We start from the raw sequence: 54,521 nt of genomic DNA, 5'->3' as shown, positions 1-54,521 counted from the left end.
GGCCTTGGCCACGTGGTCCTCCCTGGAAGGCTCTCCCCTGCCTTCGCTTGAATGTACTATGGTACATAAAGTGACGCTGTGCCAAGTCTAGTTTGGCCTCGTTCAGTCGTATTCACTAACTCTTTATTCGCAAACGCGGCACATCGCGTCGAGTGATGGTGAAAAATAGTGCATATTTTCGGATTTTCGCCTAGCCATCGCATTGCCTCGGCCCGGATTAGGTCTAAGGTGCTGACGTGCAGCTAGCAGCGCCAGGGAGGGGACATGGCCAGCAAACTCGTTTTGTGTGATTGCGAAGGAACGCAAACGCTGAATGCAGAAGGCATCGCTGCAGGTTGCGAGGTGGCATGTTCCAAGGTGCACACAGCGCTTTGCACTCAACAGCTGCAGGCTGCGGCTGATCTTCTGCAAGGTGGTGATCAGGTAGTGATCGCCTGCGGGCAGGAAAGCGCCGTGTTCAGCGAACTGGCCGAGGAGTTGGGCGTTGAAGAACCCGGCTTTGTCGATCTGCGCGACCGGGCCGGGTGGTCCGAGCAGGGCGCGGACGCAACGCCCAAAATGGCAGCGCTGGCCGCCGAAGCGCTGTTGCCCGGCGCGGCCCCCGCCAGCGTCGATGTGATTAGCGAAGGCACCTGTTGCATCATCGGCCCCGGTGCGGTTGCCTATCCACTGGCCGAAGATCTGTCCGGCACTTTGGCGGTGACGGTTTTGGTGACGGACGATGCCGATCCCCTAAGCCGTGCTTTTGATGTGGCTAAAGCGCGGGTGCGCAACCTGACTGGGGCGCTGGGCGGCTTCACATGGCATCTGGATCAGGTGCAGCAGCTCGAGCCCGGCGGGCGCGGTGGTTTCCGCTGGAGCGCCCCGCGAGACGGGGCAACCTCGCGCTGTGATATCGTCGTTGATGTGACCGGAGGAACGCCTCTGGTCGCGGCCCCCGACAAGCGCGAGGGATATCTGCGCGCCGATCCCCGCGACGCGGTCGCAGTCGCGCGCCTTGCCTTTGATGCGGCGCAACTGGTCGGGACGTTTGAGAAGCCGCTTTATGTGCGGCTGGATGAAACACTGTGCGCCCATGCGCGGGCCGAGCAGATGGGGTGTTCGAATTGTCTGGATATCTGTCCGACGGGCGCGATCACCCCTGCGGGCGATCACGTAGCCATAGATCCGATGATCTGCGCCGGGTGTGGTGAATGTTCTGCCCTGTGCCCCTCGACTGCGATCACCTACGAAGACCCGCCGGTTTCGGCGCTGCTGTCGCGGATGCATATTCTGGCCCGCACGTTCCGGCGCGCAGGTGGCACCGCGCCGCGCCTGTTGATACACGATGCGCATGGCGCGCAGATGATCCGGATGGCGGCGCGGTTTGGCCGGGGCTTGCCTGCAGATGTCATTCCGTTGGAGCTGAACGTGGTCTCGGGCTTTGGGCATGCCGAAATGCTGGCCGGGCTGGCCCATGGCTTCGCGCGGGTTGATGTCTTGATGGGGCCAAAGACCGAGCGCGATGCGCTGGATCGGGAACTGCTATTGGCGCAGGCCATTGCAGGGCAGGGTGCCCTCGGCCTGATCGATGAGGCCGACCCGGATGCTTTGGCCGATCTGCTATATGCACAAGAGGTGCCGCCGCCTTTGACCGATCCAGTGCTGCCGCTTGGCAACCGTCGCCAAATCGCCAGACTTGCCGCACAGGCTTTGAATCCTGGGGCTGAAGCACCACTGTCCTTGCCCGAAGGCGCGCCCTATGGCGCAGTCGCGGTGAACACTGATACCTGTACGTTGTGCCTCAGCTGCGTGTCGCTGTGCCCCTCGGGCGCGCTGATCGACAACCCGGACAAGCCGCAGCTGAACTTCCAGCAGGACGCCTGTCTGCAATGTGGTATCTGCCGCACGATTTGCCCCGAGCAGGCGATCACGCTGGTGCCTCAGCTCGATCTGAGTGACAATACCCTATCGCAACAGGTGCTGAACGAGGAAGAACCGTTCGAATGTGTCGAATGCGGCGCGGCCTTTGGTGTGAAATCAACTGTTGAGCGGATTATGGACAAGCTGTCGGGCACGCACCCGATGTTTGCCACCTCGGATCAGGCACGGATGATCCAGATGTGCGACAATTGCCGGGTGAACGCCCAGTTCCACAGCACTGACAACCCGTTCCAGTCGGCCCCCAGACCAAAGGTTGTCACCACTGACGACTATTTCTCAAAGCGCAAGGATCACTGAAGTTGCAGCGGAGCGCCCAGATCGGCGGCGCGCAGGGCGGCGACGAAGGCCAGTATCGCCTCAAGGTCATCAAGGCTCATCTCGACCGGATGAATGGGCGAGGGGCGCTCTGGCGGGAAGGGCTCGGTCACGCCTTCGATCTGCGTGAAGGCAGGGTGCGGGTTCAGTGCAAAGAAGGCCTGAAATCGCTCGGACCAGTCTGGCATTGCGCGCAGCACCGCGAAAGAGGGCGTGGAACCCAGACCGTTCATACGGTTCTGCGGACCGATCACATGGCAGCGGCCACAATGGGTCATGGACAGATCCTCGCCCAACAGTGCGTTGCCGTCGATTTCGACGTCCTCAGTGATAACAGTGATCTCGAAACTTGCAGTGAACGGAGCGCCTTCGGAGGGCGCAAAGCCCTCGACCGTGCGCTTGCCGATATCGGATTGCAGCCAGTCGCGGAACCGCTCCTGTTTGGCGCTGTCATCGATGCGCAGGTGATAGATCACCCCATCACGGGCAAAGACCGGATCGCCGGGTGCGGAAGGCGCCAGTGACATGACGCCGCTTTCATCCGCAACAACGCGTATCCCGGTCTTGAGAGAGAAGCGCGGAAGAATATGTTGCAAAAGGCCCGAGTCTGTCACCTCATCCGGGGCGGCAAGGCCCAACGCCTCTTGCGACCGAGAGGGGCTGGTGGTGAGCGTCAGGCTAAGGCACAACAGGACAAAGCGCATGGCCAAACCTAACGGCGGCAAACCGGATGCGTCAAATAAACTGAATGAGACGGAGAGACATGCAATGAAAATCAGCCACATGGTTGGGCAGGTAAACGGGGTAAAGGCATGAGCATCCGTGACGCGGTTCTGGCGAACCTGAAAAAGATCACCGACCCGGTTTCGGGGCAGGATATCGTCAGCGCGGGTATTGTGCGTGCACTGAATGTTGAAGGTGACACCGTGCGGTTCGTGCTGGAGATCGATCCCAAACACGCCGAAAAGATGGAACCCGTCCGCGCCGCCGCCGAGCAGGCGGCGCAGATGGTGGATGGGGTTGCCAATGTCTCGGCGATGATGACGGCGCATTCGGACAAGGCCCCGCCGGATCTGAAGCCGAAGCCCAAACCTTCGCAAACCGGCCCGCAGGCAGTGCCCGGCGTGGACCGGATCATCGCTGTGGCGTCCGGTAAGGGCGGTGTCGGCAAATCGACCGTCTCGGCCAACCTGGCCTGCGCCTTGGCAGCCGAAGGGCGGCGCGTGGGTCTGCTGGACGCGGATGTCTATGGGCCGTCGCAGCCGCGGATGCTGGGCGTGTCGGGCCGTCCGGCCAGCCCGGATGGCAAGACGATCCTGCCGCTGCGCAATCATGGCGTCACGATGATGTCTATGGGCCTGATGACCAACGAAGGACAAGCGGTTGTCTGGCGTGGTCCGATGTTGATGGGCGCGTTGCAGCAGATGATGAGTCAGGTGCAATGGGGCGCGCTGGACGTGCTGATCGTCGACCTGCCGCCGGGCACCGGTGACGTGCAGTTGACGCTGAGCCAGAAGTTTCAGGTGGATGGTGCGATCGTGGTCTCGACACCGCAGGACGTGGCTTTGATCGATGCCCGAAAAGGGATCGATATGTTCAACCAGCTCAAGACGCCCATCGTTGGGATGATCGAGAATATGTCGACGCATATCTGTTCCAACTGTGGCCACGAAGAGCACGTCTTCGGCCATGGCGGCGTGGCGTCCGAGGCTGAATCGCTGGGTGTGCCGCTGTTGGGGGAAATCCCACTGCATCTGGATATCCGCGTGGCCGCCGACGGAGGGGCGCCGATCGTGGTCAGCAAACCCGACACACCGCAGGCCGAGGCTTTCCGCAAGATCGCCCGCGACCTGATTGCTAAAGGCAGCGCATGACCCAGCCGGTCTTTCCCCCGCTACTCGACGGGCACCCCGCAAAGGCCGGACAGGACCCGTTCGAGCAGGCGCAAGCCATGGCGGCGCTGGGTTGCGATGGGGGGACGGTGGTCCACAACATTCAGGCAGATCGCCTACGCGTGGCCATCGTTTTTGCGCCCGAGGTTCCGCTGCAGGACGCGATGGCGATGCTGCCGCTGTGCGCGGTCGGGTTTCAGAATGCGCTGGGCGCGCTGGCCCCGCCCGAGGTTGCGGTGCATCTGGGCTGGAATGGGCTGATCTGTGTGAACGGGGCTAAATGTGGGATGCTGAAGGTTGCCGCCTCTTCGACCCGGGCGGATGAAGTGCCCGATTGGCTGATCGTCGGCTGGGAACTGGCGCTGCTGCAGACCAGCGACGCGCCGGGGGAAAACCCGGATGTCACCGCGCTCTATGACGAAGGGTGCGCCGAGGTTTCGGCGACGCAGCTGGTCGAAAGCTGGTCGCGCCACATGCTGACCTGGCTGAACCGTTGGCAAGAGGACGGCAACGCGCCTCTGCACGCCGAATGGATGGGCCTGCTGCGTGGTGTTGGAGAGCCCATCGGCGACACCGGCGTCTTTCTGGGCACCGATGAGCGGTTCGGAATGCTGATCCGCGATGGGGCCGACACCCACCTGCGCCCGCTGACCGATTTGTTGGAGACCACCTGATGAAACTCGCCCGTGCAATCCACTTCGATGAAAGCGATATGAGTGTGTTCCATTCTCCGGCGCGGACGGGCGAGTGGTGCATTTCGGGCGGGTTCGAGTTCTCGAACTGGGGTGAGGGCGATCTTGAGGGCAAGGCGCGTCAGGCTTTTGCCAATGGCTGGCTGGGGCTGGAGACATTTGGACGCGTGACCTTTGTTGCCGTCACGCAGGTCGAACAGGCCGAGATTGACCAGATCACGCAATATCTGGCCGAGCATTTCGTGCAGTTCTACGGTGCACCTTCGGTCGAGGCCGCGATGGAGGTGGCGCAAACCGAAATCGCGCATATGGCCGAGATGTGCGAGGATCACGCGCCAAATACGCTGCTGACCGTCGCCCGCGAACTGACCGGGGCAGGGGTGCATGAGGCGTTTCGCGTGATCACCCCACAAGAGACCCAGCTTGAGGCCTTGGCCGTTCACGGGTCGCTGGACGATTAGATCAGGTCCGCGAACCCGCCAAACTGACCGCGCTTGAAGATCAACCCCTGACCGGGGCGGTGCATGACCTTGTCGACATGACCGACAAGGATCAGATGATCTCCGGCCTCATGACGGTCTGAAAGGCGGCAGTCGAACCGGGCGAGGCATTCGGCAAGCCGGGGCCGCCCGGCGTCGTCTTCCTGCCAATCCGCATGGGAAAAGTCGAACCCGTTGCGCGCGAACTGCAACGCCTGATCATGCTGATCCTGTGCCATCACGTGGATCGCGTAATGCTCGCACGTGCTGAACGCATCATACCGGTTCGAATTCCGATCCAGACACCACAAGACCAGCGGCGGATCCAGCGAGACAGAAGCGAACGAGTTCACCGTGATCGCGGCAGGTCCTTGCGCGGTATTTGTGGTAACCACCGTGACGCCGGTGCCGAAACAGCCCAAGGCCTCGCGAAAGGCAAGGCTCTGTTCAGGGCCGGGAATGAATGTCTTTTCCGTCATCGCGCGCTTATCCAATGGGCCTGTCTCAGGTGCCATGCGACGCGGGGATTGTCCACGAAAAGCTGACGCGATTTCGGGAATTTCCGATCAGTTCAGATCTTCCAGCAACCGCCCGTGTTTGCGCGTTTCCGCGATGACATCGCCAAAGGTCACCATGCCGCGTGCGCTCAGCATCGGCAGCATCCGAACCAGCGCCTCGGCGGTGGCGACGGCATCACCCAAAGCCGTGTGGCGTAGGGTTTCGGGGATTTCTATGCTCAGCCGATCACAGACCGCATCCAGCGTGTGCGTCTCGCTGGCTCCGAACAGGACCGCCGACAGCAGAACCGTGTCGAGAATGGGGTGGGTCCACTCGACCCCCATTCGGTCTGCGTGGCGGCGCAGGAAGGCCATGTCGAATGGCGCGTTATGAGCAACAATCACCGCATCGCGGGCGAATTGGTGAAAGCTTCGCCCGGCCTCTGCAATGTCCGGCGCGCCCTGAACCATCCGGTCGCTGACCTTGTGCACCTTGGTCGAGGCGGGCGGGATCGGAATGCCGGGATTGACCAGAGTGTCCAGCCGCTCACCGTCGACAATCTTGCCTTTGACGACGCGCACCGCGCCAATCTGTACGATCTCGTCTTTGTGCGGCAAAAGCCCGGTAGTTTCGGTGTCGAACACCACAAAACAAAGATCCGACAGAGGCCGATCCTCGAACGCGTCATCACCGGGTGTATCCAGAAGTTCGAAATCATAGACCAACGGGCGAGCGTCCTCGGGGGCGATCCGCGCCACGCTGTCTTCGAACACCAGCATATAGCCGGGCGCGTCGCCAAGCGGCTTCATCCGCGCCGAATAGGTCTGCCGCCCGTCAACGCTGCTGAGGCTGCAGTAGACGTCCTTGCCGGTCTTGATCAGCTTGGCATAGGCATCCGTCAGGCCCGTCGCTTCCAGATAGTCAAACAGTGAAGCGTTCAGCCGCGGATGCGCGATCTGGGCCAGAACCTCAGCCGCCTGCGCGTCATAGAGGACGATCTGGTGCTTTGGTCCGGCCAGCAACATGGCAACCGGAATTTCTGTCAGCAGCGCGGTGAGACGCTGTTTTTCCGAGGCCAGATGAGCAGTTTCTGCAGCGACGGCTTCGGCTGTGCTCATGGCGTTGGCGGCCAGCTGCTCTGCCAAGCCGGCGGCGGCGGGGGCCAGATCGCCCAAATAGCGCGCGGCCTGCAGGTCCAGATCGGTGCTGACGCCAGCATGGGCCCGGGCCCGCAACTGGGCCGAGAGCCGCTCGATCGGTTTGGCGACGTTATCATCGAACAACAGCCAGACGCCGACGATCAGGGCCAGCAGGCCGAAAGCGATCAGAATCTCGGCAAAGATATAGGCATCAATCAAGGCTGGGTTGTCGAGGCGCTTGTAGCTGATCCATAGGGCCAGCGCGCTGATGATCAGCCCACCCGCTGCCAGCAGTAAGAAGAACAGAAATACCCTCAGGCGCAGGCTCAGGTGGTTGAGCATCGTCAGACTCCGCAGGTTGCCTCGATTACGGGATCATTGGCTGGGGCCTCGATCCAGTCGGCGTTCACAAGACGTCCGTCATCGGCGAATTCCGCCCCGTCGGCCAGATTGGCACGGCTGTTATCGGCGCAGTTGACCGCGACAGGGATCATGGATCGGGGGGCCCAGCGGCCAAAGAAATAGAGATCGACCAGCCGTTCGTCCGGTACTTTGTTGTTGGTGCGCACCGATACGGTGTCGATGGCGGCGAACCGGTCGACGAAGGGCACCGCGTATGTCCAGGGGCGATAGAGGGCGCGGCTTTCGACCTCTTGCACGATTTCCAGCCCTTCGGGCAACGTGTCGACGGTGCGGCCATACCACGAATATTCGCTCGAGATGGTCATGCCGATCATCCCGATACCGGCGGCGACCGGAGCGGCCCATTTGGGCAGGCGGCCTCCGGTCAGCTTGTTCAGCACCATGACGAGCCCCGCAAACGCGAAGCCCGCGAAAACCGTGCCGATCAGTTCCAGAAACATCGTGTCTCTCCGTTCTTGCGAAGGGTCTTAGCCCAGCATTCCTTTGCCGTGGCCCACCGCCGATTGCATTGTCTTTACCACCACGAAGGCATCGCGCAGATGACTTCGCTCAAAATCCGACAGCTCGGATGGCGGCAGATAGTTGTCCGGCGCCGCACCCGATTTGACCAGCCGAACCTGATGCTCCAGCCGGGTTTCGGCGATCAGGTCATAGGCATCCAGAAGGTCGCGCGCGCCCGATGCGCTCAACACGCCCGCCGCCTCGGCTGCGCTGAGGCGGGCGCGGGTGTTGGCCTCGGTCAGCCGCCCCTGAAGGCTGTAGACCCGGGCCAGATCGACGACCGGAACCACGCCGTTATGCTTGAGGTCCAGCGTATTGCGATGCTCGCCCGAGCGGATCGTGGCGAAACCGCGCAGCAGGCCCAGAGGCGGCGTGTGTTTCAGCGAGTTCGAAACCATATGCGCCACAAAGATCGAGTTCGCATTGGCGGCTGCCAGCGTATCCGTCTGCAGATCGGTGAACAGCGCAAAGGTGCCGCCGATGGGACGCAGGTCGAACATGACCGAGGCCAGCATCTGTGCCTCGGGGTTGGGCTTGGCGATCCAGCCCTTGAAATAGTCGCGCCACACGCGCACCGGCTGGCACCAGCGCGAGTTGGTCGCCATCATATCGCCGGGGCAATAGAAATACCCGCACGTATCCAGCCCGTCCGAGACGAACTTGGCCAGCTCGGCGAAATAGGGCATCTGGGCCTCGGTCACGCTGTCATCCAGCATCAGGCAGTTGTCCTGATCGGACACGCCTGTCTGTTCCTGCCGACCCTGTGATCCGCAGGCCAGCCACAGATAAGGCACCGGCGGCGGGCCCAACTTGGCCTCGGCCAATGCCAACAGGCGGCGGGTCGCGGTGTCTGCTATGTCTGTGATCAGGCGGGTGACGATCTCGTGCCGGTTACCGCCCGCCACAAGCTGCACCAGCAGTTGCGGGATCTCGGCGGTGACGACGGCCATTTCCGTGGCTGTATCCGCTCGCGCGATCCGGCGCACCAGTTCGGCAGAGCTGACAGCCTGATAATGGGTCAGGTCGGTCTGTGTGACCATGCCGACCAGCCGACCGCCCTCGGCGATGGGAATATGGCCGATGCCGCGTTCCATCATCACATGCAGAACGTCCGAGCCGATATCTGACGGTGACAGGGTGATCGGATTGCGGGTCATGATGGCCGAAACTGGGGTTTCTGCAGGCATGGCGTCAGCCACGTATTTGCCCGAGATGTCACGCAGGGTCGCAATACCCCGCAGGGCATCGCCTTCTGTGACGCACAGCGATGAGATATGGCGGTCGCGCATGATCTGCGCGGCAGTCTGGACCGGGGTGTCGGGCGGGCAGGTGGCGGGGTTGCGGGCCATCAGGATATCGACCGCGCTGGTGGCCAGACTGTGCGGCCCGGCACGGTTGACGCGGGTCCGATTGAAGAATTTCGAAACGACATCATGCCCGGCAATCAGGTCCCGCACCAGATCGGGGGGCAGCACGATCAGGACCGAGGGCGTATGCGCCTGTGCTTTGGTCGCAGCCTTGCCATCCTTCAGAAGGCCGCGTTCGCCAAACGAATTGCGCAAACCCAGATGGGATACTACGGCGCCGTTTTCATCCGTTATTTCGATCTGTCCTTCATAGATGACAAACACGCCGGGCATGGCGTGGCCCAGCTCGTATACCGACGCACCTTCGTCGATTTCCCAGACATCGATCTGCTTGGCCAGATCGTCCAGCGCCTCGGCTGGCAGCGAATCGTAGGGGTGGACGGATTTCAGAAACCGCGTGATCTCGTCATGGGACAGGGGCATGGGGTGTCTCCGGGGTTCTGAATGAAAAATCCCGCCCGGTGGAATGCCGGGCGGGAACAGTGGATCGAAAAATGCGGTCAGAGGCAAGGGCCGCCGACCGCATTAAACTCAGTGATCCTGAGCTGCGCCCGCACCACGGGGAATGCGGATGCTTTCGACCATATCTTTGATCTCCTGCGGGGTCTCCTTGGTCGCGCCTGCAACAAAGTAGGCGACGGCGAAGTTGACCATGGCACCGATTGCGCCGAACGAGGTCGACTTGATCGGACCCAGCAGCGGATCAGCATCGGTGAACGAGTTGGTGCCCGGAATGAACAGCCAGCCCTTGTGCAGGAAGATGTAGACCAGTGTGACGGTCAGACCAGCCAGCATACCAGCAACCGCGCCGGTGTTGTTGATGCGGGTCGAGAAGATCCCCATCATCAGCGCCGGGAAGATCGAGGCAGCCGCCAGACCGAACGCCAGAGCAACAGTCTGCGCCGCGAAGCCCGGAGGATTCAGACCCAGATAGGTTGCCACAACGATGGCCACAGCCATTGCGATCCGTGCCGACAGAAGCTCGCCTTTTTCCGAGATCTGCGGGTTGATCGCGCCCTTGATAAGGTCGTGGGACACAGCCGACGAGATCGCCAGCAACAGGCCAGCAGCGGTCGACAGAGCAGCAGCAAGACCACCGGCCGCGACCAGACCGATCACCCAACCCGGCAGGTTGGCAATCTCGGGGTTGGCCAGAACCAGGATGTCACGGTTGAACTTGGTCAGTTCGTTGCCCGCCCAGCCTTTTTCCTCGGCAATCGCGTTCAGAGCGTCCGACTTGTCGTTGTAGTACTGGATTTTGCCGTCGCCGTTCTTGTCTTCCCAGTCCAGCAGACCGGTTTTCTGCCACGTGGCCATCCAGTCATAGCGCGGATCGGTGTCGATTTCCTCGACCGAGACAGCGCCACCTTCGATGCCGCCATTGGGCCACATCATGTCACTGATGTTCAGACGGGCCATTGCGCCAACCGCAGGGGCGGTCAGGTACAGCAGCGCGATGAAGACCAGCGCCCAGCCAGCGGACCAACGTGCGTCAGACACTTTCGGCACGGTGAAGAAGCGCATGATCACGTGCGGCAGACCGGCGGTACCGATCATCAGCGACAGCGTGAACAGCACCATGTTCAGCGTGTTCGAATGGTGTGTCGTGTACTCGTTGAAGCCCAGCTCGGTCACGATGGCATCCAGCTTGGTCAGCAAGGGCTCACCGCTGGCGGTGTCACCGAACAGACCCAGTGCCGGAACCGGGGTGCCGGTCAGCTGCAGCGAGATGAAGATCGCCGGGATGGTGTAGGCGGTGATCAGCACGCAGTACTGAGCGACCTGAGTGTAGGTCACGCCTTTCATCCCACCAAACACCGCGTAGGCGAACACAACGGCAGCACCGATCAGCAGGCCCGAGGTGTTGGACACTTCGAGGAAGCGGCCAAAGGCCACGCCAACGCCGGTCATCTGACCAATCACGTAGGTCACCGATGCGACGATCAGACAGATCACGGCCACGATACGGGCTGTCTGGCTATAGAAGCGGTCGCCGATGAATTCCGAGACGGTGAATTTGCCGAACTTACGCAGGTAAGGCGCAAGCAGCAGCGCCAGCAGCACGTAGCCGCCGGTCCAACCCATCAGGAAGGTCGAGTTGTCATAGCCGGTAAAGGCAATCAGGCCCGCCATCGAGATGAACGAGGCCGCAGACATCCAGTCTGCCGCTGTCGCCATACCGTTGGTGACCGGGTGAACGCCGCGACCGGCGGCGTAGAATTCCGATGTGGAACCCGCACGGGCCCAGATCGCGATGCCGATGTACAGCGCAAAGGACGCGCCGACAAACAGCAGGTTGATGGTAAACTGGTCCATGCTGTTACTCCTCGTCGACGCCGTATTCAGCGTCCAGCTTGTTCATGCGCCAGGCGTAGTTGAAGATCAGCACCAGAAAGACCAGGATCGATCCTTGCTGAGCGAACCAAAAGCCCAGATCTGTACCTCCGACGGAGATGCCCGACAGCAGCGGACGCAGCAGAATGCCGAATCCAAACGACACCAGCGCCCATATTACGAGGCTGATGTAGATAAGACGCAGGTTGGCCTGCCAATAGCCCTTATCGGACTCGGCAGCCTGCGCAGAGTTGGTTGAATTATCCGCCATCGCGGGTTCCTCCTTGCTTGCTCGTTTGGCGGCCCGTGCCCAATCCTCCAGTGCAGTGGGCCGCTTCTCGATTGTGCCCGACGTCCCGTGACGTCGGACGAAACTCCTCTGTTCCGCCAAGGCGGTCCATTGAAGTATTCTCTTTCAGGATCAAAGCCTTAAAGGGCCTCTCTCCTCCCCTTAGCTCATGACCTCGCCCACAAGGTCTTGCAGGTTGCGGGCGATGTCGTCGATTTGTCCCATGGCGTCTGTCCGTTTCAGAACGCCCTGTGAGTGGTAGTAATCAATCAGCGGCGCGGTCTGCGCGTGATAGGCCTCAAGCCGCGAGGCCACGGTTTCCGCGTTGTCATCCGCGCGGCGCTTGAACTCGGTATGACCGCATTTGTCGCATTGGCCTTCGACGACGGGCTGCTTGAACGTGTCGTGAAACCCTTCGCCGCAGCCAGCGCAGGTGTAACGGCCTGAAATCCGCGTCACCATCTCGGCATCCTCGACCTCGAGGCTGATGGCGGCACCGATCTTCTGATCGCTTGAGGCCAGCAACCCGTCCAGCGCCTGAGCCTGAACGGTGGTGCGCGGAAAGCCATCCAGAATGACGCCTTTGGTACAATCCGGTTCGGCCATGCGGTCGCGCAGGATGGCGATCACGATGTCGTCGCTGACCAGATCACCGGCTTCCATTACGGCCTTGGCGGCGTTGCCCGCGTCGGTGCCCGCGGCGACAGCGTCGCGCAGCAGATCGCCGGTGCTGAGCTGAACCAGTCCGAACTGATCTTCCAGCATACGGGCTTGTGTGCCCTTCCCGGCGCCCGGAGGGCCGAGAAGGATCAGAACGGCGGGAGCGGTGGTGGCTGTTGCGTCCATCACACCCTCACTTATTCGCGCGGTTCTTGATCAGATCGTCGACAACCGACGGATCGGCCAATGTCGAGGTATCGCCCAGTGAACCAAAGTCGTTCTCGGCGATCTTGCGCAGGATACGACGCATGATCTTGCCCGAGCGGGTCTTGGGCAGACCCGGCGACCACTGGATCACGTCGGGGCTGGCAATCGGGCCGATCTCGGTCCGGACCCATGTGCGCAGCTCTTTCAGCAACTCATCCGAAGGCTCGCGATCATTCATCAGAGTGACATAGCAATAGATACCTTGTCCTTTGATTTCATGGGGATAACCCACAACGGCGGCCTCGGCCACGGCGGCATGGGCAACCAGCGCGCTTTCCACCTCGGCAGTCCCCATACGGTGACCCGAGACGTTGATCACGTCATCGACTCGGCCGGTAATCCAATAGTCGCCATCTTCGTCGCGACGGCAGCCGTCACCGGTGAAGTAGTAGCCTTTGTAATCCGAGAAATATGTCTTCTCGAACCGCTCATGATCGCCCCAGACGGTGCGCATCTGGCCAGGCCAGCTGTCCTTGATGCATAGAACGCCCTCGACGCCGTTGCCGTTGATCTCGACACCCGATTGCGGGTCCAGAACCACCGGCTGCACGCCGAAGAACGGTTTCTGAGCCGCGCCGGGCTTCAACGCGTGCGCGCCGGGCAGGGGAGTCATCATGTGACCGCCGGTCTCGGTCTGCCACCACGTGTCGACGATGGGGCATTTGCCCTTGCCAATCACGTCGTTGTACCAGTTCCAGGCTTCGGGGTTGATCGGTTCACCCACGGTACCCAGCAGGCGCAGATCGCTCAGGTCGTGCTTTTCGACCCATTCGTTGCCCTGACCCATCAGGGCGCGGATCGCGGTGGGGGCGGTGTAGAACTGATTGACCTTATGCTTGGCGCAGACCTCCCAGAAACGACCAGCGTCGGGATAGGTCGGCACGCCTTCGAACATCAGCGTGGTCGCACCATTGGCCAACGGGCCATAGACGATATAGCTGTGGCCAGTGACCCAGCCCACATCGGCGGTGCACCAGTAGATATCGCCCTCGTGGTAATCAAAGCTGATCTGATGCGTCAGCGAGGCATAAACCAGATAGCCGCCGCTTGTGTGCACGACACCCTTGGGCTGACCGGTCGAGCCTGAGGTATACAGGATGAACAGCGGGTCCTCGGCGTTCATTTCGGCCGGGGCGCAATAGTCGTCGGCCTCAAGCGCCATTTCATTGTAGTCGTAGTCGCGGTTGGCGATCCATGTGGTCTGGTCACCTGTGCGCTTGACCACCAGACACTTCACAGTGTCCTTGCAGTGCAGCAGCGCCGCGTCAGTGTTCGATTTCAGTGGCGTTTTGCGGCCGCCACGCGGGGCGTGGTCGGCGGTGATGACGACCTTGGCATCGCAACCGTTGATCCGTGCTGCCAGCGCATCGGGTGAGAACCCGGCGAAAACGATCGAGTGGATGGCACCGATGCGGGCGCAGGCCAGCATGGCATAGGCCGCCTCGGGGATCATCGGCAGGTAGATGATTACGCGGTCGCCCTTGCGCACACCCATTGATTCCAGAATGTTGGCCATCCGGCAGGTGCGGCGGTGCAACTCGGCATAGGTGATGTGCTGCGCCTCATCGTTGGGATCGTCGGGTTCCCAGATGATCGCGGTCTGGTCGCCGCGCGTTTTCAGATGGCGGTCCAGGCAGTTGGCCGAGACGTTCAGCGTTCCGTCCGCATACCACTTGATCCCGACCGAGCCGAAATCATAGCTGACATCCTTGACCTGTGTGTAAGGCTTAATCCAGTCGATCCGCTTGCCTTGCTCACCCCAGAAGCCCTCGGGGTCGTTGATCGAGGCGGCGTACATATCCGCGTATTTGTCGGCATCGACATGGGCGCGGGCCACGGTCTCTGCGGATGGCGGATATACTTTGGCATCTGCCTGGGCAGCGGTAGTCATTGTTGAGGCTCCTCCCTCTGGACTGGATTGTGTTGGTTCGACACTGCCCTTGGGTCAGGCCATGTCGTTCCTGCGTCCTCCCCACGCCGGATAATACGGAGTTCGGAAAAGAAATAAATAAATTGCCGTAATGTCAGCATTTGTTTGTAAATAAATTTCAGGATTCGCATGTATTTTGTAAATAAATGTAGGCTGAATTGAAAATATCTTTGTTAATCAATGCTTAAATTGTAACGCGCTTCAGGCCCTCATGGATCGTAGTCGAGCTGTTGCCAGTCCATACCCGTCGTCACCGCCCGGATCGGGGTGGCCGGACGCGGGGGTTGGCACATTCGGGGTGACGCGCTAGCTTCAACCTCAAGCGCCCCGGGAAGGGGCGCATCAAAGGGAGAAATCACTATGAACAAGATGTTGAGCGGCGCAGCCGTCGCCGCCCTGAGCATGGCGTTTGTCACCGAGGCCGCGGCGACCGAGTGGAGCGCCTCGGTCTGGGGAAAACGCCGGGCCTTTACCGAGCATGTGGAAAAGTTGGCCGAGTTGGTCAGCGAGAAAACCGACGGCGAGTTCACCATCAATGTCAGCTATGGCGGATTGTCCAAGCCCCGCGAAAATCTGGACGGGATTGAGATCGGCGCGTTCGAGATGGCCCAGTTCTGCGCGGGCTATCACCGCGACAAGAACCGGGCGATCACCGTTCTTGAACTGCCGTTCCTTGGAGTGAACACGCTGGACGAAGAAGTGGCCGTCAGTCATGCCGTCTATGATCATCCGGCGGTTAAGGACGAGATGGCGCAATGGAATGCGCGCATCATCATGACCTCGCCCATGCCGCAGTATAATCTTGTCGGCACCGGCGACGCACGTGACAAGCTGACCGATTTCGAAGGGATGCGGGTGCGCGCCACCGGCGGTCTGGGTCAGGCGTTCGAGGCGGTCGGAGGTGTACCCACATCCGTCCCTGCGACCGAGGCTTACAACGCCATGGAATCCGGTGTCGTCGACACGGTGGCGTTCGCCCAGCACGCACATCTGTCCTTCGGCACCATCAACGAGGCCGACTGGTGGACTGCCAACCTGAACCCCGGCACGGTGAATTGCCCGGTCGTTGTGAATATCGACGCCTATGACGCGTTGTCCGACGATCACCGCGCAGCGCTGGACAGCTCGATTGACGAGGCCATTGCGCATTATCTGGCCAACTACGGCGGCCTGCTTGAACAGTGGGACGGTGTTCTGGCCGAGAAGGGCGTCGAGAAGGTCATGATCGACGACGCCGTGATCGCCGAATTCCGCGCCAAGGCTGCTGATCCGATCCGCGAAAAGTGGATCGCGGATATGGCAGCACAGGGCTTGCCCGCGCAGGAACTCTATGACCTTGTTCAGGCGACCCTGCAGCAGCAGCGCGGCGGCAACTGATCGTCTGGCCGGGGGCCTCATGCGGGTGCCCGGCCTCATCGACAGATAAAGGAACACGGGGATGGCAGGACATGCCACGGTGCTGGAGGATAGTAGCCTTCTCAGCCGGCTGGACCGCGGTCTGCTGCGGGTCGAGCGGGCCCTGGCGCTGATCAGCGGGCTTGCGGTTTTCGGGTTGATGGTGCTCGCGGTCGTGTCGGTCAGCGGGCGCAATGCGCTAAACGCCCCCTTGCCGGGCTACGTGGATTGGATCGAGCAGGCGATGCCGCTGATCGCCTTTCTGGGTATCTCATACGTGCAGCGCGATGGCGGGCATATCCGTATGGATATCGTGATCTCGCGGCTGAAGGGCAGGGCGCTATGGCTGTTCGAACTGATCTCGGTCCTGCTGATACTGGTACTGATGCTGGCGCTGGTCTGGGGCAGTTGGTCCCATTTCGACCGGTCCTTCGATTTCACAGCCCCGCTCTGGAGCCGCGACAGTTCCATCGACATCGGTATCCCGATCTGGCCCGCCAAGCTATTGGCTCCGGTTGCTTTCTCGGTGCTGAGCGCGCGACTGATCCTTCAGGTCTGGGGCTATGGTCGCGCTTTTGTTCTGGGTGTCGAGCACCCGGTTGCCGTGCCGCTTATACAGGATGCGGCCGCTCAGGCCGCAGCCGAGGCCGAGCAGTACGAAGGGCGCAGTTGACCAATGGACACGATTGAAATCGGCCTCTGGGTCACGGGCGGGTTGCTGGTGCTTGTGGTCACCGGAATGCGTGTGGCCTTTGCGGCGGGGCTTGCGGGGTTGGTGGGGCTGGTCTGGATCTTCTGGGCCAAGTTCGGTTATGACCCGGGCCGCTTTGGCAAGGCGCTGACCATCGGGATCAAGACGGCGGGGCAGGTGCCCCATTCCAAGGTGGCCTCGCACACGCTTAGCCTGATCCCGACCTTCATCCTGATCGGATATCTGGCGTACTATGCTGGACTTACGCGTGCGCTGTTCGAGGCCGCGAAGCGTTGGATCGCCTGGGTTCCCGGCGGGTTGGCGGTGTCGACCATCTTCGCAACTGCAGGGTTTGCAGCGGTGTCGGGCGCGTCGGTTGCAACCTCTGCCGTCTTCGCCCGGATCGCCATCCCCGAGATGCTGGCAGTGGGCTACAACAAGCGCTTCGCCGCCGGAGTGGTGGCGGCTGGCGGCACGCTGGCCTCGCTGATCCCGCCCTCCGCAATCCTGGTCATCTACGCCATCATCGTCGAGCAGGATGTCGGTAAGCTGCTGCTGGCCGGGTTTATCCCGGGCGCGTTTTCGGCGGTGATTTACGGCCTGCTGATCGTGGGGATTGCCGTGATCTTCAAGTCCGTGGGGCCGCCGGTAACGGGCTTCAGCTGGAAACAGCGCCTGGCGGCCCTGCCGGGTGCCTTTCCAATCGTGGCCGTGATCCTGATTATCATCTGCTTCGTCTACAATCCGTTTGGCGATCAGGCCTGGGGCACCCCGACCGAGGGCGGCGCAATCGGGGCCTTCATCGTATTCTGCTTTGCCCTGATCCACGGGATGCGCTGGCCCGAGTTCAAGTCGGCCCTGCTCGAGACTGCCAAACTGACCGCGATGATCTTTGCGATCATCTGGGGCGTGCTGATCTACGTGCGGTTTCTCGGCTTTGCGGATTTGCCCGGGGCGTTTTCCGACTGGATCACCTCGCTTGAAATGTCGCCGATGCTGATCCTGATCTGCATCCTGCTGGCCTACGCCGTGCTGGGTATGTTCATGGACGCAATCGGAATGCTGCTGCTGACCCTGCCAGTCGTCTATCCCGCGGTCATGGCACTGAACGGCGGCGAAACGGTCAGCGCCGCAGAAAGTGCCTTTGGCATGTCGGGCCCGATGTGCGCGATCTGGTTCGGAATACTGGTGGTCAAAATGGCCGAGTTCTGCCTGATCACCCCGCCCATCGGCCTGAACTGTTTCGTTGTCGCGGGGGTCAGGCCCGACCTCAGCGTGCAGGACGTGTTCAAAGGGGTCACACCATTCTTCATCGCGGACGCCCTCACCATCGCGCTGCTTGTGGTTTTCCCGGGCATTGTCCTCTACCTGCCATCCCTGGCCGGATAGGGTCGACGTTTTGCGAGGCTCTGCCTCGCGCTCCGGGATATTTTTAGCCAGATGAAGTAATGGATCCTTAACCAATCCGCGGGAGATTTCATCTGCGGTACAGGCGGGGACGCCGATGACCGCGCCAGGTGAAGCTCTCCGACATCATGGTCGGAGAGCGGATTCCTGCTTCATCTGGCCAAAAATATCCTGGGGGTGTGGGGGCAAAGCCCCCGCCGGTCGCTACATCGAAAAAGAGGTGCCGCAGCCGCAGGAGGAGGTGGCGTTAGGGTTTTCGATGACAAACCGGGCCCCGATAAGTTCCTGCGTGAAATCAATCACCGCATTCTCCAGAAACGGCAGCGAAACCGAGTCGACGATGACCTTCTGGCCCAACCCCTCCAGCACGAGATCGTCTTCTCGGGGTTGGTCTAGTGCGATTTCGTATTGAAAACCAGAACACCCACCGCCTTCTACTGCAACGCGCAGGGCCTGACCCTGATCGGCGGCTCCGATCTCGGCCAGGCGTTCAAATGCGCGGTCTGTAACTGTTGGGGGCAGATTCATGCCGGACTCCAAAGGTTTATTTCCTCAGCGCTCTACAATATATGAAATCCAGAGACAGGCGACAAGGACAAGACCATTGGAGCGAGCGGGTTTTGCCTCGGATCCGGGCCGCGCTAGGGGGCGGCTGGTGCCCGAGGAAGAAAGCAGTTTCCGGTCATGCTTTCAGCGAGATCGGGACAGGATCATTCATGCCAGCGCCTTTCGGCGGCTCAAGCACAAGACGCAGGTTTTTGTCGAACATGAGGGCGACAGCTATCGCACCCGTCTGACCCATTCGATTGAGGTCGCGCAGGTGGCACGGACCATTGCCGGGGCGCTGGGTCTGAATCCCGAACTGACCGAGGCGGTGGCGCTGGCCCATGACCTGGGGCACACGCCGTTCGGCCACACCGGTGAGGATGCCTTGCACGCTTTGATGGCGCCTTACGGCGGGTTCGATCACAACGCGCAGGCCATTCGCATCGTCACCCGGCTTGAACGTCACTATGCTGAGTTCGATGGTTGCAACCTGACCTGGGAATGTCTGGAAGGGATCGCAAAACACAACGGCCCCGTTCTGGGGGCGTTGCCATGGGCGCTGGCCGAGTGCAATCAGGGGTTCGATCTGGAACTGCACACACACGCCAGCGCCGAGGCGCAGGTGGCGGCGCTGTCCGACGATATCGCCTATAATAACCACGATCTTCTGGATGGGCTGCGGGCTGGACTGTTCACGGATGAAGAGATTCAGCAACTGCCCATCGTGGGCGATTGTTATGCCGAGGTGGACAGGAAATACCCCGGTCTCGACACTTATCGCCGCCGGCATGAGGCGCTGCGCCGGGTGTTCGGGGTCATGGTTTCGGATGTCATAAACACCTCTGCAGATCTGATCTTGCAATCCGGCGCGCAATCGGTCGGGGACATTCGCCATCTGGGTCATCCCGTGATCCGCTTTTCGGCTGAGCTGTGGGCGCAGCTGAGACAAATCCGGGCGTTTTTGTTCGCCCGCATGTACCGGGCGCCCAGCGTGATGGCAGTACGCGCGCAGGTCAGCAAGGTTGTCGAGGAGCTATTTCCGATCTACCTGAACGACCCCCGGCAAATGCCCGCGCGTTGGCATCCGGATATCGAAACGGCGGGGGATGAAACGGCGTTGGCGCGGATTGTTTCGGATTACATCGCAGGGATGACGGACCGCTTCGCTCTGCAAGACCACGCCCGGCTGACCGGGGGCTGATTACTCGATCCCGATATAGGCCAGCGCCCAGACCTGTTGCCCGGCCTGTTCCTGCGCCAGATCGGCATCGTCGATGGGCGGGAAGACGATCATCGTCGGCCCGTAGCCCCCGATCCCCATCGGCACGCCGTCCGCATGGGTCGCAACGATGGGTTGGTGTGCCTCGATGCTGGGCCATGGGATTTCGGCCTGGTAGCCGTCCAGCGCCATGGGTAGGGCCGATTTGCCGGTGGCCCCTGCCATTGCCATGACCTCAGACAGCAGCGGGCCTGAGAAGGTGTAGTCGCGCTGATGGTCTTCGGGGCCATAGGGGATGGTAATCTCGACCTGCGCAAGCCCGTCCAGCATGGCGGCGTCAAAACCGGCGGCCCCGTCATGGGTGACCTCAAGAAACCCAAGCAAGCCGCCGTCATTTTCACCGCGCGCGGGCAAGTTGGTTTCGTCAACCGCGCCGCCCAGCGTCAGGATCACGTGGCCCTGCGGCGCGGGCATTTCGGCCCAGACAGCAGAGGCGGTCAGCAACAGGGTAAGGGGTAGGGCAAGGCGCGTCATTGGGGGCTCCGGCGGTTGTATTGCAAATATGACATTACCGGTCTGCGCGGCTGAACCAAGTGCAAACTTTAGGCGTCCATTGACCTTGGCGCTTTGCGTGATAAACCGCACGGCAAGCAGAAGGACATTCGAAATGAACCTGTTTTCCGAGATCCGCGTCCTTGTTCTGGACGCGCTGGCACAAATGCAGTCCGACGGCGGGCTGCCCGTGGGGTTGAGCTTTGACAATGTGGCGGTCGAACCTCCGCGCGATACGGCGCATGGCGACATGGCGACCAACGCGGCGATGGTGCTGGCCAAGCCGGCCGGAATGAAGCCCCGCGACATTGCCGAAGCTCTGGCAGGTAAGCTGGCCGCTGATGACCGGATCACCAGCGCCGAGGTCGCAGGCCCCGGGTTCCTGAACCTTCGGCTGGCGCTGCCGGTCTGGCAGGGCATCGTGGGATCGGTTCTGGAAAAGGGCACGGATTACGGCAAGTCCGATATGGGCACGGGCAAGGCCGCAAATGTCGAATTTGTCTCGGCCAACCCCACCGGACCGCTGCATGTGGGCCATTGTCGGGGCGCGGTGTTTGGCGATGCGCTGGCGGGTCTGCTGGATTACGCCGGGTTCGACGTCACCCGGGAATACTGGGTCAATGATGGCGGCGGGCAGGTCGATGTGCTGGCACGGTCCGCCTATGAACGCTACCGCGAGGCCAACGGGCTGGAATTCGAGGTAAAAGACGGGTTGTACCCCGGCGATTACCTCGTATCGGTGGGCGAAGCGCTGAAACAGAAGTTCGGCGACAGCATGATCGACAAGCCCGAGGCCGACTGGCTTGTGACCTTCCGCGATTTCACCATTGACGAAATGATGCGGCAGATCCGCGAAGATCTGGGCATGCTGGGGGTTCAGATGGATGTCTGGACGTCCGAGCGGTCGTATTATGACAGCGGCAAGATCGAAAAGACGCTGGAAGAGCTCAAAGAGATGGGGCTGGTCTATCGCGGCGTGTTGGAGCCGCCCAAGGGCAAAGCCCCGCCAGAGGACTGGGAACCGCGCGAACAGATGCTGTTCAAGGCGACCGAGTATGGCGACGATGTCGACCGCCCGGTGCAGAAATCGGATGGCGGCTGGACCTATTTCGCGCCCGATCTGGCTTATCACTATGACAAGATCAAGCGTGGCTTCGATGTCATCATCGACGTGTTCGGGGCCGACCATGGCGGCTATGTCAAACGGATGAAAGCGATTGTGGCCGCATTGGATCACGAAAAGCGGGTGTCCTTCGACATCAAACTGACGCAGCTTGTGAAGCTGTTCAAGAATGGTGAACCGTTCAAGATGTCGAAACGGGCAGGGACCTTCATCACCCTGCGCGACGTGTTAGAGCAGGTCGGCCCCGACGTCACCCGCTTTGTCATGCTGACGCGGCGCAACGATGCGTCGCTGGATTTCGACTTTGACAAGGTTCTGGAACAAAGCCGCGAGAACCCGGTGTTCTACGTGCAATACGCCCATGCCCGCGTCATGAGCGTGCTGCGCCGTGCTGCCGAGGCCGGGATCGATGCGCAGGATGCGGCCCTTGCCGGGGCGGATCTGGGCAAGATCGATCATGGTTCGGAGCTGGCCGTTGCGAAGAAGCTGGCAGAATGGCCACGGTTGGTCGAGATTGCTGCCCGCACCAACGAACCGCACCGGGTTGCCTTCTATCTGTATGAACTTGCAGGGGATTTCCACGCGCTTTGGAATAAGGGCAACGACGAAACCCAGCTGCGTTTCATTCAGGATGGCGATGTTGCCACAAGCCAGTCGAAAATCGCATTGGCCCGCGCTGTTTCTGTTGTGATTTCAGCGGGCTTGGGTATTCTTGGCGTTACCCCGGCGCAGGAGATGCGATAACCAATATCGCCCGAACCGCCGGTACGAGGTAGGCAAGAAATGACCCGCGCGCCACTTTTTAAGGCGCCAAACGGGCGGTGAGGCGGATATGGCACGTTACGATTACTCGGGGCAGGCAAGCCCCGAGCAGATGCATTACTCGAATCAAGCGCATCCCGAGGATGCGTATGACTATCCCGACGAAAATTATGGTTATGACGAAGCCCCGCGCGCGGGCGCAGGGCTAGGTCGTATTGTGAATGTTCTGGGGGCGGTTGCGTCTTTGGCCTTGGTCGCGGGCGTCGGAGTCTGGGGCTACAAGCTGGTAATGCGGGATGTCAGCGGCGTTCCGGTTGTACGCGCCGCCGAAGGTCCGATGCGTATCCAGCCGGAAAACCCCGGCGGAACGCCCGCCGATCATCAGGGGCTGGCGGTCAACACTGTGGCTGCCGTGGGCTCTGCTGCAGCTCCGGCTGACCGGTTGATCCTCGCACCGCGCCCGGTGTCTCTGACTGACGAAGACAAGCCGATGGGTGCGCCGCAGGCCACGAACGCCCTGCATGTGGTCGAGGAACCTGCCACCGATCAGGCGGCTGTGAATGCGCTGGTCGAGGGGCTGGCCGCTGAAATCCAGCCCGAACAAACGCCCGAACAGGGGGTGCAACTGGCCGCGTTGGTGACGCCCGAGGAAGAACCGGCGATTGACCCGGTCGATTTCGCGGCTCAATTGCCTGATCCGAAAATCGCGGCGCTACCGGGCGTACGGCGGTCGCTGCGCCCGCATGTGCGTCCGGCGCGCGCGACCCCAAGCTCGGTTTCGTCTAGCAGCGCCACCGAGGCGGCCATCAACGCTGCCGTCAAGGCTGCTGTTGGTCTGGATGTGGACCCGAACGCTTTGCCCAAGGGAACGCGGCTGGCGCAGTTGGGTGCGTATGAAAGCTCTGATGTGGCGCAAGCGGAATGGGCACGCCTGAATGACAGGTTTGGCGAATATATGGATGGAAAACAGCGTGTTATCCAGAAAACCTCAAGCGGTGGCCGAACCTTCTATCGCCTGCGCGTCATGGGGTTCGATGATCTGAGCGACTCGCGCCAATTTTGCGCTGCGCTGGTTGCGCAGGGGGCTGACTGCATCCCGGTCGCCGTCCGGTGAGCTTTGGCGCGGTCATCTCCGATGCCGAAGGGCTGCGCCTGACGTCGGATGAGAAGGCCCTGTTCAAAGAGATGAACCCATTTGGGTTCATTTTGTTTGCTCGAAATATCGAAAGCGCCGATCAGACCCGCGCGCTGTGCGAGGATTTTCGTGAGGCCGTGGGGCGGAACTGCCTGATCACTGTCGATCAGGAAGGAGGCCGGGTGCAGCGTTTGCGGACCCCTTTGGCCCGCGAATGGATGCCGCCGCTGGATCATGTCACCCGCGCGGGGGATCAGGCGGAACGGGCGATGTATCTGCGTTATCGCCTGATCGCGCATGAATTGCTTGGACTGGGGATCGATAGCAATTGCGCGCCAATGGTTGATCTGGCCCGCGACGACACCCATGCGTTTCTGAAGAACCGCTGCTATAGCTCTGATCCGAAACAGGTTTCCGAGATTGGTCGCGCCGTTGCGCAAGGTCATCTGGATGGCGGGGTACTGCCGGTTGTCAAACACATGCCCGGCCATGGCCTGTCGACACTCGACAGTCATCACGACCTGCCGCATGTGGATCTACCGCTGAAAACGCTGGATGAGGCGGATTTTGCGCCGTTCCGTGCGCTCAATGACCTGCCGATGGGGATGACAGCGCATCTGGTTTACGATCAGATTGACCCTCAGCCCGCGACGATTTCGGCCGCGATGATGACGCTGATCCGCGAGCGCATTGGCTTTGACGGATTGATCATGACCGATGATATCACGATGAAGGCTTTGCAAGGGGCGCCCTCAGATTTGGCGCGTCAGGCGCTGGACGCCGGATGTGATGTGGTTTTGCATTGTAACGGAGCGTTTGACGAACGCGCTCAGGTGCTGGAAGCCGCCGGTCAGATGCCTGATGCGGCACAAGCCCGCGCAGATCGCGCGCTGGCGATGCGCCAGCCACCGCAGGAACTTGACATCCAGGCCGCCGAGGCGGAACTATCTGCCCTAATGGGCGGGCAGGTATATGCAGGATAACCTTTTCAGCGAAGACCCGGTCTCGGTCGCGGATCGGCTTGCCGCCGAGGCGCTGATCGTTGATGTGGACGGGTTCGAAGGCCCGCTGGATGTGCTGCTGACCCTGTCGCGGACGCAAAAAGTGGACCTGCGCAAAATCTCGGTTCTGGCGCTGGCGCAGCAATATCTGACCTTTGTCGAAAAAGCGCGGCAATTGCGGATCGAGCTAGCAGCCGACTATCTGGTGATGGCGGCGTGGCTGGCCTTCCTGAAGTCCCGCCTGTTGCTGCCCCCCGACCCGGATGACGAAGGGCCTTCGGGTGAGGAACTGGCGGCGCATCTCGCGTTCCAGCTGGAACGCCTGCAGGCCATGCGCGACGTCGCTGCACGACTGATGGCGCGCGATCAGCTGGGTCGTGATTTCTTCAAACGCGGGCAGGGCGAGGATGTGACCCGCATTCGCACAGTGACGTATTCAGCCACGCTGCTGGACCTGATGCAGGGCTATGCGCGCATCCGCACCCGTGACGAATTCCGTCCCTTCGTCATGGACCGCGACGCTGTTTTCACGATGGAACAGGCACTGGAACGGATGCGCCCTTTGATCGGTTTTGCCGGGGCGTGGACGGATATGGAGACCTATCTGCCCGACGGCTGGGAGGCTGACCCGGTGCGCCGCAGGTCCGCCACGGCGGCAACCTTTGCGGCCTCGCTGGAGTTGGTGAAAGAAGGACATATGGAGATCAAGCAAAGCGAGACCTTTGCCCCGATCCAATTGCGCAAGAGGACAGAAACCCGTGACTGACGCCCCCGAAGAAACCGGCACCCTGTTCGAAGCGCCCCCCCTGGCCGAGCAGGAACGCATGGTCGAAGCGGTCCTGTTCGCAAGCGCCGAACCGGTGACCATCGCCGACCTTGAGGCGCGGATGCCCCATGGCAGCACTGCCGCGCAAGCTGTTGAATCACTTCAGAAACGGTATGAGGGGCGTGGCGTGCGCGTGGTGCGCGTGGGCGAGGCCTGGGCGATCCGCACGGCCCCCGATCTGGGCTTTCTGATGCAAAAGGAAACCGTCGAAACCCGCAAGCTGAGCCGCGCCGCGATCGAGACATTGGCCATCGTCGCCTATCATCAGCCCTGCACCCGAGCCGAGATCGAGGAAATTCGTGGAGTGTCCGTCTCGCGCGGGACCATCGATCAATTGCTTGAGATGGAGTGGATCAGGCTTGGTCGCCGTCGCATGACGCCCGGCCGTCCGGTGACCTTTGTCGTGACGCCCGAGTTTCTGGATCATTTCGGGCTGGAGAATGCTCGCGACCTGCCGGGTTTGAAAGAGCTGCGCGCCGCCGGGCTGCTGGAAAACCGGCCTCCGCCGGGCGCGGTGCCGCTGGGCGAGGGGCAAGAGGAAGAAGACGAAGATCAGACCGAGCTGTTCGAGGAAGAGTGATCGGACAGCCCTTTTATTGCCGCAGAATGCGCTTAGTGTAAGGCGCAGAAAACGGAGTTGAGCAGATGAATGCCAATCGGATCATCGATATGATCGTGCGTCAGGTGATGCGCCGCCTTGTGAACCATGGGGTCGACAAGGGGATTGATATGGCTGGCCGCGTTGGCCGTAAGCCTGGCCAGTCAGCGCCCCCCGACAGCCCGGAAGCTGATCGCCAGATGCGTGATACCGCCGCGCGCCAGAAACAGGGTGCAAAGCAGATGAAGCAAGTTTCCCGTCAGATGCGCCGGTTCATGAAGTTCTGACGATTAGCCTACGGGCTTGAAATGTTTGGACAGTTTCAGGCCCTGACCCTGATAGTTCGAGGCAATGCCCGCGCCATATAGCTGCGTCGGCATTTCGGCCATTTTCTCATAGACCAGCCGTCCGACAACCTGTCCGTGCTCGAGTACGAAAGGCGCCTCGTGACAGCGCACTTCCAGCACCCCGCGCGAACCGGCACCACCTGCCTCGGCGTGACCGAAGCCGGGGTCGAAGAAACCAGCATAATGCACACGGAACTCGCCGACCATGGCCAGATAGGGGGCCATTTCGGCGGCGTACATCGGCGGGATATGCACCGCCTCGCGGCTCACGAGGATGTAAAATGCGCCCGGGTCCAGGATGATGCGACCGTCTTTGGTGCGCACTTCTTCCCAATACTCCTGCGGGTCGTATTCGCCGATCCGGTCTAGGTCGATCACGCCAGTATGGGGTTTTGCGCGATAGCCGACCAGATCGGTGTCGGGCAGTTGCAGGTCGACTGAAAAGCCCAACCCGTCCTGAATGACGGCTGGCCCGTCGACCAGCGGGGCCTGATCGTGGAGCGCGGTCAGTTCCGTATCGCTCAGCACCGCTTGCCCCTTGCGGAAACGAATCTGGTTCAGACGCATCCCCGGACGCACCAGAACCGAGAACGACCTTGGGCAAATCTCGGCATAAAGCGGGCCGGTATAGCCCGCGGGGACCCGATCGAACTCGGTGCCGCCATCGGTGATGGTACGGGTCAGCAGGTCCAGCCGCCCGGTCGAGCTTTTGGCATTGGCCACCGCGCTGACGTCATTGGGTAGGGCCAGCGATTCCATCAGCGGCATCAGATAGACGCAGCCTTTTTCCAGAACCGCACCGTCGGTGATGTCGATGCGGTGCATCTCGAACTCTGCCAGACGGTCGGAGACTGAGCGTCCTTCACCCGCCAGAAACGAGGCGCGGATGCGATAAGCGACTGTTCCCAAACGCAGATCAAGACTGGCCGGTTGAACCTGCGCCGGAATGACGTCCGGGCTGGCGGTGATCTCACCGCGCGAAATCATCGCCTCAAGCTGCTGGTTTGGGCAAACACCTGTCATCTCGATCCCCTCTGATGCCAGAGCGGGATCTGGCCTATGTGCCATAAACGTCGGTGTGATTTGGTCGGGCTAGCAGGACTCGAACCTGCGACCTTCCGTCCCCCAGACGGACGCGCTACCAGGCTGCGCCATAGCCCGACGTTGACGTGTTCATAAAGACTTTCCCGGCAGGGGCAAGAGGAAATCATCGCCTTTTTTGTTATCCCGCCGCGTGGTTTTCGACCCGATCCAGCCACCTGCGCAGGTCCTTGGCGATGGGTGCGATCTGATGCAGCAGCGCATCGTCATACTCGTCCCGATTCCACGCCAGCGACGTGATGCCCCCCATCAGCGGAGCCGCGTCGACTTCATCCGGTTGCCGGGATGGTTCCGGGGCTGCCGCCACGGCGGGTTTGGCGGGTTCGCCCAGATCCATATTGATCTGATCCGCCGGTTCTGCGGGTTTGGCCGTGAAAGGGATAACCGTGCTGTCGACGATCGGCTCGGACCCGGTGTCATCCAGAGCAGGGGATAGCGACGCCACATGCGCTACGCCTTGCTCGCGCAGGATGCGTTGAACGCCTTTGATGGTGATCCCGTCCTCGTGCAGCAGTTTCTTGATCCCGCCCAGCAGCCGCATGTCATTGGGGCGGTAGTACCGCCGCCCCCCGGCGCGTTTGACCGGTTTGACCTGCGTGAACTTGCTTTCCCAGAATCGCAGCACATGAGCCTGAACTCCGAGCCAATCCGCAACTTCACTGATGGTGCGAAATGCGTCGCGAGACTTACTCATAACACGGACGTCCTGACCTTACTTGCGGTTCCCGGCGGCGACGCGATCCTTCATCAGGTGCGACGGGCGAAAGGTCAGCACGCGGCGCGGCTGAATTGGAACTTCTTCGCCGGTTTTGGGGTTGCGGCCGATGCGGGCGGTTTTGTCCCGAACGCTGAAGGTCCCGAAAGACGAAATCTTGACCTGCTCGCCACGCACCAGCGCGTCGGACATATGGTTCAATACGCTTTCGACCAGTTGCGCGCTTTCGTTGCGTGATAGGCCAACCTCGCGAAAGACGGCCTCGCTCAGATCCATTCGGGTCAGTGTTTTGTCGCCCATGCTTTTTCCCCTGTTGATGGGCAAGCATATGGCGATGCAAAATTCGCTGTCAATATCAATGAATTGCGCTCGGCTCTGTAAGCTGGATTGTGCCGGTTACCAGCGCAGGGCAACCGCGCCCCAGGCCAGACCACCGCCAATGGCCTCGGTCACGATCAGATCACCCTGCTTGATCTGCCCGCGTTGCTTGCCCACAGACAGGGCCAGGGGGATGGATGCTGCCGAGGTATTGCCGTGGTCCTGAACGGTGACGACGACGTTGTCCATCGGCAGGCCCATTTTCTTGGCAGTGCCCTGAATGATGCGGATATTGGCCTGATGCGGCACGATCCAGTCGACATCGCCGCTGGTCAGGCCTGCACGCTCCAGCGCGACCTCGGCGGTTTTGGCCAGTTTCTCGACCGCGTGGCGGAAGACCTGATTGCCCTGCATCCGCAGATGGCCTGTCGATTGGGTCGACACGCCGCCATCCACATAGAGAAGATCCTTATAGCGCCCGTCCGAATTCAGATCGGTCGCCAGAATACCGCGATCGTCGGACGTGCCTTTACCTTGCTGTTCCTCCAGCACCAGCGCGCCTGCGCCATCGCCAAACAGCACACAGGTCGACCGGTCGGTCCAATCCATGATTCGCGAGAATGTCTCGGCCCCGATTACCAGCACGCGCTTGGCCTGACCCGACAGGATCAGGGCGTTGGCGTTGCTGAGCGCAAAGACAAACCCGGCGCAGACTGCCTGCACGTCGAAGGCAAAGCCACGGGTCATGCCCAGACGGGCCTGAACCATGGTGGCGGCAGAGGGGAAGGTCAGGTCGGCGGTCGAGGTCGCCAGCACGATGGCGTCGATATCATCGGCGGTCAGCCCGGCGTCGGCCAGTGCGGCTTCGGCGGCCTTGGTGGCCAGATCGGATGTGGTTTCGTCATCAGCGGCGAAGTGGCGACGCTCGATCCCGGACCGGCTGCGAATCCACTCGTCCGTGGTATCCAGCGTTTTTTCGAACTCGGCGTTCGGTACGACACGTTCCGGCAAATAATGCCCGACACCTACAACAACTGAGCGGCCTGCCATGCTGGGGTACTGCCTTTTTTGTTATTATTCCGATTGAGACACGGAATGGGCCGCATCTTGTGCAAGGGCGGCTGTTGATGCAACCCGTGCTGCCAATTTTTCCGAGAAACCGGATTCGGCCAGTGTAAAGGCCAGTTTGACCGCTGCCGAAACGCCAGTTGCATCTGCTCCGCCATGGGATTTGACCACGGTGCCATTCAGCCCCAGAAAGACGCCGCCATTGACCTGACGCGGGTCGATCCGTTTCTTCAGACGGTTCAGCGAGGTGATCGCAAGGATCGAGGCCAGACGCGAGAGCGGAGAATACTTGAACGCCTGGCGCAACAGGTCTCCGATCAGGTTGGCTGTGCCTTCGCCGGTTTTGATCGCAACATTGCCGGTGAATCCGTCGGTGACGATCACGTCGGCCTTATCGCCGGGAATGTCGCTGCCTTCGACAAAGCCCACAAACTCGAAATTCGCCTGATCTGCGAAGTCCGAGATCATGGCGTGGGCCTCTTTCAACTCAGCACGGCCTTTGTGCTCTTCTGTGCCGACATTCAGCAATCCAATCCGAGGACGGCCAAGCGCCATGCCGTTGCGCGCATAGGAGGCCCCCATCAGCGCGTATTGCAGCAGGTCTTTGGCGTCGGCCCGCACATCTGCGCCCACATCCAGCATCACGTTGAACCCCTGCGGATTACGCGAGGGCCACAGGATCGCAATCGCGGGGCGGTTCACGCCGGGCAACTTGCGCAGGCGCAGCATCGACATCGCCATCAGCGCACCGGTGTTCCCGCACGAAACTGCGCCATGGGCTTCGCCTTGGCGGACTGCCTCAAGCGCGGACCACATCGAGGTGTTCTTGCCGCTGCGGACAACCTGACTGGGTTTGTCATCCATCGTGACCACGTCGGGGCAATCACGAAAAACGACGCGCCCGTCAAGGACACGCCGTTTGGCAACCAGCTTGCGCAGTTCCTGTTCCTGACCGTGCAGGATGAACCCGATATTGGGGTTCTTGTCCGCAGATTTGGCAATGCCCGCCACAACGACGGCAGGGCCCGAATCTCCGCCCATAGCGTCAACCGAGATGGTGATCCGTCCGGTTTGCGTGGGCTGATCCGTCATGCCTTGGCCTGCGTCCAATCAGGCTTAGGCCGCGTCTTCGTCCAGGTCGATTTCGTCGGCCTGAGCGACGACTTCACGGTCATCATAGTGGCCGCAGGACGCGCAGACGTGGTGCGGGCGCTTCAGCTCACCGCAGTTTGCGCATTCGTTCGGGTTTGCAGCAACCAGAGCGTCATGTGCGCGGCGATTGTTGCGGCGCGACTTGGAAACTTTGTTCTGTTGGACGGCCATGGTCTCAACCTTTGTCTGATATGGGCCAGCAGATTCGCCGCCGGCCGGGTTACGTTCTTCGTTTTCTCGTGGTTTGACGCGCGTTTAAGGGGCTTGCCCCGCAATGTCCAACCCAAAATCCAATGAGCGCGCGAAAATACTGCGATTCTCGCCATGTTCAAGCGGTTTTTCTGGCCGCTTGCTATGACAGGAAATCAGCCCCCTGTCACTCGTCTTTTTTCAGCGCATCGCGCAGCCCAGCCAGACCGGCAAAGGGTTTTACATCCTCATCCGTCAGGGCCTGTTTGCCCGGCTCGGTATAGTCGGCCTGACCCAGTTCGGCCCCATCTTTGCGCGGGTATTGGGGCAGGGCCAGCGACAGCGCCTCGACCATGATCTGCGCAGGGTCGATCTCGGCGCCCAATGGCTCGGTTTCGTCCCCCTCGGGGATTTCGAACTCGGGCTCGTCCGGGTCGGTCCAATCGGCCAGAAACACTCGAGTCACGGGGGTATCGATGCGCGTGGTCACCGGTTCCAGCGTCACAACGCACGGCTGGATCACCGTCGCGCCCAGTTTTGCCTCAAGCACCCAGTCGCGCTTGCCTTGCGCACGCAGCGCGCCCACAAAGCTCAGCTTGCGCAGGCCCTGCAGGCCAAGTTCCAGCTTGATCGCCTCCAGCGCCTCGCCGGTGGGGCGCAGTTCGAAGGGCGTCGGTGCGTTTTGCGGCAGGTCGGTGACGCGCAAAGATGTCGGGTTGCTCATTCGTGAGGTTTTCCTGTGTTGAACCGGGGCTGCGGTTTGATGTAATCGGATAGGGTCCGCAAGGGGCCAAGGCAAGAGGGTGTGCAAGTTGATGGGTGTGAACAGGGTGAAACCGGCGTCGAAAACGCTTGTCTTTGCGGCCTGTCTGGCAATCGCGGGCGCATGTTCGCCGGTGTTCAAGAATCACGGCTATGTGCCGCCGCCCGAGGATCTGGCCAAGATCAAGGTCGGTGTCGATACGCGCGAAACAGTGGAAGAGGCCATCGGCGCGCCCAGTTCTGCCGGTCTGGTCCGGGACTCGGGCTATTATTATGTCGCCTCGCGCATCCGCACGTCGGGCGTCCGGCGGCCCGAGGTCGTCTCGCGCCGGCTGGTCGCGATCAGCTTTGATCAGCGCGGCGTCGTGCGCAATATCGAGCGGTTCGGCCTTGAAGATGGCTATGTCATCGTGCTGGACCGCCGCGTGACCGATTCCAACGTCGAGGACAAAGGGTTCCTGCGTCAGCTGCTTGGCAATATCGGCAACTTCAACCCGGCAAACATCCCCGGGGCCACCAACTAAATCGCCCGGACCTCTTGCAGAGGTCACGCGTTCGTCACACCTGTTATGGTAGGGCAGGACAAGACGAACGGTCAGCAACCGCATAAGGGGGCGATGATGGCTGAGCTGTTGAACAAAGGCCGATACCGGGCCCGGCTGGCCGGGTCTGCGCGGGATGTGGCCGCGGCGCAGGCGCTGCGGACGCTGGCGTTCGGAACGTCGGGCACGGATCGCGATATGTATGACGCCCAATGTGCCCATGTTCTGATCGAGGATATGCGGTCCGGTGGGCAGTTGGTCTGCTGTTTCCGTATGCTGACGATGCAGGACGGCTCCGAGATCGGGTGCAGCTATTCGGCGCAATTCTATGATTTGTCCGCTTTGAACGGGTTTTGTGGTCCGATGGTCGAGATGGGCCGGTTCTGCATCCACCCCGATTGGACCGATCCCGACATTCTGCGCGTGGCATGGGGCGCGATGACGGCCTATGTGGATCAGAACGGCATCGAAATGCTGTTTGGCTGTTCTTCCTTCGCAGGGACCGAAACAGACGAGTATCTCGACGCGTTCGCCATGCTCAAGCATCGTCATCTGGCGCCCAAGCGCTGGTTGCCGCGGGTCAAGGCACCGGACGTGTTCCGCTTTGCCGCCCGTCTGCGGCGCAGGCCGAACGTGAAACAGGCGATGCTGCGGATGCCGCCCTTGCTGCGGACCTATCTGATGATGGGTGGCTGGGTCAGCGATCATGCGGTGGTGGATCGGCATATGAACACGCTGCATGTGTTTACTGGGCTTGAGATTGGGGCGATTCCCGCTGAACGCAAACGTCTGTTGCGGGCGGTGGCCGGGTGATTTGAGTATTTGTGAAAAGGTGAAGCAGGGGCGTTGACGCCTTGTGTTCACCGGTTTAGCTGGCGGACATGGCGAGAATTCCTTTGTTGCAGATGTCCGGTATTTCCCTGACCTTCGGGGGCGATCCGGTGTTTTCCGATCTTGATCTGGTGGTTCAACCGGGCGACCGCGTGGCGCTGGTCGGGCGGAACGGGTCGGGCAAGTCGACCCTGATGAAAGTGATGGCTGGTCTGGTCGAGGCCGATCAGGGGGATATCGTGATCCCGCCTGGAAAATCAGTCGGTTACATGGAGCAGGACCCGGGGATGGAGGGGTTCGCGACGCTGGGCGACTATGCCGCAAGCGGGTTGGAGCTCGGTGAGCTGTATAAGGTCGAACGCGCCGGAGAGGGGCTGAAATTCGACCCCGAACGTGCGGTCGAAACCGCCTCGGGCGGCGAGCGGCGGCGCGCGGCGCTGGCCAAGTTGATGGCCGAAGCACCGGATCTGATGCTGCTGGACGAGCCGACCAACCATCTGGACATCGAAGCGATTGCATGGCTGGAGCGCGAGTTGGGCGCGACCCGTGCAGCCTATGTTCTGATCTCGCACGATCGGGCTTTTTTGCGTGCGCTGACGCGGGCGACCTTATGGATCGATCGCGGCGCTGTGCGGCGACAGGAGCAGGGGTTCGAGGCCTTTGAGGGCTGGCGCGACAAGGTCTGGGAGGAAGAAGATCAGCAGCGTCACAAGCTGAACCGTCTGATCAAGTCAGAGGCGCGGTGGGCCGTTGAGGGCATCAGCGCGCGTCGCAAACGCAATCAGGGCCGGGTGCGCGCCCTGCAGGCGCTGCGGGCCGAGAAGGCGGCGCAGATCAAACGCCAGGGCTCGGCTGCTATGGCGTTGGAATCCGGCCCGAAATCCGGCCGCAAGGTGACTGAAGCCAAGGGATTGATGAAGGCGTTTGGCGCGCAGCAGATTGTGCGTAACTTTGATCTGCTGGTCCAGCGCGGGGATCGTGTCGCCTTTGTCGGGCCCAACGGGGTGGGAAAAACCACGCTGCTGAAAATGTTGCTGGATCAGGTGGAGCCGGATGAGGGCACCGTTTCGCTGGGCACGAATCTCGAGATCGCTGTGTTTGATCAAGCGCGTGCGCAGTTGGACCCCGAGATGACGCTGTGGGACAGTCTGACAGGTGACCCCGAGATGCGGGTCTCGGGCAAGGCCGATCAAGTGATGGTGGGCGGGCAGCCCAAGCATGTGGTGGGCTATCTCAAGGAGTTTCTGTTCGACGATGCGCAGGCAAGAGCGGCTGTTAAGTCCTTGTCAGGTGGGGAAAAAGCGCGGTTGTTGCTGGCCAAGCTGATGGCGAAATCGTCGAACTTGCTGGTACTGGACGAACCGACAAACGATCTGGATGTCGAGACGTTGGACCTGCTGCAAGAGTTGCTGGACGACTATGACGGGACCGTTCTGCTGGTCAGCCACGACCGGGACTTTCTGGACCGCGTGGCCACCACGACCATCGCGATGGAGGGCAACGGGCGGGCCACGGTTTATGCCGGAGGCTGGTCCGACTATATTGCTCAGCGTGGCGATTTATCTGAGAAAAAAGAAGATAAAACAAAGGCATCAAAGCCAAAGGTGAAGCAAGAGGCGAAGCCGAAAGCAGGGTTGTCGTTCTCGGAACGACACCGGCTTGAAAAGCTGCCCGCCGAGATCGCGCGGCTTGAGGCCGAGATTGCCAAGCTGGAAGAGTTGATGTCGGATCCGGACCTGTTCTCGCGTGAGCCGGTGAAGTTCCAGAAGGCGACTGAAGCGTTGGTTGAGCGGCAGGAAAAACTGTCGGCGGCTGAGGAAGAGTGGCTGACGCTGGAAGAGAAGGCCGAGGCCGGTTGAGTTCGTTTTGTACGTCCGCGAAACGGTGGTTTGTTTGAATTGTACAAATTTTCAGCCGCGGAAACTCCGGTTTTGCCAACGGTTTGTTAACCGATCTATGTGATCTGTTGGGAACCAAGTCGACGACCGTTCTGCGGGCCCCGGTTCGGATGGGGGCGCTGGTCCGATCTCTCGGCTCAGCGCATCCGCAATGCGCCGTCGATGCGGATGACCTCGCCGTTCAGATAGCCCATCTCGACGATGAACCCGGCCAGCCGTCCGTATTCTCGTGGGTCGCCCAGGCGGGCGGGGTTTGGGACGTCGGCGGCAAGCTGGTCCTGCACCTCTTGCGGTAGGCCGGCCAGCATCGGGGTCATGAAGATGCCCGGGGCGATAGCCATCACACGGATGCCGGTTGAGGCGAGGTCGCGTGCCATCGGCAGGGTCATGCCGACCACGCCGCCCTTGGATGCGGCATAAGCGGCCTGACCTTTCTGGCCGTCGAAAGCGGCGATGGAGGCGGTGTTGATGATCACGCCGCGCGCGCCGTCGGGGTCAGGGTCGTTGCGGGCCATCTCGGCGGCTGCCAGACGCGATACGTTGAAGGTGCCGATCAGATTGATGTCGATGGTGCGCTGGAAGGCATCCAGCGGATGGGGGCCATCTCGGCCTACGGTTTTGGCACCGATGGCGATGCCTGCACAGTTCACTGCGGCGGTGATCTTGCCCATCTTGTCTACCGCATGTGCGATCGCGGCCGTGACCGAAGCTTCGTCCGTCACGTCGGTCTGTGCGAAATATCCGCCAATCTCCGAGGCGACCTGCGGGCCGCGGTCGGCATCGCGGTCGAGGATGGTGACCTGCGCGCCCTGTTCGGCGAAATGGCGGGCGGTGGCTTCGCCCAGGCCCGACGCGCCGCCGGTGATGATCGCTGCAGTGGTGGATAGCTGCATGGTCGCTCCTCCCTAGGATTTGAACAATTGTTCATTAAACGGATCGCCGGGGTGCTGTCTACTGTTTTGAGGGTGTCTGGCCTGTTGGGGAAGGCTCGAACTGACAGTTTACGGTCGGGTCGCTGTTTCGTGAATGAACAACCCGTGGGCCGGGCGTGTTTGGTTTTCAGGAGGTACCGATATGTTGATGTTAACGAATGCGAAGCGCACACTGGGCGCGATTGTTGCGGCTCCTGTCGTGGGGGTGATGATGGCGGGCAGCGCGGCGGCTGCCACCGAGGTATGCGATGGGCGGGTTGCGCGCGATCTGGCCAATGCAGGGGATTATGCGGGGCTGTGCGATTGTGCGCAGGTGACGCCGAGTTTCCTCAAACGGCTGCAGAGGCGGTCGGATTTCGAGACGGTTCTGGGTGTGACCGGGGCGCAATGTCCGGGGCTGGCGGGGCTGTTGACCGATCTGCCCACGGCGAGCATCGCAGCGGCGTCGCCGCGGGGCGAGGATCGCAACTCGGACCCGAATGAGTTTGACGGTGGGCCCGGCGGCGATACCGGTGGCGGTGGCGACACTGGCGGCGGTGGAGATACCGGCGGCGGTGGAGATACTGGTGGCGGTGGAGATACTGGCGGCGGCGGTGATGCCGGTGGCGGTGGAGATACTGGCGGCGGTGGAGATACCGGCGGTGGCGGTGGCGATACTGGTGGCGGTGGTGATACCGGCGGCGGTAAGCCGGGCGCTGAGAAGGACGGTCAGGCCCGCGCTGAAAAGGCCAGAGCCCGGGCTGACGCGGCGCGATCAAAAGCCAACGCCAAGGCCGACGCGGCCCGCGCCCGGGCGGATGCTGCCAGATCGGGCGGTAAGTCCAAAGGCAAAAGCAAAGGCGGCAAAGGCAAGGGTAAGAGCAAGTAAATGCGCTGATCCGGCCATGATGCCTTTGGCAAAAATGGAAACGGCCACCGATCAAGGTGGCCGTTTTTCGTTTCTGCGGTCTGGGTTTAGCCCAGCTGCACCAGCGCGTGCCGCTTTTTGCCCGCGCTCAGCTTGATCGGTGAGGACAGCGCGCCCGCGTCGATCATCAGCCCTGCATCGGTCAGAGGGGCATCGTCCAGCTTGGCTCCGTTCTCGGCGATCAGGCGTTTGGCCTCTTTGCCCGATTTGGCGAGGCCGGATTTGACGATGATCTGCACGATCGAGGCGGGCAGGTCTTCGGCGTTCAGCGTCAGGGTCGGAAGGTCCTCGCCCACGCCGCCTTTTTCGAACACTTCTCGGGCTGTGGCTTCGGCTGTGGCTGCGGCTTCGGCCCCGTGCAGCAGGGTGGTGACCTCGTTGGCGAGGCGGATTTTGGCCTCGTTGATCTCGGACCCTTGCAGTGCGGCCAGACGGTCGCATTCGTCGACGGGCAGTTCGGTGAAGATTTTCAGGAACCGACCCACATCGGCGTCGGTGGTGTTGCGCCAGAACTGCCAGAACTCATAGGCACTCAGCATGTCGCCGTTCAGCCAGACGGCTCCGCCCTGCGATTTGCCCATCTTGCGGCCATCGCTGGTGGTCAGAAGCGGCGTGGTGAGCCCGTAGATTTCGTGATCCAGCACGCGGCGGGTCAGGTCGATGCCGTTGACGATGTTGCCCCATTGGTCGCTGCCGCCCATCTGCAGAACGCAGCTATAGCGGCGGTTCAGCTCAAGGAAGTCATAGGCCTGCAGGATCATGTAGTTGAATTCGAGGAAGCTGAGCGATTGTTCGCGATCCAGGCGCGATTTCACCGACTCGAACGACAGCATCCGGTTGACCGAGAAATGCCGCCCGATATCGCGCAGGAAATCGAGGTAATTCAGGCTGTCGAGCCATTCGGCATTGTTCAGCATCAGCGCGCCGGTGTCGCTGTCGTCATAGGACAGGTATTTCGAGAACACCTGCTTCATGCCCGCGATATTGGCGTCGATCTGTTCGGGGCCCAGCAGGGGGCGTTCGTCCGAGCGGAATGAGGGATCGCCCACCTTCGTGGTGCCGCCACCCATCAGGGTGATCGGTTTGTGGCCGGTTTTTTGCAGCCAGCGCAGCACCATGATGTTCATCAGGTGCCCCACATGAAGCGACTGCGCGGTGGCGTCATAACCGATATAGGCCGTCTGCACCCCGCTGATCAGCGCCTCATCAAGGCCCTGATAATCGGTGCAGTCGGCGAGAAAGCCGCGCTCGATCATCGTGGCGATGAAATCCGATTTGGGGTGGTAGGTCATAGCGTGCCCTTTGGGTTGATATTGCGGGGCACTGTATAGGCGGCGGGATGGGTGAGGGAAAGATGCGTTTTTCAGACGCTGTCAGGGCTTTTTCTGTGCGGTCGTCGCGGGCAGGCCCATGGCATAGGCCATGGCTGCCAGATTGAGCGCCGCGAGCGCGATGATCGGGGTCATCGGATCATGCAGATGCGCCACCGCGCCGAGGATGGCGGCAAAGACGATCCCCACCAGCCCGGCACTGACATCGCCGAGGGCGACGAGGTAGGGGCGCTCTTTTTCGTCCGTCATCTCAATGACGTAGAGGTAGCGGCCATAGATCACTCCGTTACCGCCCAGCGACAGAAGGCCGATCACCAGCGCGTATAGCTGGACGTTCTGGGCATAGCCCATTAGCGTGAAGGCCAGCGCCATCAGCGCCGAGGCCGCCGAGATCAGGCAACCCATCCACATCACCGGTTTGACCGAGATGCGGCTGCTGAGCCAGCCCCAGACCAGCGATCCGATCACCATCCCGGCACTGGCGGCGATGACGAAATAGCTGAGCGAGTGTTTGGTACCCACGTGATAGGTCGCTGCGTGGATGGTATAAAACGGCATCGCCAGTTCGACCGAGATGAAGATCAGCCGGGCCAGCAGGAACTTGCGATACCACGGATAGGCCATGCCGGTTTTGAACCCGGTGGCCAGTTCCGCCAGCGGTTTTGGCTTGGCGGTGGGTTTGGGGGCAGGGCGGTCGTCTTCGAAGATGCGCACCCCGGCAAAGCTGATGCCCGCGGCGAACATGGCAAAGACGCCGCACCACATCACGACGATATGGCGCTGCATGGGTTGGTCCGAGACCAGAAGGTCTTTGGTCAGCCACACCACCACGATGGCCAGCGCGCCCGAGATCGTGGCCTGCGCAAACACCATGCGGTTGCGTTTTTGGTCGGGAATCGAAACGCCGTAGATCTGGCTGGTGCCGAGGCTGGTGATGCCCTGACACAGGCCCATTACAATCGCTGTGGTCAGAAACAGCAGCACCACCAACAGTTGCGGAAGTCCGGTCGCGAACAGGGCTACGACGGACAGGATCAGCGCGGTCAGCAGGTTGGGGACATAGACCGCCAGCTTTGCGCGGGTGACACGGTTGACGAAGGGTGAGACGAATATCTCCGCGATCAGCCGCGCTGCGGTGACGAAGGGCAGCAGCAGGCCGGCGACAAATGTGGGTGCTCCCAGCGCCAGATAGAGGAAGGGCAGGACCAGACGGGGATTGACCAGTTGCCCTCCGATCGTGGAGAGCGCGCCGGACCAGAAGATCAGCTGATAGTTGCGGTTTTCCACCGGGGCTGTGGTGTTCTTTTCCATGTCTCGGCGCTGTGTTCTGTCAGATGCATCAGGGGTTTCTTGCGTCATATTACATAAGTTCAGAAATTGGCTTGCGAAAATCTTGCCCATGGGCGTGCCTTTACAGAGTCTGTGACCGAAAAATACCGGCTTTGCGGTGAATGCGTCTTGTCAGGGACTGGGGTCTGGGGGCAGTTTGAAACTTGTGCAGCGTCTGGTTGAGTGGCCCTTGCTGGCCTTCGCGGATGGACGCGCGGAATTGAGCAGGAGAGAGGCGTGAGCCGGAGCAACGGAAAAACCGGGCCGATCCGGGCGCTGGGGGCGATGTCGGGGACCTCGCTGGATGGTGTGGATGCCGCTGTGGTCGAAACCGACGGGCAGCGGATTTTTGGCTTTGGCGAGAGCCGCTATCGCGCCTATTCCGAGGCCGAGCGCGCCGTTCTGCGGGCGGCGTTAGGTCATTGGCACGGGGCCGAGGTTGAGGCAGCGGGAGAATTGGTGACGCTGGCCCATGCCGAGGCATTGGCCGAGTTCGAAGATGTCGACATGATCGGTTTCCACGGCCAGACGCTGGCGCATGAGCCGCGCGGGCGCGGGACGTTGCAGGTGGGCGATGGGATCGGCCTGTCGCAGGCCTTGGGTCTGCCGGTTGTCTGGGATTTTCGCAGCGATGATGTGGCGTTGGGCGGAGAAGGTGCGCCGCTTGCGCCGTTCTTTCACTTCGCCTGCGCCAAGTGGATTGGTGCGGATGTGCCGTTGTGTTTTCTGAATTTGGGTGGGGTTGGCAATCTGACCTATGTGGACCCGTCGTTTGAGGGGCCCGAAGCGTCAGGGGCGTTGCTGGCGTTTGACACCGGGCCCGCGAATGCGCCGGTGGATGATCTGATGCAGGCGCGTTTGGGCCTGCCGATGGATCGCGACGGGGCGCTGGCGCGCGACGGGACCGTCGAGACCGGCGCGCTGGAGCTGTTTTTGGCCGAGCCGTTTTTTAACCGGATGCCTCCGAAATCATTGGATCGAAACGATTTTGCCGAGATGATCGGGTTGGTTCAGGAACTCAGCGATGCGGATGCGGTAGCGACGCTGACGGGTATGTGCGCGGCGGGTGTGGTGCAGGGTATGGAGCATTGTCCGAAGCCGCCTGCGCGGTTGCTTGTCACGGGCGGAGGGCGGCGCAATCCGGTGTTGATGGAGATGCTGCGCGTGGCGCTGGATTGTCCGGTCGAGCCGGTGGAGGCTGTGGGTCTGGATGGCGATATGCTGGAGGCACAGGCCTTTGCCTATCTCGCGGTGCGGGTGGCGCGGGGGATGCCGACCTCGTGCCCCGGAACGACCGGGGTCAGTGCGCTGGTGGGGGGCGGGGTTGTGTCGTCTCCGGCGCGGGAGGTTGTGGCGCGCGGGTAGGGGGCTCTGCCCCCGTCGCTGCGCGACTCCGCCGGGATATTTTTGGCCAGATGAAGAACGGATCTAGCGCCGGAGGGTGCGGGTATAGGTGCCCGTGAATTCTGTGTAGCCGTTTGATGTGGATTTCAGGTGCGTTTGGGTCCAGCGGTGAAAAGTCGGGAGTTGGTAGAAGGGCACGTTGGGGAAGGCGTGGTGTTCCGCGTGGTAGGGCATGTTCCACGCGATGAAGCGGATAGCGCGGTTTGTGAAGGTAGTGCGGGAGTTTTCCAGCATATTCGCCACCGGCGGGCAGAGACCGTGTTCAGCCAGCAGGTAGAGGCGCAGGAACGGTTGGCCAAGCAGCACCGGCAGGAGCCAGAGCCAGATGAGGATCGGCGTGAAGAACAGGCTGGCGGCGGCGAGCGTGTAGAGGACGAGGAGCAGGCGGGCCTCGGTTCTGATGGCGCGGTGTTGGCGAGGCGGCAGGTACGGGGCGTCGATCCTTCCGAAGGCGTTTTGGAGCAGGGTGCGGGTCATGCCGCTCCAATAGGGTATGCCGCTGAGATAGATGAGCAAGCCGGGCCAAGTGTCGGGGCGGGGTTTGCCCGCCAGTTCCGGGTCTCTTTCCGGGTGGTTGGTCCATTTGTGGTGGGCCAGGTGGAAATAGCGGAACCATGTGAAAGGCAGCGCGATGGGGATCGAGACCGCGTGGCCCACCGCTGTGTTGATCCATTCCGTGCGGAACGGTGTTTTGTGGGTGCATTCGTGGCTGAGGGTAAAGAGGAACACCAGCAGGATGCCTTGGGGCAGCAGCAGAAGCGGCCAGAGCGGCACTTGCAAAGTGATGCCGGTTGAGGTGAGGCCGAGGGCTGTCAGGTAAAGCGCGAGATGGGTCAGGCCCGCCTGGTTGGAGCGGTGTTGGAGCTGCGCTTTGACTTCGGGCGGGAGGGTGGCGATCAGGCTGCGGTGGTCCATCCGGCTAGCCTCGGGCGATGTCAAAGCCGGGGGCGGCCAGGGTGAAGCCGTCGAATTCAAACCCGGGGGAGACGGTGCAGCTGACGAGAGTGTAGTCTCCGGTGCTGCGGGCGGCTTGCCAGTGGTTTTCGGGGACGATCAACTGTGGCGCGCCTTGGGTCAGGTCGGGAGTAAGCAGGTGATCGGCGGCAGGGCCGTCATCGGTGGCGCTGAGCGACAGGACCAGCGGGGCGCCCGCGTGGTAGAGCCAGATCTCGGTCGCGTCGACGCGGTGCCAGTGGCTGTGTTCGCCCTCGGCCAGCAGGAAGTAGATGCAGGTGCCGGTGGCGCGGCCTGCGTTCGTGGCGCGCCAGGTTTCGCGAAACCAGCCGCCCTCGGGGTGGCGCTGCAGGTTGAGGTGGTCGATGATGTCTTGTGCGGTCATGGCGGGCCTTTGGTGCTTTGTGGCGATTATGCACGGGCGGGTGCGATCTGCTATGGCAATTGTGCATGCAGGGCATATGTTTGCCGCATGACCCTGACGATCCCGTTTGACAACAGCTATGCCCGTTTGCCCGATACCTTCTATGCGCGGCAGGCCCCGGTGCCGGTGCGTGCGCCGCACCTGATTGCGTTCAATGCCGATCTGGCGCGATTGCTGGGGATTTCGCCCGGCGATGTGGAAGAGATGGCTGAGGCTTTTGGCGGGAATAGTGTGCCCGAGGGGGCGCAGCCGCTGGCGCAGCTGTACTCCGGGCATCAGTTTGGCAACTACAATCCGCAGCTTGGCGATGGGCGCGCCGTGTTGTTGGGTGAGACGGTGGGTGCAGATGGTGTCCGGCGTGACATTCAGTTGAAAGGGTCGGGGCCGACGCCATTTTCGCGTCAGGGCGATGGACGCGCGTGGTTGGGGCCGGTGCTGCGAGAATATGTGGTGTCTGAGGCCATGTATGCGCTGGGAATTCCGACCACACGTGCGCTGGCGGCGGTCGAGACCGGTGAGATTGTGCTGCGTGAGGGGCCGATGCCCGGTGCGGTGCTGACCCGTGTGGCGCAGAGCCATTTGCGGGTGGGGACCTTTCAGGTCTTTGCCGCGCGCGGGCAGTTGGACAGTTTGCGGCGGCTGACCGATTACGCCATCGCGCGCCATTACCCGGAGGCCGAGGGGCCGATGGAGTTGTTGCGCGCGGTACGGGATGCGCAGGCGCGGCTGATTGCGCAATGGATGAGCGTTGGGTTCATTCATGGGGTGATGAACACGGACAACTGCTCGATTGCGGGGGAGACCATTGATTACGGGCCGTGCGCTTTCATGGACAGTTATCACCCAAACACGGTCTACAGCTCGATTGACCGGATGGGGCGCTATGCCTACTCGAACCAGCCCGAGATAGCGGTGTGGAATCTGGCGCAGTTGGCGACGGCTCTGATCCAGCAGGTTGAGGATAAGGAGGCCGCGGTGGAGGAGGCGACCGAGATCGTCCATGCGATGCCTGAATTGCTGCAGGCCGAGTGGTTGCGGCGGTTTCGGGCCAAGATCGGTCTGGCGCGGCCCGAGGATGGGGATTTGCAGATGATCTCAGACCTGCTGGTGCGCATGGCCGAGGGTGGCGCGGATTTTACCAATACGTTCCGTGCGCTGGGTGGGGACCGGGCGCGGGATCAGTTCACCGATCCGGCGGCGTTTGACGGATGGGCCGAGGGCTGGCGTGCGCGACTGCAGCGCGAGGCGACCCCGGCGGAGGTGATGGCGGTGGCCAATCCGGCCTTTATCCCGCGCAATCACCGGGTCGAGCAGATGATTCAGGCTGCTGTGCAGGGTGATTACGCACCGTTTCATCGTTTGAACGCGGTGTTGTCGCGGCCTTATGAGGATCAGCCTGATGCGTCTGATCTGATGCGACCGCCGGCTGAGGGCGAAGTTGTTCAGGCGACGTTCTGCGGGACGTGATTGGCGCGGTTTCTTAAAAAGAAACCGGCCCTGAAACTTTTGAAGTTTCAGGTGCTGGTGGTGAGGTTTGCCGGAGGGAACTTGCGGCTTCAACTCCTGTTGCTTTGCGACTAAGTTGCAGAGACCACAAAACTGGAGAATTTTATGAAACTCGTGCTCGCTCTGACGCTCATTCTACCCTTCGTGGCGTGCTCGACCGGGCCGGTTGCGAATGTGACCCGGGAAGAAGCGATTGAGTTGCTGAATGCGGGGCGTGTCTCGGCCATTGGTGTGTCGCATTCCGGGTGGACTAGCCTGTCATTGGACGACGGTGAAATTCGTCAGAACAAGGCAGAGGTCATCGGATACCCGGACAGCCTATTGGCGGAATGCGCAGATTGCAGCAATGTCGCCCAATGGATTGAATAGCGGGGGCAATGGTTTGCGTGCGCGCCGATCGGATTTTTGCTTGCTATGACCCAGCCGCCAACTCTGCGCCTTGCCAGCTATAATATCCAGAAATGCGTGGGCCTCGATTTTCGGCGGCAGCCGCAGCGGATTTTGCAGGTCATCGAGAGTATGCAGGCCGATATCGTGGTCCTGCAGGAGGCCGACAAGCGCCTGCCGCCGCGCCCTGCCGCGCTGCCGCATTTCATGCTGGATGAGGCGGGTTGGCAGATTGTCGATCTGGGTGGTGCGGGCAGTTTGGGGTGGCATGGCAACGCCGTCATCTGGCGTGGCGACGCCATCCAGGTGCGTCAGACCGGGCATCACGATTTGCCGGGGCTGGAGCCTCGGGGGGCCGTTCGGGTTGAGTTCGACACGCAGATCGGGCCGCTGCGGGTGATGGGGATGCATCTGGGGCTGTTGCCCGCATCGCGGCGGCAGCAGATCGGCCATATCCGGCGCTGCGATTCTGATCTGGAGGACATGCCAACCGTCTGGGCCGGGGATTTCAACGAATGGTCGCGCCAGCCGGTGCTGGACCATCTGGCCCCGGATATGCGGTTTCTGCCTCCGGTAGCCAGCTTTCCCGCGGCGCAGCCTTTGGGGGCGCTGGACAGAATCGCTGTGGGGCATGGGCTTGAGGCGACCTTGCATGGGGTGCATGACGCCCGGCCTGCGCATATTGCCTCGGATCATTTGCCGGTCTGGGCAGACCTGCGCCGCGCGGCCTGAGGCAAAATCGTCGGTGGCGCAGGGCGCGTGGACATACTAAGACTGAGGTCCGAACAGTTCCGGGGGTCACCATGTCCGACACGATCATCGCCCGTTGTGAGGCCAAGGGCCTGCGCATGACCGGCCAGCGCCGGACCATCGCGCGCGTGTTGCAGCAGAGTGCGGATCACCCGGATGTGGAAGAACTCTATGCCCGCGCTTCGGCCGAGGATGCGGGGATTTCCATCGCAACGGTCTATCGCACCGTGAAGCTGTTTGAAGAGGCGGGGATTCTGGAACGGCTGGAGTTTGGCGATGGCCGCGCGCGGTATGAGGATGCCGAGCGGGACCACCATGATCATCTGATCGACATGCAATCGGGCGAGGTGATCGAATTCGTCGATCCCGAGATCGAGGCTTTGCAGGAAAAGATCGCCGCCAAGCTGGGCTATCGGCTCAAGGGGCACCGGTTGGAGCTGTACGGCGTACCGCTGGACAAGGACTGATCCATCAGGGAACGCGATTGGCCGTATCACGGCAAGTCATCGAAGCTGTCGCAATCGGGCTTGCGGTGTCGGGGATGTTCCTGTTGTGCTGACATGATGGCCCGGAGATCACCGGCCCGCCCCCAACGGAAACGCGCATGAACAATGTAAACGGTATTTTGCTGCTTGTCGGCTCGATGGCAGCTTTTGCAATCGAGGATATGTTTATCAAGCACCTGTCGGTCACCGTATCGACCGGGCAAATTCTGATTGTGCTGGGCGTTTTCTGTGGTCTGGCCTTTGCGCTGTTGTCGGTGGTGACGCGCAAGCGGATCTTCGATCCGGCGGCGTGGACCTTGATGCCGGTTGCGCGCGCGGCGTGCGAGGGGCTGGGCGCCGTGTTGTTCGTGACCGCGCTGTCGTTGATCGATCTGTCCACGGTTGCGGCGGTGTTTCAGGTGCTGCCTCTAGTGGTGACGATGGGGGCTGCGCTGTTTCTGGGTGAACAGGTCGGCTGGCGGCGGTGGAGCGCCATCGGTGTCGGGTTCATCGGTGTATTGATGATCATTCGCCCGGGGCTGGAGGGGTTTCAGCCTGAAACGCTGCTGGTCGTGGCGACGGTTGTTTTCATCGCCGCGCGCGACCTGATCACGCGCAGGCTGGATGCGCGGATCGCGTCTACGGTTGTCGCTTTACAGGCCTATATCGCCGCTACGCTGGCGGGGCTGGTGCTGATGGTGTCGACGGGGCAATCTTACGCCCCGCTGCAGGCGGCGCAGGTCGGGCCGTATCTTGCGGCGGTGATTTTCAGCATGTTGGGTTATTATGGCATCGTGGCGGCGATGCGGGTGGGTGAGGCCTCGGCCATGATGCCTTTCCGTTATACGCGGCTGGTGTTTTCGATGATTGCGGGCGTGCTGATGTTCAACGAACGCCCCGATGCGATGACGTTGGCCGGTGCGACGCTGATCATCGCCTCGGGCCTCTATACCTTTGTCCGCGAACGCCGTCTTGCGCGGCAGGTGGCCGCCGCCTGATCGCTGTTGGCGCAAACAGGCAAGTGTTAGCCCTAAAGGCAGGAAAATATACGTGTTAGCGTTAACGGTACCGGTTTACTTTTCGCCGGTTGCTGTTATGACGCGTGCAACCGAATGCAGCCATAGGGACGGCCTCATGAGCACGATCATCGACATCCACGCACGCGAAATTCTGGACAGCCGGGGCAACCCGACGGTTGAGGTGGACGTGATTCTGGAAGACGGCACCATGGGCCGCGCAGCCGTGCCTTCGGGCGCGTCGACAGGGGCCTATGAAGCGGTCGAAAAGCGCGATGGTGACAAGGCGCGTTACATGGGCAAGGGCGTGCTTGAAGCCGTCGCCGCTGTGAACGGTGAGATTGCCGAAGAACTGGTGGGCTTTGACGCGACCGAGCAGGTGGCGATTGATCAGGCGATGATCGAACTGGACGGCACGGACAACAAGGGCCGTCTGGGCGCAAACGCAATTCTGGGTGTTTCGCTGGCAACGGCGAAGGCGGCGGCGGATTTCACCACACAGCCGTTGTATCGCTATGTGGGTGGCACCTCGGCGCGGGTTTTGCCGGTGCCGATGATGAACATCATCAATGGTGGTGAGCACGCGGATAACCCGATCGATATTCAGGAATTCATGATCATGCCGACCTCGGCCAGCAATATCCGCGAGGCGGTGCGCATGGGGTCCGAGGTGTTCCACACGCTGAAGAAAGAACTGTCGGCGGCGGGTCTGAGCACGGGGATCGGGGACGAGGGTGGTTTTGCGCCGAATATTGCCTCGACCCGTGAGGCACTGGATTTCGTTCTGAAGTCCATTGAGAAGGCGGGCTATAAGCCGGGCGAGGAAATTCATCTGGCTTTGGATTGCGCTGCGACCGAGTACTACAAAGACGGCAAATACGTTCTGTCGGGTGAGGGCAAAAGCCTGACCAGCGAAGAGAATGCGGCCTATCTGGCGGCGCTGGTTGCGGATTATCCGATCATCTCGATCGAAGACGGCATGTCCGAGGATGATTGGGACGGCTGGCGCGCCCTGACCGATCTGCTGGGTGACAAGGTGCAGCTGGTGGGCGACGATCTGTTCGTGACCAACCCGGAACGTCTGGCCGAGGGGATCAAGAATGGTTGTGCCAACTCGATGCTGGTCAAGGTGAACCAGATTGGCTCGCTGACCGAGACCCTGCGCGCCGTCGATATGGCCCATCGTGCGCGGTACACCAACGTGATGTCCCATCGCTCGGGCGAGACCGAGGACGCCACCATCGCCGATCTGGCGGTGGCGACGAACTGTGGTCAGATCAAGACAGGCTCGTTGGCGCGTTCGGACCGGTTGGCGAAATACAACCAACTGATCCGTATTGAGGAATCGCTGGGCGAAGTCGCCGAATATGCGGGCGCGTCGATCCTGAAGCGTTGATCGCAGCACCGATCCAGACCCAGATCAGGCCTCGGCGGAAACGCCGGGGCCATTTTTTTCTTTGCGTCCTTCGCGATCCGTCTAAGCTGAACCCCAGTATCCATGATGGGAGAGGACGTCTTATGACCAAATTCAAACACATCGCAGGCGCGGGGGCGCTGTTGATCCTGCCTCAGCTTGCCTGGGCCGATCGTCCACCCGAAGCGGTGTGTCAGAAGATGGTCGAGGGCGATCCCAGCGGGCAGATCACAATGGAGGAATGTCTGTGCACCTATAACGTCGCCGACACGGTTCTGGACGACGATATCAAGGCGCTGCTGTTTCAGTCGTGGTACACAGGCGAAAACGTGACCTCGCAGTTGGAGGCGCTGCCCGAGCCTAAGCGGGTGCAAAGACAGTTCAAGACCATGGAGCGGACGTTCAAGAAGAACTGCCTGTAGGCCGCTTGGTCTGCTGACATAAATTTGCGTATGTGTGAACTTGTTCCTATTGCCCTTACGTAACCCCCGATAGTCTGCCTGTATTGCAGAAAGGGGGACATCATGTCTGCTTCAAAGTTCTTTCTTGTAATTTCAATGCTTTCCGCCGGAGTTCTGGCCGCATGTTCAGAGCCGGGGACCTATCCGATCACGGGGATGGAGGTCTCGCAGGATGATCCGGTGCGGGAAATGTACAATCCGGGCCTGATCTTCCGGGGCGAGTCGCGCTAGAGCGATTTGCTCATGAGCATATAGCCGTCGCGCGGTTTGAAGCCTGAGCGCAGGTATAGCTTCTGCGCGGTCTCGTTGGTGCGGTCGACCTCAAGGTGCAGGGCGGTCAGCCCGGCCTCGGCCAGCGCTTTGGGCAAGTCCTGTAGCACTTCGGTGGCGATGCCACGGCCCCTTACGGCCGGGCGGATGTAGATTTCGTCGACGAAGGCGTCCATTCCGCCGAACTCGACCGACCAGCCGAAGGTAAGGATGACATAGCCCAGCGGCGCGCGGCCCGGGCCGATCAGATAGATGCAGCCATGCGGGATACCATCTAGCAGGGGGGCCAGCGCGGTGCGGCGTTTCTCGTCATCTTGGGCGATGCCGGATTCGGAATGAAACGCCGCAACCAGCGCCATCAGGCGATCCAGATCGTCGGGGCGGGCGAGGCGAAGAGCGGCGGTCATAGGCGGGCCAGCCTTTCTGTGAGCAGGGCAAAGAAGCCGTCGGCATCCAGATCCCCCATGAAGGTCGCGTTGGGCGCACGGTCGGTGACGCCCCACCAGTCGGCGACGGTCATGCCGAGGGTCAGTTCGGACTGGGTTTCGATCTCGACATTCACGAAGCGGCCCGAGAACAGGTCGGGCCTGATCAGATAGGCGGTGACGCAGGGATCGTGCAGCGGAGCACCCTCGGAGCCGTATTTGTTCTTGTCGAACCGCTCAAAGAAATCGGTCATCTGGGCCACCGCGATACCGACAGGGTTGCCAAGCGCGCGGAAGGCATCGTTGCGGGGCTTGGTGACCAGCGCCTTATGGGTGACATCCAGCGACATGACGACGATGGGTCTTCCGGATTTGAACACAATATCAGCCGCTTCGGGGTCGACGTGGATGTTGAATTCCGCCGTAGGAGTAATGTTGCCGACTTCGAAATAGGCGCCGCCCATTAGGACGATTTCCTGCACCCGGTCCACAATGTCGGGGGCCTTCTGGAAGGCGGTGGCGATGTTGGTCAGCGGCCCCAGCGGGCAGAGGGTCACGGTGCCCGGCTCATGCGCGCGTAGGGTGTCGATGATGAAATCAACCGCGTGACCTGTGGTCAGTTGCATCTGGGGGTCCGGCAGGTCGGGGCCGTCGAGCCCGGTTTTGCCGTGAACATGCTCGGCCGTCACTAGCGGACGGTTCAGGGGCCTGTCGCATCCGGCATAAACGGGAATCTCGGTGTGGCCCGCCAGTTCGCAGACGATGCGAGCGTTCTTGGCTGTCAGTTCCAGTGATACGTTCCCGGCAACGGCGGTGATGCCCAGAACCTCGATCTCTTCGGGGCTGGCAAGGGCCAGCAGGATGGCGACGGCGTCGTCCTGACCGGGGTCGGTGTCGATGATGATTTTGCGGGGCATGGGGGTCTCCGGGGGCTTGAAGCGCGGACACTCGCAAGTGTCGCGCGACTTGTCTAGCCGATTTCCGCGTCCACCGTCGCATCCACCGGCGGGAGTTTGCCATTGGCGCGGTGTTCTTCGGTTTTGACCTCATCCCAGAGCGCGTCCATCTCGGCCAGATCGCTTTGCGCAGGGGTTTTGCCGCGTTCGGCCAACCGCGCCTCGACCTGTTCGAAACGGCGGGTGAATTTGGCATTGGTGCGGCGTAGGGCGGCCTCGGGCTCGATCCCCAGATGGCGGCCGAGGTTGACCATGACGAACAACAGATCGCCGAATTCATCCTCAAGCGCGTCGGCGTCCTTGGCATTGCGCGCCTCTTCCAGTTCGGCGGCTTCCTCGGTGATCTTGGCCAGCACATGGCTGGCGTCGGGCCAGTCGAACCCGACGCGGGCGGCGCGTTTTTGCAGTTTATGGGCGCGCAGCAGAGCGGGCAGGTTGGCGGCGACACCGTCCAGCGCGCCTTTTTGTTCCTTGCCTGCGCGCTCAGCCGCTTTGATGGTTTCCCAGTCTTTCGTCTGCTGGTCGGCGGATTTATCGCGGGATTCGTCGCCGAACACATGCGGGTGGCGGGCGACCATCTTGTCCGACATGGTGCGGACCACGTCCTGAAAAGTGAAATGCCCAGCCTCTTCAGCCATTTGCGCGTGGAAGACGGATTGGAACAGCAGGTCGCCCAGCTCGCCTTTCAACTCGTCATAAGCCTGCCGTTCGATGGCGTCGGCGACTTCGTAGGCTTCCTCGATCGTGTAGGGGGCGATGGTGGCGAAATCCTGTTCGATATCCCACGGGCAGCCGGATTGCGGGTCACGCAGGCGGCGCATGATTTGCAACAGACGCTCGATGCCCGCGTCCGTATCGTGGATCAGAGGATTTTCGGCCATTGCGAACCCTTTCGTTCCGGTGTCAGATGCATCCATCCCGCAGTCCCGATCAGGAGTCCACCCCAGATGCCCGTCGTCAACCGAATTGCCGATTACGCCGCCGATATGGCCGCCTGGCGCCAGCGCCTGCATACGATCCCCGAGCTGGAGTTCGAATGCTATGAGACCGCCGCGTTTGTGGCCGAGCGTCTGCGCGAGTTCGGAGTGGATGAGCTACACGAAGGCATCGCCAAGACCGGCATGGTCGCGATTATCAACGGGCAAGCGGATGGCCCGACCATTGGTCTGCGCGCGGATATGGACGCGCTGCCGATCACCGAAGAGACGGGGGTGGCGTATGCCTCAAAGAACCCCGGCAAAATGCACGCCTGCGGACATGACGGCCACACCACGATGCTGTTGGGGGCTGCGCGCTATCTGGCCGAGACGCGGAATTTCGCGGGCCGCGTGGCGCTGATCTTTCAGCCTGCCGAGGAAGAGGGCGGTGGCGCGGGTGTGATGGTCGAAGAGGGGATCATGGAGCGGTTCGATATCTCTCAGGTCTACGGTATCCACAACGATCCCGGGAACCCCGAGGGCGCGTTTTACACCACGCCCGGACCGATCATGGCAGCGGTGGATACGTTCGAGATTCACATTCAGGGCGTTGGCGGCCACGGGGCCATGCCGCATCAGACCAAAGACCCGGTGATGGCGGCCTGCGGGATTGCGCAGGCGATCCAGACGATTGTCAGTCGCAATCACTATGCGGTCGAGGATTTGGTGGTCTCGGTCACGCAGATTCACGCCGGGACGGTCAACAACGTGATCCCGGATACCGCTTATCTGAACGGCACCGTGCGCACATTTGATCCGGCGGTGCAGAAGATGGTGATCGAGCGGATGGAACAGATCGTGACGGGGCAGGCGGCCTCGTATGGGGTTGAGGCGCGGCTGGACTATCAGGTGGGTTATCCGGCCACGATCAACGATGCCGAGAAGGCGGCCTTCGCCGCCGACGTTGCGCGCGACGTGTCCGGCGCAGAACGTGTGGTCGACGATATGGGCCGCGACATGGGAGCCGAGGATTTCTCGTACATGCTGCAGGCCCGCCCCGGGGCTTACCTGTTTATGGGGCAGGGTGATGGGGCCGGGTTGCACCATCCGAAATACAACTTCAACGACGATGTCGCATCGGTGGGTGCCTCGTTTTTCGCACGGATCGTCGAAAAGGCGCAGCCTTTGGGCTGATGGGGGCAAGACATGGCACTGGAAGATGCAAAGAAACAGGTGGACGAGGCGTTCACCAACCCCGATCTCAGGGGCTTGTCCAATGAAAATACCTTTGGCGGCGCGACCTCTTTCCTGCGGCGGCTTTACACCAAGGACCTGAGCGGCGTGGATATCGCGGTGACCGGCGTCCCCTTCGATCAGGCCGTCACCAACCGTCCCGGGACCCGCCTTGGCCCCCGCGCGATCCGCGAGGCCAGCGCCCTGCAATCGCCCGACGCGCCCTATGGCTGGCCGTTTGACGCGCTCAGTGAGTTGGCCATCGTGGATTATGGCGACATGGCCTATGACTACGCCAATATCCCGGCCTTTCCCGACACGCTGACCGATCACATCCGCACCATTCTGAAGGCTGACGTTGCCTCGGTCACGTTGGGCGGGGATCACTATATCAGCTTTCCGATCCTGAAAGCCTATGCCGAGAAATACGGACCGATGTCGCTGTTGCAATTCGATGCGCATACGGACACATGGGCCGATGATGATATGTCCCGCGTGGATCACGGCACGATGTTCTACAAAGCGGTGAAGTCGGGGATCGTGGACCCGAAGCGCTCGGTTCAGGTGGGGATACGGACGACGAACGAGGACACGCTGGGCGTTAACATCATCGACGCGCGCGAGGTCTACGAATCCGGCCCCGCCGCCGTGGCGCAGAAGATCAAAGGCATTCTGGGTGACAGCCCTGTCTATCTGAGCTTTGACATTGATGGTCTGGACCCCGCATTTGCCCCCGGCACCGGCACACCGGTCTGGGGCGGGCTAAGTTCGGTTCAGGCGCAGATCATCCTGCGCGACATTGCCGGGATCAACATCAAGGGCGGAGACGTGGTCGAGGTCTCTCCGCCCTATGACACCTCGGGCGCGACGGCGATTGCGGGGGCCCATGTGGCGACGCAGATCATTTGCCTGCTGGGGTGGAACAAGCTGAGGTCTTAACCTTTGGTTAGGCATAATTCCGGTATCTGCTGGGTGAGGCACCGGATCGGAGACATCACATGACTGAATTCAACCAACCGATTGGCGGCAATGATCTGGCGCGGTTCTCGGGGCCGAATACGTTCATGCGGCTGCCGCAGGCGTCTTCGCTGGAGGGGCTGGATGTGGCGGTGCTGGGTATTCCGATGGATATCGGCACCTCGTGGCGATCGGGCACGCGGTTCGGACCCAAGCAAATCCGCAGCGAAAGCGCGATGATCCGGCCTTACAACATGGCCAATGCGGCGGCCCCGTTCGACAATCTGCAGATCGCGGATATCGGGGATCTGGCGATCAATACGTTCTCGCTGACTGACAGTCTGAAGATCATCAAGGACAGTTACGACGGCATTCTGGCGCAGGATGTGATCCCGGTTGCAATGGGCGGGGATCATTCGATTACCCTGCCGATCCTGCGGGCCATCGCGGCCAAGCACGGGCCGGTGGCGTTGGTGCATGTGGATGCTCATGCCGACGTCAATGACGAGATGTTCGGCGAGAAGGAAACCCATGGCACCGTCTTCCGCCGCGCTTATGAAGAAGGGCTGATCGTCCCCGACAAGACCTTCCAGATCGGCATTCGCGGCTCGGGCTATGCCGCCAGCGACTTTACCGAGGCGAAGGGCTGGGGCTTTCGCCAGTTCCCGGCGTGGGAGCTGTGGCAGCAGAACCTGACCATGATCGGTACGCAAATCCGCAAGGCGGTGGGCGAGCATCCGGTCTACATTACCTATGACATCGACAGCCTGGATCCGGCCTATGCACCCGGCACCGGCACGCCCGAGATCGCGGGTCTGACCACGCCGCAGGCGCTGCAGCTGATCCACGCTCTGGGAGGGATGAACGTGGTGGGCTGCGATCTGGTCGAGGTGTCTCCGCCTTACGATCCGTCGGGAAATACGGCGCTGACAGCGGCGAACCTGCTGTTCGAGATGTTGTGCATTTTGCCCGGTGTGACGTCACGATAGGGATGCGGGGCACCGTCCGAACGGGGTAGGCAGGGGCCAAAGGGACAGAACAGGCATATGAAAATGGTGTTGTGGCTGGTGATTGCTTTGGGCGTGGCGATGGGGGCTTATGTCCGTTTTGCTCCGTCCGACCCTGCGCGCTGGCATGTGGCGCCCGAAGGTGCGGATCGTGACCTGAAAGGCGGGGTTGTTCGTGTTGTCGAGACCGGCCCGGACGGGTTGGCGCGTCTGGATGCCATCGCCCGCGCGGCCCCGCGTACAACCGTGCTGGTCGGGTCGGTGGCAGAGGGGATGGTGACCTATGTCACCCGTACCAAGGTCTTCGGCTTTCCCGATTACACCACCGTTCAACAGGATGGCGACAGGCTGCGCTTCTATGCGCGCCTAAGATTTGGCCGGAAGGATTTTGGCGTCAATCGGGACCGGGTCACCGGTTGGCTGGCTTTGCTGCAGTCCTGAGGACAAGCACCCTTCCTGAACCTCGCGCCACATGGGGACGTTCAGGGACATCTGGCACTGGGCCATAAACATGCGGCCGTCGACCTGCAGGCAGATCATTTCGCCCAACTCGATGCGTGACCCGGACT

The 54,521-nt window shown here is 61.4% G+C and carries 59 protein-coding genes and 1 tRNA gene (2 of these 60 only partly in view); 31 read left to right on the top strand and 29 right to left on the bottom strand.

The genetic code is table 11. The annotated features are described in order from the left end of the window. Positions 1–12: the start of a DUF3305 domain-containing protein gene (locus tag ACR0J1_RS13095; protein ID WP_480733253.1), read on the bottom strand. 543 nt of this gene lie to the left of the window's left edge; 12 of the gene's 555 nt are visible here — the first part of the coding sequence; it begins with the start codon at positions 10–12; the stop codon falls past the left edge of the window. A 252-nt stretch (positions 13–264) separates the two neighbouring features. Here ACR0J1_RS13095 and ACR0J1_RS13090 point away from each other — a divergent pair, with 252 nt between their 5' ends. Further along, a complete protein-coding gene (locus ACR0J1_RS13090) occupies positions 265–2,220 on the top strand; it encodes a 4Fe-4S binding protein (RefSeq protein WP_480733252.1) in 1,956 nt (651 codons plus the stop codon). On the opposite strand, the gene ACR0J1_RS13085 is transcribed toward ACR0J1_RS13090, so the two are convergent. Then, positions 2,214–2,942: a hypothetical protein gene (locus ACR0J1_RS13085; protein WP_480733251.1), complete on the bottom strand. Its 729-nt coding sequence runs from the start codon at positions 2,940–2,942 to the stop codon at positions 2,214–2,216. The genes ACR0J1_RS13090 and ACR0J1_RS13085 overlap by 7 nt on opposite strands. A gap of 108 nt (positions 2,943–3,050) precedes the next feature. On the opposite strand from ACR0J1_RS13085, the gene ACR0J1_RS13080 reads away from it, so the two are divergent. Genes ACR0J1_RS13080 through ACR0J1_RS13070 form a run of 3 tightly spaced genes read left to right on the top strand, consistent with a single transcriptional unit; the run spans position 3,051 to position 5,283 of the window. Continuing rightward, complete coding sequence (locus tag ACR0J1_RS13080) at positions 3,051–4,112, top strand: Mrp/NBP35 family ATP-binding protein (protein WP_480733250.1); 1,062 nt, start codon at positions 3,051–3,053, stop codon at positions 4,110–4,112. Beyond that, positions 4,109–4,804, top strand: coding sequence for a biotin/lipoate--protein ligase family protein (locus ACR0J1_RS13075; protein WP_480733249.1), 696 nt, complete (start codon positions 4,109–4,111; stop codon positions 4,802–4,804). Before ACR0J1_RS13080 ends, ACR0J1_RS13075 begins: the two co-directional genes overlap by 4 nt. Next, positions 4,804–5,283, top strand: a complete 480-nt coding sequence (locus ACR0J1_RS13070; protein WP_480733248.1) for a DUF6505 family protein — start codon at positions 4,804–4,806, stop codon at positions 5,281–5,283. The genes ACR0J1_RS13075 and ACR0J1_RS13070 overlap by 1 nt, the downstream gene beginning before the upstream one ends. On the opposite strand, the gene ACR0J1_RS13065 is transcribed toward ACR0J1_RS13070, so the two are convergent. The 8 genes from ACR0J1_RS13065 to acs form a co-directional block, all read right to left on the bottom strand. Continuing rightward, the gene (locus tag ACR0J1_RS13065) at positions 5,280–5,780 is read right to left on the bottom strand and encodes a flavin reductase family protein (protein WP_480733247.1); all 501 of its coding nucleotides are present in this window, start codon (positions 5,778–5,780) and stop codon (positions 5,280–5,282) included. The genes ACR0J1_RS13070 and ACR0J1_RS13065 overlap by 4 nt on opposite strands. 87 nt (positions 5,781–5,867) lie before the next feature. Next, on the bottom strand, positions 5,868–7,280 hold the full coding sequence (locus tag ACR0J1_RS13060; protein ID WP_480733246.1) for a 3'-5' exonuclease: 1,413 nt from the start codon (positions 7,278–7,280) through the stop codon (positions 5,868–5,870). A 2-nt stretch (positions 7,281–7,282) separates the two neighbouring features. After that, entirely contained in the window at positions 7,283–7,801 is a 519-nt protein-coding gene (locus tag ACR0J1_RS13055; protein WP_480733245.1) for a hypothetical protein, read from the bottom strand. A gap of 27 nt (positions 7,802–7,828) precedes the next feature. Beyond that, positions 7,829–9,652: a DUF294 nucleotidyltransferase-like domain-containing protein gene (locus ACR0J1_RS13050; protein WP_480733244.1), complete on the bottom strand. Its 1,824-nt coding sequence runs from the start codon at positions 9,650–9,652 to the stop codon at positions 7,829–7,831. A 108-nt stretch (positions 9,653–9,760) separates the two neighbouring features. Then, positions 9,761–11,545, bottom strand: coding sequence for a sodium:solute symporter family protein (locus ACR0J1_RS13045; protein WP_480733243.1), 1,785 nt, complete (start codon positions 11,543–11,545; stop codon positions 9,761–9,763). 4 nt (positions 11,546–11,549) lie between these two features. Beyond that, the gene (locus ACR0J1_RS13040; RefSeq protein WP_480733242.1) at positions 11,550–11,834 is read right to left on the bottom strand and encodes a DUF4212 domain-containing protein; all 285 of its coding nucleotides are present in this window, start codon (positions 11,832–11,834) and stop codon (positions 11,550–11,552) included. A 180-nt stretch (positions 11,835–12,014) separates the two neighbouring features. Next, a complete protein-coding gene (locus ACR0J1_RS13035; protein ID WP_480733241.1) occupies positions 12,015–12,698 on the bottom strand; it encodes an adenylate kinase in 684 nt (227 codons plus the stop codon). Between the two features lie 7 nt (positions 12,699–12,705). Beyond that, complete coding sequence (acs, locus tag ACR0J1_RS13030) at positions 12,706–14,670, bottom strand: acetate--CoA ligase (RefSeq protein WP_480733240.1); 1,965 nt, start codon at positions 14,668–14,670, stop codon at positions 12,706–12,708. A 399-nt stretch (positions 14,671–15,069) separates the two neighbouring features. Here acs and ACR0J1_RS13025 point away from each other — a divergent pair, with 399 nt between their 5' ends. The 3 genes from ACR0J1_RS13025 (at position 15,070) to ACR0J1_RS13015 (ending at position 18,184) form a co-directional block, all read left to right on the top strand. Continuing rightward, complete coding sequence (locus ACR0J1_RS13025) at positions 15,070–16,086, top strand: C4-dicarboxylate TRAP transporter substrate-binding protein (protein ID WP_480733239.1); 1,017 nt, start codon at positions 15,070–15,072, stop codon at positions 16,084–16,086. 61 nt (positions 16,087–16,147) lie between these two features. After that, positions 16,148–16,777 (top strand): TRAP transporter small permease subunit, encoded by a 630-nt coding sequence (locus ACR0J1_RS13020; RefSeq protein ID WP_480733238.1) that lies wholly within the window; start codon positions 16,148–16,150, stop codon positions 16,775–16,777. Positions 16,778–16,780: 3 nt separating this feature from the next. Then, on the top strand, positions 16,781–18,184 hold the full coding sequence (locus ACR0J1_RS13015) for a TRAP transporter large permease (RefSeq protein ID WP_480733236.1): 1,404 nt from the start codon (positions 16,781–16,783) through the stop codon (positions 18,182–18,184). 222 nt (positions 18,185–18,406) lie between these two features. Here the strand turns inward: ACR0J1_RS13015 and ACR0J1_RS13010 are convergent, their stop codons facing one another. Further along, a complete protein-coding gene (locus tag ACR0J1_RS13010; RefSeq protein ID WP_480529571.1) occupies positions 18,407–18,730 on the bottom strand; it encodes a HesB/IscA family protein in 324 nt (107 codons plus the stop codon). On the opposite strand from ACR0J1_RS13010, the gene ACR0J1_RS13005 reads away from it, so the two are divergent. Then, a complete protein-coding gene (locus ACR0J1_RS13005) occupies positions 18,729–19,949 on the top strand; it encodes a deoxyguanosinetriphosphate triphosphohydrolase (RefSeq protein ID WP_480733235.1) in 1,221 nt (406 codons plus the stop codon). The two genes, ACR0J1_RS13010 and ACR0J1_RS13005, sit on opposite strands and share 2 nt — an antisense overlap. On the opposite strand, the gene ACR0J1_RS13000 is transcribed toward ACR0J1_RS13005, so the two are convergent. Next, a complete protein-coding gene (locus ACR0J1_RS13000) occupies positions 19,950–20,501 on the bottom strand; it encodes a putative pterin-binding protein (protein ID WP_480733234.1) in 552 nt (183 codons plus the stop codon). It abuts the gene before it with no gap. 133 nt (positions 20,502–20,634) lie between these two features. On the opposite strand from ACR0J1_RS13000, the gene argS reads away from it, so the two are divergent. The 6 genes from argS (at position 20,635) to ACR0J1_RS12970 (ending at position 26,251) form a co-directional block, all read left to right on the top strand. Further along, positions 20,635–22,386: an arginine--tRNA ligase gene (argS, locus tag ACR0J1_RS12995; RefSeq protein WP_480733233.1), complete on the top strand. Its 1,752-nt coding sequence runs from the start codon at positions 20,635–20,637 to the stop codon at positions 22,384–22,386. Positions 22,387–22,474: 88 nt separating this feature from the next. Then, positions 22,475–23,518 (top strand): SPOR domain-containing protein, encoded by a 1,044-nt coding sequence (locus ACR0J1_RS12990; RefSeq protein ID WP_480733232.1) that lies wholly within the window; start codon positions 22,475–22,477, stop codon positions 23,516–23,518. Then, entirely contained in the window at positions 23,515–24,522 is a 1,008-nt protein-coding gene (gene nagZ / locus ACR0J1_RS12985) for a beta-N-acetylhexosaminidase (RefSeq protein WP_480733231.1), read from the top strand. Before ACR0J1_RS12990 ends, nagZ begins: the two co-directional genes overlap by 4 nt. Beyond that, positions 24,512–25,306 carry a segregation and condensation protein A gene (locus tag ACR0J1_RS12980; RefSeq protein ID WP_480733230.1) on the top strand — a complete coding sequence of 265 codons (795 nt, stop codon included), beginning with the start codon at positions 24,512–24,514 and terminating at the stop codon, positions 25,304–25,306. The genes nagZ and ACR0J1_RS12980 overlap by 11 nt, the downstream gene beginning before the upstream one ends. Continuing rightward, positions 25,299–25,946, top strand: a complete 648-nt coding sequence (gene scpB / locus ACR0J1_RS12975; RefSeq protein WP_480733229.1) for an SMC-Scp complex subunit ScpB — start codon at positions 25,299–25,301, stop codon at positions 25,944–25,946. Before ACR0J1_RS12980 ends, scpB begins: the two co-directional genes overlap by 8 nt. A gap of 65 nt (positions 25,947–26,011) precedes the next feature. Beyond that, the gene (locus ACR0J1_RS12970; protein WP_480733228.1) at positions 26,012–26,251 is read left to right on the top strand and encodes a hypothetical protein; all 240 of its coding nucleotides are present in this window, start codon (positions 26,012–26,014) and stop codon (positions 26,249–26,251) included. A 3-nt stretch (positions 26,252–26,254) separates the two neighbouring features. Here the strand turns inward: ACR0J1_RS12970 and ACR0J1_RS12965 are convergent, their stop codons facing one another. The 8 genes from ACR0J1_RS12965 to ACR0J1_RS12930 all read right to left on the bottom strand — a co-directional run bounded on the left by ACR0J1_RS12965 (position 26,255) and on the right by ACR0J1_RS12930 (position 31,578). Beyond that, positions 26,255–27,334 (bottom strand): 2'-deoxycytidine 5'-triphosphate deaminase, encoded by a 1,080-nt coding sequence (locus ACR0J1_RS12965; RefSeq protein WP_480733227.1) that lies wholly within the window; start codon positions 27,332–27,334, stop codon positions 26,255–26,257. Between the two features lie 61 nt (positions 27,335–27,395). Further along, positions 27,396–27,472, bottom strand: a tRNA-Pro gene (locus ACR0J1_RS12960). A gap of 61 nt (positions 27,473–27,533) precedes the next feature. After that, the gene (locus ACR0J1_RS12955; RefSeq protein ID WP_480733226.1) at positions 27,534–28,106 is read right to left on the bottom strand and encodes a MerR family transcriptional regulator; all 573 of its coding nucleotides are present in this window, start codon (positions 28,104–28,106) and stop codon (positions 27,534–27,536) included. Between the two features lie 18 nt (positions 28,107–28,124). After that, positions 28,125–28,427 carry an integration host factor subunit alpha gene (gene ihfA / locus ACR0J1_RS12950; protein WP_008755922.1) on the bottom strand — a complete coding sequence of 101 codons (303 nt, stop codon included), beginning with the start codon at positions 28,425–28,427 and terminating at the stop codon, positions 28,125–28,127. Between the two features lie 96 nt (positions 28,428–28,523). After that, a complete protein-coding gene (locus tag ACR0J1_RS12945) occupies positions 28,524–29,495 on the bottom strand; it encodes a beta-ketoacyl-ACP synthase III (RefSeq protein WP_480733225.1) in 972 nt (323 codons plus the stop codon). A 24-nt stretch (positions 29,496–29,519) separates the two neighbouring features. Further along, positions 29,520–30,605 carry a phosphate acyltransferase PlsX gene (gene plsX / locus ACR0J1_RS12940; protein WP_480733224.1) on the bottom strand — a complete coding sequence of 362 codons (1,086 nt, stop codon included), beginning with the start codon at positions 30,603–30,605 and terminating at the stop codon, positions 29,520–29,522. Positions 30,606–30,629: 24 nt separating this feature from the next. Continuing rightward, on the bottom strand, positions 30,630–30,836 hold the full coding sequence (gene rpmF, locus ACR0J1_RS12935) for a 50S ribosomal protein L32 (RefSeq protein ID WP_037316137.1): 207 nt from the start codon (positions 30,834–30,836) through the stop codon (positions 30,630–30,632). Between the two features lie 205 nt (positions 30,837–31,041). Beyond that, positions 31,042–31,578, bottom strand: a complete 537-nt coding sequence (locus ACR0J1_RS12930) for a YceD family protein (protein ID WP_480733223.1) — start codon at positions 31,576–31,578, stop codon at positions 31,042–31,044. A 91-nt stretch (positions 31,579–31,669) separates the two neighbouring features. On the opposite strand from ACR0J1_RS12930, the gene ACR0J1_RS12925 reads away from it, so the two are divergent. The 3 genes from ACR0J1_RS12925 to ACR0J1_RS12915 all read left to right on the top strand — a co-directional run bounded on the left by ACR0J1_RS12925 (position 31,670) and on the right by ACR0J1_RS12915 (position 34,848). Next, on the top strand, positions 31,670–32,140 hold the full coding sequence (locus ACR0J1_RS12925) for an outer membrane protein assembly factor BamE (RefSeq protein ID WP_480733222.1): 471 nt from the start codon (positions 31,670–31,672) through the stop codon (positions 32,138–32,140). Positions 32,141–32,236: 96 nt separating this feature from the next. Beyond that, positions 32,237–32,971, top strand: coding sequence for a GNAT family N-acetyltransferase (locus ACR0J1_RS12920; RefSeq protein WP_480529585.1), 735 nt, complete (start codon positions 32,237–32,239; stop codon positions 32,969–32,971). Positions 32,972–33,039: 68 nt separating this feature from the next. After that, positions 33,040–34,848: an ABC-F family ATP-binding cassette domain-containing protein gene (locus tag ACR0J1_RS12915; protein ID WP_480733221.1), complete on the top strand. Its 1,809-nt coding sequence runs from the start codon at positions 33,040–33,042 to the stop codon at positions 34,846–34,848. Positions 34,849–35,024: 176 nt separating this feature from the next. Here ACR0J1_RS12915 and ACR0J1_RS12910 read toward each other — a convergent pair whose 3' ends face one another. Next, positions 35,025–35,780, bottom strand: a complete 756-nt coding sequence (locus ACR0J1_RS12910) for a 3-hydroxyacyl-CoA dehydrogenase (RefSeq protein WP_480733220.1) — start codon at positions 35,778–35,780, stop codon at positions 35,025–35,027. Positions 35,781–35,961: 181 nt separating this feature from the next. Between ACR0J1_RS12910 and ACR0J1_RS12905 the strand changes: the two genes are divergently transcribed. Further along, positions 35,962–36,687, top strand: coding sequence for a hypothetical protein (locus ACR0J1_RS12905; protein WP_480733219.1), 726 nt, complete (start codon positions 35,962–35,964; stop codon positions 36,685–36,687). A gap of 86 nt (positions 36,688–36,773) precedes the next feature. Here the strand turns inward: ACR0J1_RS12905 and tyrS are convergent, their stop codons facing one another. Further along, on the bottom strand, positions 36,774–38,018 hold the full coding sequence (gene tyrS / locus ACR0J1_RS12900; protein WP_480733218.1) for a tyrosine--tRNA ligase: 1,245 nt from the start codon (positions 38,016–38,018) through the stop codon (positions 36,774–36,776). Between the two features lie 81 nt (positions 38,019–38,099). Then, positions 38,100–39,368: an MFS transporter gene (locus tag ACR0J1_RS12895; RefSeq protein WP_480733217.1), complete on the bottom strand. Its 1,269-nt coding sequence runs from the start codon at positions 39,366–39,368 to the stop codon at positions 38,100–38,102. Positions 39,369–39,623: 255 nt separating this feature from the next. Here ACR0J1_RS12895 and ACR0J1_RS12890 point away from each other — a divergent pair, with 255 nt between their 5' ends. After that, positions 39,624–40,751 carry an anhydro-N-acetylmuramic acid kinase gene (locus ACR0J1_RS12890; RefSeq protein WP_480733215.1) on the top strand — a complete coding sequence of 376 codons (1,128 nt, stop codon included), beginning with the start codon at positions 39,624–39,626 and terminating at the stop codon, positions 40,749–40,751. 63 nt (positions 40,752–40,814) lie between these two features. Here ACR0J1_RS12890 and ACR0J1_RS12885 read toward each other — a convergent pair whose 3' ends face one another. Continuing rightward, positions 40,815–41,705: a fatty acid desaturase gene (locus ACR0J1_RS12885; RefSeq protein ID WP_480733214.1), complete on the bottom strand. Its 891-nt coding sequence runs from the start codon at positions 41,703–41,705 to the stop codon at positions 40,815–40,817. A gap of 4 nt (positions 41,706–41,709) precedes the next feature. After that, entirely contained in the window at positions 41,710–42,129 is a 420-nt protein-coding gene (locus tag ACR0J1_RS12880) for a cupin domain-containing protein (protein ID WP_480733213.1), read from the bottom strand. An 87-nt stretch (positions 42,130–42,216) separates the two neighbouring features. Between ACR0J1_RS12880 and ACR0J1_RS12875 the strand changes: the two genes are divergently transcribed. The 8 genes from ACR0J1_RS12875 (at position 42,217) to ACR0J1_RS12840 (ending at position 48,418) form a co-directional block, all read left to right on the top strand. Then, positions 42,217–43,635 (top strand): protein adenylyltransferase SelO, encoded by a 1,419-nt coding sequence (locus ACR0J1_RS12875; protein ID WP_480733212.1) that lies wholly within the window; start codon positions 42,217–42,219, stop codon positions 43,633–43,635. Between the two features lie 144 nt (positions 43,636–43,779). Next, entirely contained in the window at positions 43,780–44,043 is a 264-nt protein-coding gene (locus tag ACR0J1_RS12870; RefSeq protein WP_480733211.1) for a hypothetical protein, read from the top strand. A 45-nt stretch (positions 44,044–44,088) separates the two neighbouring features. Next, the gene (locus ACR0J1_RS12865) at positions 44,089–44,793 is read left to right on the top strand and encodes an endonuclease/exonuclease/phosphatase family protein (RefSeq protein ID WP_480733210.1); all 705 of its coding nucleotides are present in this window, start codon (positions 44,089–44,091) and stop codon (positions 44,791–44,793) included. A gap of 71 nt (positions 44,794–44,864) precedes the next feature. Next, on the top strand, positions 44,865–45,278 hold the full coding sequence (locus tag ACR0J1_RS12860; RefSeq protein WP_480733209.1) for a Fur family transcriptional regulator: 414 nt from the start codon (positions 44,865–44,867) through the stop codon (positions 45,276–45,278). 137 nt (positions 45,279–45,415) lie between these two features. After that, entirely contained in the window at positions 45,416–46,294 is an 879-nt protein-coding gene (locus ACR0J1_RS12855; RefSeq protein WP_480733208.1) for a DMT family transporter, read from the top strand. Between the two features lie 136 nt (positions 46,295–46,430). Then, positions 46,431–47,708 (top strand): phosphopyruvate hydratase, encoded by a 1,278-nt coding sequence (eno, locus tag ACR0J1_RS12850; protein WP_480733207.1) that lies wholly within the window; start codon positions 46,431–46,433, stop codon positions 47,706–47,708. A gap of 122 nt (positions 47,709–47,830) precedes the next feature. After that, positions 47,831–48,148: a hypothetical protein gene (locus ACR0J1_RS12845; protein WP_480733206.1), complete on the top strand. Its 318-nt coding sequence runs from the start codon at positions 47,831–47,833 to the stop codon at positions 48,146–48,148. Between the two features lie 102 nt (positions 48,149–48,250). Beyond that, positions 48,251–48,418 (top strand): hypothetical protein, encoded by a 168-nt coding sequence (locus ACR0J1_RS12840; RefSeq protein WP_480733205.1) that lies wholly within the window; start codon positions 48,251–48,253, stop codon positions 48,416–48,418. Here the strand turns inward: ACR0J1_RS12840 and ACR0J1_RS12835 are convergent. Genes ACR0J1_RS12835 through mazG form a run of 3 tightly spaced genes read right to left on the bottom strand, consistent with a single transcriptional unit; the run spans position 48,415 to position 50,719 of the window. Continuing rightward, complete coding sequence (locus ACR0J1_RS12835; RefSeq protein ID WP_480733204.1) at positions 48,415–48,864, bottom strand: GNAT family N-acetyltransferase; 450 nt, start codon at positions 48,862–48,864, stop codon at positions 48,415–48,417. The genes ACR0J1_RS12840 and ACR0J1_RS12835 overlap by 4 nt on opposite strands. Then, positions 48,861–49,799 (bottom strand): nucleoside hydrolase, encoded by a 939-nt coding sequence (locus ACR0J1_RS12830; RefSeq protein WP_480733203.1) that lies wholly within the window; start codon positions 49,797–49,799, stop codon positions 48,861–48,863. Before ACR0J1_RS12830 ends, ACR0J1_RS12835 begins: the two co-directional genes overlap by 4 nt. A gap of 53 nt (positions 49,800–49,852) precedes the next feature. Beyond that, positions 49,853–50,719 (bottom strand): nucleoside triphosphate pyrophosphohydrolase, encoded by an 867-nt coding sequence (gene mazG / locus ACR0J1_RS12825; RefSeq protein ID WP_480733202.1) that lies wholly within the window; start codon positions 50,717–50,719, stop codon positions 49,853–49,855. Positions 50,720–50,785: 66 nt separating this feature from the next. On the opposite strand from mazG, the gene ACR0J1_RS12820 reads away from it, so the two are divergent. Genes ACR0J1_RS12820 through ACR0J1_RS12805 form a run of 4 tightly spaced genes read left to right on the top strand, consistent with a single transcriptional unit; the run spans position 50,786 to position 54,393 of the window. Continuing rightward, entirely contained in the window at positions 50,786–51,949 is a 1,164-nt protein-coding gene (locus tag ACR0J1_RS12820) for a M20 aminoacylase family protein (protein ID WP_480733201.1), read from the top strand. Between the two features lie 12 nt (positions 51,950–51,961). Next, positions 51,962–52,927 (top strand): agmatinase, encoded by a 966-nt coding sequence (gene speB, locus ACR0J1_RS12815; RefSeq protein WP_480733200.1) that lies wholly within the window; start codon positions 51,962–51,964, stop codon positions 52,925–52,927. Between the two features lie 59 nt (positions 52,928–52,986). Continuing rightward, a complete protein-coding gene (speB, locus tag ACR0J1_RS12810) occupies positions 52,987–53,934 on the top strand; it encodes an agmatinase (RefSeq protein WP_480733199.1) in 948 nt (315 codons plus the stop codon). 57 nt (positions 53,935–53,991) lie between these two features. Continuing rightward, positions 53,992–54,393 (top strand): DUF1499 domain-containing protein, encoded by a 402-nt coding sequence (locus ACR0J1_RS12805; protein ID WP_480733198.1) that lies wholly within the window; start codon positions 53,992–53,994, stop codon positions 54,391–54,393. Here the strand turns inward: ACR0J1_RS12805 and ACR0J1_RS12800 are convergent. Next, on the bottom strand, positions 54,319–54,521 hold the 3' portion of the coding sequence (locus ACR0J1_RS12800; protein ID WP_480733197.1) for a hypothetical protein. Its footprint extends 100 nt past the window's final position; 203 of the gene's 303 nt are visible here — the last part of the coding sequence; the start codon falls outside the window, past its right edge; its stop codon occupies positions 54,319–54,321. The two genes, ACR0J1_RS12805 and ACR0J1_RS12800, sit on opposite strands and share 75 nt — an antisense overlap.

The organism is Ruegeria sp. CJ3 (assembly GCF_056536725.1).
The sequence above is the reverse complement of the archived record's forward strand: the minus strand, read 5'-3'. Positions and strand labels throughout refer to the sequence as shown.

Excerpts from the sequence above, each read along its gene's own strand:
- ACR0J1_RS13090 (WP_480733252.1), top strand. The coding sequence starts at position 265 with ATGGCCAGCAAACTCGTTTTGTGTGATTGCGAAGGAACGCAAACGCTG.
- ACR0J1_RS13085 (WP_480733251.1), bottom strand. The coding sequence starts at position 2,942 with ATGCGCTTTGTCCTGTTGTGCCTTAGCCTGACGCTCACCACCAGCCCC.
- ACR0J1_RS13080 (WP_480733250.1), top strand. The coding sequence starts at position 3,051 with ATGAGCATCCGTGACGCGGTTCTGGCGAACCTGAAAAAGATCACCGAC.
- ACR0J1_RS13075 (WP_480733249.1), top strand. The coding sequence starts at position 4,109 with ATGACCCAGCCGGTCTTTCCCCCGCTACTCGACGGGCACCCCGCAAAG.
- ACR0J1_RS13070 (WP_480733248.1), top strand. The coding sequence starts at position 4,804 with ATGAAACTCGCCCGTGCAATCCACTTCGATGAAAGCGATATGAGTGTG.
- ACR0J1_RS13065 (WP_480733247.1), bottom strand. The coding sequence starts at position 5,780 with ATGACGGAAAAGACATTCATTCCCGGCCCTGAACAGAGCCTTGCCTTT.
- ACR0J1_RS13060 (WP_480733246.1), bottom strand. The coding sequence starts at position 7,280 with ATGCTCAACCACCTGAGCCTGCGCCTGAGGGTATTTCTGTTCTTCTTA.
- ACR0J1_RS13055 (WP_480733245.1), bottom strand. The coding sequence starts at position 7,801 with ATGTTTCTGGAACTGATCGGCACGGTTTTCGCGGGCTTCGCGTTTGCG.
- ACR0J1_RS13050 (WP_480733244.1), bottom strand. The coding sequence starts at position 9,652 with ATGCCCCTGTCCCATGACGAGATCACGCGGTTTCTGAAATCCGTCCAC.
- ACR0J1_RS13045 (WP_480733243.1), bottom strand. The coding sequence starts at position 11,545 with ATGGACCAGTTTACCATCAACCTGCTGTTTGTCGGCGCGTCCTTTGCG.
- ACR0J1_RS13040 (WP_480733242.1), bottom strand. The coding sequence starts at position 11,834 with ATGGCGGATAATTCAACCAACTCTGCGCAGGCTGCCGAGTCCGATAAG.
- ACR0J1_RS13035 (WP_480733241.1), bottom strand. The coding sequence starts at position 12,698 with ATGGACGCAACAGCCACCACCGCTCCCGCCGTTCTGATCCTTCTCGGC.
- acs (WP_480733240.1), bottom strand. The coding sequence starts at position 14,670 with ATGACTACCGCTGCCCAGGCAGATGCCAAAGTATATCCGCCATCCGCA.
- ACR0J1_RS13025 (WP_480733239.1), top strand. The coding sequence starts at position 15,070 with ATGAACAAGATGTTGAGCGGCGCAGCCGTCGCCGCCCTGAGCATGGCG.
- ACR0J1_RS13020 (WP_480733238.1), top strand. The coding sequence starts at position 16,148 with ATGGCAGGACATGCCACGGTGCTGGAGGATAGTAGCCTTCTCAGCCGG.
- ACR0J1_RS13015 (WP_480733236.1), top strand. The coding sequence starts at position 16,781 with ATGGACACGATTGAAATCGGCCTCTGGGTCACGGGCGGGTTGCTGGTG.
- ACR0J1_RS13005 (WP_480733235.1), top strand. The coding sequence starts at position 18,729 with ATGCCGGACTCCAAAGGTTTATTTCCTCAGCGCTCTACAATATATGAA.
- ACR0J1_RS13010 (WP_480529571.1), bottom strand. The coding sequence starts at position 18,730 with ATGAATCTGCCCCCAACAGTTACAGACCGCGCATTTGAACGCCTGGCC.
- ACR0J1_RS13000 (WP_480733234.1), bottom strand. The coding sequence starts at position 20,501 with ATGACGCGCCTTGCCCTACCCCTTACCCTGTTGCTGACCGCCTCTGCT.
- argS (WP_480733233.1), top strand. The coding sequence starts at position 20,635 with ATGAACCTGTTTTCCGAGATCCGCGTCCTTGTTCTGGACGCGCTGGCA.
- ACR0J1_RS12990 (WP_480733232.1), top strand. The coding sequence starts at position 22,475 with ATGGCACGTTACGATTACTCGGGGCAGGCAAGCCCCGAGCAGATGCAT.
- ACR0J1_RS12980 (WP_480733230.1), top strand. The coding sequence starts at position 24,512 with ATGCAGGATAACCTTTTCAGCGAAGACCCGGTCTCGGTCGCGGATCGG.
- ACR0J1_RS12970 (WP_480733228.1), top strand. The coding sequence starts at position 26,012 with ATGAATGCCAATCGGATCATCGATATGATCGTGCGTCAGGTGATGCGC.
- ACR0J1_RS12965 (WP_480733227.1), bottom strand. The coding sequence starts at position 27,334 with ATGACAGGTGTTTGCCCAAACCAGCAGCTTGAGGCGATGATTTCGCGC.
- ACR0J1_RS12955 (WP_480733226.1), bottom strand. The coding sequence starts at position 28,106 with ATGAGTAAGTCTCGCGACGCATTTCGCACCATCAGTGAAGTTGCGGAT.
- ihfA (WP_008755922.1), bottom strand. The coding sequence starts at position 28,427 with ATGGGCGACAAAACACTGACCCGAATGGATCTGAGCGAGGCCGTCTTT.
- ACR0J1_RS12945 (WP_480733225.1), bottom strand. The coding sequence starts at position 29,495 with ATGGCAGGCCGCTCAGTTGTTGTAGGTGTCGGGCATTATTTGCCGGAA.
- plsX (WP_480733224.1), bottom strand. The coding sequence starts at position 30,605 with ATGACGGATCAGCCCACGCAAACCGGACGGATCACCATCTCGGTTGAC.
- rpmF (WP_037316137.1), bottom strand. The coding sequence starts at position 30,836 with ATGGCCGTCCAACAGAACAAAGTTTCCAAGTCGCGCCGCAACAATCGC.
- ACR0J1_RS12930 (WP_480733223.1), bottom strand. The coding sequence starts at position 31,578 with ATGAGCAACCCGACATCTTTGCGCGTCACCGACCTGCCGCAAAACGCA.
- ACR0J1_RS12925 (WP_480733222.1), top strand. The coding sequence starts at position 31,670 with ATGGGTGTGAACAGGGTGAAACCGGCGTCGAAAACGCTTGTCTTTGCG.
- ACR0J1_RS12920 (WP_480529585.1), top strand. The coding sequence starts at position 32,237 with ATGGCTGAGCTGTTGAACAAAGGCCGATACCGGGCCCGGCTGGCCGGG.
- ACR0J1_RS12915 (WP_480733221.1), top strand. The coding sequence starts at position 33,040 with ATGGCGAGAATTCCTTTGTTGCAGATGTCCGGTATTTCCCTGACCTTC.
- ACR0J1_RS12910 (WP_480733220.1), bottom strand. The coding sequence starts at position 35,780 with ATGCAGCTATCCACCACTGCAGCGATCATCACCGGCGGCGCGTCGGGC.
- ACR0J1_RS12905 (WP_480733219.1), top strand. The coding sequence starts at position 35,962 with ATGTTGATGTTAACGAATGCGAAGCGCACACTGGGCGCGATTGTTGCG.
- tyrS (WP_480733218.1), bottom strand. The coding sequence starts at position 38,018 with ATGACCTACCACCCCAAATCGGATTTCATCGCCACGATGATCGAGCGC.
- ACR0J1_RS12895 (WP_480733217.1), bottom strand. The coding sequence starts at position 39,368 with ATGGAAAAGAACACCACAGCCCCGGTGGAAAACCGCAACTATCAGCTG.
- ACR0J1_RS12885 (WP_480733214.1), bottom strand. The coding sequence starts at position 41,705 with ATGGACCACCGCAGCCTGATCGCCACCCTCCCGCCCGAAGTCAAAGCG.
- ACR0J1_RS12880 (WP_480733213.1), bottom strand. The coding sequence starts at position 42,129 with ATGACCGCACAAGACATCATCGACCACCTCAACCTGCAGCGCCACCCC.
- ACR0J1_RS12875 (WP_480733212.1), top strand. The coding sequence starts at position 42,217 with ATGACCCTGACGATCCCGTTTGACAACAGCTATGCCCGTTTGCCCGAT.
- ACR0J1_RS12870 (WP_480733211.1), top strand. The coding sequence starts at position 43,780 with ATGAAACTCGTGCTCGCTCTGACGCTCATTCTACCCTTCGTGGCGTGC.
- ACR0J1_RS12865 (WP_480733210.1), top strand. The coding sequence starts at position 44,089 with ATGACCCAGCCGCCAACTCTGCGCCTTGCCAGCTATAATATCCAGAAA.
- ACR0J1_RS12860 (WP_480733209.1), top strand. The coding sequence starts at position 44,865 with ATGTCCGACACGATCATCGCCCGTTGTGAGGCCAAGGGCCTGCGCATG.
- ACR0J1_RS12855 (WP_480733208.1), top strand. The coding sequence starts at position 45,416 with ATGAACAATGTAAACGGTATTTTGCTGCTTGTCGGCTCGATGGCAGCT.
- eno (WP_480733207.1), top strand. The coding sequence starts at position 46,431 with ATGAGCACGATCATCGACATCCACGCACGCGAAATTCTGGACAGCCGG.
- ACR0J1_RS12845 (WP_480733206.1), top strand. The coding sequence starts at position 47,831 with ATGACCAAATTCAAACACATCGCAGGCGCGGGGGCGCTGTTGATCCTG.
- ACR0J1_RS12840 (WP_480733205.1), top strand. The coding sequence starts at position 48,251 with ATGTCTGCTTCAAAGTTCTTTCTTGTAATTTCAATGCTTTCCGCCGGA.
- ACR0J1_RS12835 (WP_480733204.1), bottom strand. The coding sequence starts at position 48,864 with ATGACCGCCGCTCTTCGCCTCGCCCGCCCCGACGATCTGGATCGCCTG.
- ACR0J1_RS12830 (WP_480733203.1), bottom strand. The coding sequence starts at position 49,799 with ATGCCCCGCAAAATCATCATCGACACCGACCCCGGTCAGGACGACGCC.
- mazG (WP_480733202.1), bottom strand. The coding sequence starts at position 50,719 with ATGGCCGAAAATCCTCTGATCCACGATACGGACGCGGGCATCGAGCGT.
- ACR0J1_RS12820 (WP_480733201.1), top strand. The coding sequence starts at position 50,786 with ATGCCCGTCGTCAACCGAATTGCCGATTACGCCGCCGATATGGCCGCC.
- speB (WP_480733200.1), top strand. The coding sequence starts at position 51,962 with ATGGCACTGGAAGATGCAAAGAAACAGGTGGACGAGGCGTTCACCAAC.
- speB (WP_480733199.1), top strand. The coding sequence starts at position 52,987 with ATGACTGAATTCAACCAACCGATTGGCGGCAATGATCTGGCGCGGTTC.
- ACR0J1_RS12805 (WP_480733198.1), top strand. The coding sequence starts at position 53,992 with ATGAAAATGGTGTTGTGGCTGGTGATTGCTTTGGGCGTGGCGATGGGG.